Origin of the sequence: Paenibacillus sp. N3.4, assembly GCF_008017805.1 — a bacterium.
Classification (GTDB): Bacteria; Bacillota; Bacilli; order Paenibacillales; family NBRC-103111; genus Paenibacillus_E.
The window spans coordinates 57,672-111,815 of record NZ_VRTT01000015.1; the positions used below are offsets into that span (position 1 = coordinate 57,672).

General features: G+C 44.7%; 46 protein-coding genes and 4 pseudogenes. 10 read left to right on the forward strand and 40 right to left on the reverse strand.

Annotated elements, in window-relative coordinates; genetic code table 11:
- The first annotated feature begins 188 nt into the window (after positions 1–188).
- Positions 189–2,498 carry a helix-turn-helix domain-containing protein gene (locus FU659_RS10070; protein WP_187274055.1) on the forward strand — a complete coding sequence of 770 codons (2,310 nt, stop codon included), beginning with the start codon at positions 189–191 and terminating at the stop codon, positions 2,496–2,498.
- Between the two features lie 87 nt (positions 2,499–2,585).
- Positions 2,586–3,167, forward strand: coding sequence for a 5'-deoxynucleotidase (yfbR, locus tag FU659_RS10075; protein ID WP_147947467.1), 582 nt, complete (start codon positions 2,586–2,588; stop codon positions 3,165–3,167).
- A 118-nt stretch (positions 3,168–3,285) separates the two neighbouring features.
- Here the strand turns inward: yfbR and FU659_RS10080 are convergent, their stop codons facing one another.
- From FU659_RS10080 to FU659_RS36990, 3 genes and pseudogenes are all read right to left on the reverse strand, one after another.
- On the reverse strand, positions 3,286–3,840 hold the full coding sequence (locus FU659_RS10080) for a DUF3221 domain-containing protein (RefSeq protein ID WP_187274056.1): 555 nt from the start codon (positions 3,838–3,840) through the stop codon (positions 3,286–3,288).
- A 63-nt stretch (positions 3,841–3,903) separates the two neighbouring features.
- Positions 3,904–4,347, reverse strand: a complete 444-nt coding sequence (locus FU659_RS10085) for a GNAT family N-acetyltransferase (RefSeq protein WP_147947469.1) — start codon at positions 4,345–4,347, stop codon at positions 3,904–3,906.
- Between the two features lie 66 nt (positions 4,348–4,413).
- Positions 4,414–4,632 (reverse strand): annotated as a pseudogene (locus FU659_RS36990) (DinB family protein); the annotation flags it as partial.
- A 260-nt stretch (positions 4,633–4,892) separates the two neighbouring features.
- On the opposite strand from FU659_RS36990, the gene FU659_RS10095 reads away from it, so the two are divergent.
- Complete coding sequence (locus FU659_RS10095) at positions 4,893–5,654, forward strand: polysaccharide lyase family 7 protein (protein ID WP_187274057.1); 762 nt, start codon at positions 4,893–4,895, stop codon at positions 5,652–5,654.
- A gap of 771 nt (positions 5,655–6,425) precedes the next feature.
- On the opposite strand, the gene FU659_RS10100 is transcribed toward FU659_RS10095, so the two are convergent.
- The 8 genes from FU659_RS10100 to gpmA all read right to left on the reverse strand — a co-directional run bounded on the left by FU659_RS10100 (position 6,426) and on the right by gpmA (position 14,720).
- A complete protein-coding gene (locus tag FU659_RS10100; RefSeq protein ID WP_147947471.1) occupies positions 6,426–7,472 on the reverse strand; it encodes an ATP synthase beta subunit C-terminal domain-containing protein in 1,047 nt (348 codons plus the stop codon).
- 213 nt (positions 7,473–7,685) lie between these two features.
- A complete protein-coding gene (locus FU659_RS10105; protein WP_147947472.1) occupies positions 7,686–8,279 on the reverse strand; it encodes an HAD-IA family hydrolase in 594 nt (197 codons plus the stop codon).
- 412 nt (positions 8,280–8,691) lie between these two features.
- Positions 8,692–9,561, reverse strand: a complete 870-nt coding sequence (locus tag FU659_RS10110) for a hypothetical protein (RefSeq protein WP_147947473.1) — start codon at positions 9,559–9,561, stop codon at positions 8,692–8,694.
- A 181-nt stretch (positions 9,562–9,742) separates the two neighbouring features.
- Positions 9,743–10,402 carry an HAD family hydrolase gene (locus FU659_RS10115; protein ID WP_147947474.1) on the reverse strand — a complete coding sequence of 220 codons (660 nt, stop codon included), beginning with the start codon at positions 10,400–10,402 and terminating at the stop codon, positions 9,743–9,745.
- Positions 10,403–10,563: 161 nt separating this feature from the next.
- The gene (locus tag FU659_RS10120; protein ID WP_261807730.1) at positions 10,564–11,076 is read right to left on the reverse strand and encodes a GNAT family N-acetyltransferase; all 513 of its coding nucleotides are present in this window, start codon (positions 11,074–11,076) and stop codon (positions 10,564–10,566) included.
- 407 nt (positions 11,077–11,483) lie between these two features.
- On the reverse strand, positions 11,484–12,728 hold the full coding sequence (locus FU659_RS10125; protein WP_147947476.1) for a S1C family serine protease: 1,245 nt from the start codon (positions 12,726–12,728) through the stop codon (positions 11,484–11,486).
- A gap of 650 nt (positions 12,729–13,378) precedes the next feature.
- Complete coding sequence (locus FU659_RS10130; RefSeq protein ID WP_147947477.1) at positions 13,379–13,819, reverse strand: hypothetical protein; 441 nt, start codon at positions 13,817–13,819, stop codon at positions 13,379–13,381.
- 178 nt (positions 13,820–13,997) lie between these two features.
- Positions 13,998–14,720 (reverse strand): 2,3-diphosphoglycerate-dependent phosphoglycerate mutase, encoded by a 723-nt coding sequence (gene gpmA / locus FU659_RS10135; protein WP_147947478.1) that lies wholly within the window; start codon positions 14,718–14,720, stop codon positions 13,998–14,000.
- Between the two features lie 484 nt (positions 14,721–15,204).
- Here gpmA and FU659_RS10140 point away from each other — a divergent pair.
- Positions 15,205–16,922 (forward strand): annotated as a pseudogene (locus FU659_RS10140) (alpha-keto acid decarboxylase family protein).
- 131 nt (positions 16,923–17,053) lie between these two features.
- Here the strand turns inward: FU659_RS10140 and FU659_RS10145 are convergent.
- The 6 genes and pseudogenes from FU659_RS10145 to FU659_RS10165 all read right to left on the reverse strand — a co-directional run.
- Positions 17,054–17,203, reverse strand: a pseudogene (locus FU659_RS10145) (transposase zinc-binding domain-containing protein); the annotation flags it as partial.
- A gap of 29 nt (positions 17,204–17,232) precedes the next feature.
- Positions 17,233–18,285, reverse strand: a complete 1,053-nt coding sequence (locus tag FU659_RS10150) for a FecCD family ABC transporter permease (RefSeq protein WP_315971296.1) — start codon at positions 18,283–18,285, stop codon at positions 17,233–17,235.
- The gene (locus FU659_RS10155) at positions 18,278–19,252 is read right to left on the reverse strand and encodes a FecCD family ABC transporter permease (RefSeq protein WP_261807731.1); all 975 of its coding nucleotides are present in this window, start codon (positions 19,250–19,252) and stop codon (positions 18,278–18,280) included. The genes FU659_RS10150 and FU659_RS10155 overlap by 8 nt, the downstream gene beginning before the upstream one ends.
- Positions 19,253–19,286: 34 nt before the next feature.
- Positions 19,287–19,958 (reverse strand): ABC transporter substrate-binding protein, encoded by a 672-nt coding sequence (locus FU659_RS36995; protein WP_315971297.1) that lies wholly within the window; start codon positions 19,956–19,958, stop codon positions 19,287–19,289.
- Positions 19,946–21,256 (reverse strand): AraC family transcriptional regulator, encoded by a 1,311-nt coding sequence (locus FU659_RS38235; protein WP_315971298.1) that lies wholly within the window; start codon positions 21,254–21,256, stop codon positions 19,946–19,948. The genes FU659_RS36995 and FU659_RS38235 overlap by 13 nt, the downstream gene beginning before the upstream one ends.
- Before the next feature lie 309 nt (positions 21,257–21,565).
- Positions 21,566–22,459: a LysR family transcriptional regulator gene (locus FU659_RS10165; RefSeq protein ID WP_147947480.1), complete on the reverse strand. Its 894-nt coding sequence runs from the start codon at positions 22,457–22,459 to the stop codon at positions 21,566–21,568.
- 114 nt (positions 22,460–22,573) lie between these two features.
- Here FU659_RS10165 and FU659_RS10170 point away from each other — a divergent pair, with 114 nt between their 5' ends.
- The gene (locus FU659_RS10170) at positions 22,574–23,956 is read left to right on the forward strand and encodes an MFS transporter (RefSeq protein WP_147947481.1); all 1,383 of its coding nucleotides are present in this window, start codon (positions 22,574–22,576) and stop codon (positions 23,954–23,956) included.
- Positions 23,957–24,161: 205 nt separating this feature from the next.
- On the opposite strand, the gene FU659_RS10175 is transcribed toward FU659_RS10170, so the two are convergent.
- From FU659_RS10175 to citZ, 7 genes are all read right to left on the reverse strand, one after another.
- A complete protein-coding gene (locus FU659_RS10175; RefSeq protein WP_147947482.1) occupies positions 24,162–24,791 on the reverse strand; it encodes a type 1 glutamine amidotransferase family protein in 630 nt (209 codons plus the stop codon).
- 603 nt (positions 24,792–25,394) lie between these two features.
- Positions 25,395–25,532, reverse strand: coding sequence for a hypothetical protein (locus FU659_RS36300; protein WP_222708522.1), 138 nt, complete (start codon positions 25,530–25,532; stop codon positions 25,395–25,397).
- Between the two features lie 193 nt (positions 25,533–25,725).
- The gene (locus FU659_RS10180; protein WP_147947483.1) at positions 25,726–26,160 is read right to left on the reverse strand and encodes a hypothetical protein; all 435 of its coding nucleotides are present in this window, start codon (positions 26,158–26,160) and stop codon (positions 25,726–25,728) included.
- Positions 26,161–26,373: 213 nt separating this feature from the next.
- The gene (locus FU659_RS10185) at positions 26,374–27,948 is read right to left on the reverse strand and encodes a DNA-binding protein (RefSeq protein WP_147947484.1); all 1,575 of its coding nucleotides are present in this window, start codon (positions 27,946–27,948) and stop codon (positions 26,374–26,376) included.
- Positions 27,949–28,179: 231 nt separating this feature from the next.
- The gene (gene mdh, locus FU659_RS10190; RefSeq protein WP_147947485.1) at positions 28,180–29,121 is read right to left on the reverse strand and encodes a malate dehydrogenase; all 942 of its coding nucleotides are present in this window, start codon (positions 29,119–29,121) and stop codon (positions 28,180–28,182) included.
- Between the two features lie 59 nt (positions 29,122–29,180).
- Entirely contained in the window at positions 29,181–30,479 is a 1,299-nt protein-coding gene (gene icd / locus FU659_RS10195) for an NADP-dependent isocitrate dehydrogenase (RefSeq protein WP_147947486.1), read from the reverse strand.
- A 354-nt stretch (positions 30,480–30,833) separates the two neighbouring features.
- A complete protein-coding gene (gene citZ / locus FU659_RS10200) occupies positions 30,834–31,946 on the reverse strand; it encodes a citrate synthase (protein WP_147947487.1) in 1,113 nt (370 codons plus the stop codon).
- A 303-nt stretch (positions 31,947–32,249) separates the two neighbouring features.
- On the opposite strand from citZ, the gene FU659_RS10205 reads away from it, so the two are divergent.
- Positions 32,250–33,785 (forward strand): Ppx/GppA family phosphatase, encoded by a 1,536-nt coding sequence (locus tag FU659_RS10205; RefSeq protein WP_147947488.1) that lies wholly within the window; start codon positions 32,250–32,252, stop codon positions 33,783–33,785.
- On the opposite strand, the gene FU659_RS10210 is transcribed toward FU659_RS10205, so the two are convergent.
- Positions 33,751–35,874: an RNA degradosome polyphosphate kinase gene (locus FU659_RS10210; protein WP_147947489.1), complete on the reverse strand. Its 2,124-nt coding sequence runs from the start codon at positions 35,872–35,874 to the stop codon at positions 33,751–33,753. The genes FU659_RS10205 and FU659_RS10210 overlap by 35 nt on opposite strands.
- Before the next feature lie 182 nt (positions 35,875–36,056).
- Here FU659_RS10210 and ytvI point away from each other — a divergent pair, with 182 nt between their 5' ends.
- Positions 36,057–37,193 carry a sporulation integral membrane protein YtvI gene (gene ytvI, locus FU659_RS10215; RefSeq protein ID WP_147947490.1) on the forward strand — a complete coding sequence of 379 codons (1,137 nt, stop codon included), beginning with the start codon at positions 36,057–36,059 and terminating at the stop codon, positions 37,191–37,193.
- A 62-nt stretch (positions 37,194–37,255) separates the two neighbouring features.
- Here ytvI and FU659_RS10220 read toward each other — a convergent pair whose 3' ends face one another.
- The 8 genes and pseudogenes from FU659_RS10220 to FU659_RS10255 form a co-directional block, all read right to left on the reverse strand.
- Complete coding sequence (locus FU659_RS10220; protein ID WP_147947491.1) at positions 37,256–37,651, reverse strand: FxsA family protein; 396 nt, start codon at positions 37,649–37,651, stop codon at positions 37,256–37,258.
- Between the two features lie 14 nt (positions 37,652–37,665).
- Positions 37,666–38,127, reverse strand: coding sequence for an acyl-CoA thioesterase (locus tag FU659_RS10225; RefSeq protein WP_147947492.1), 462 nt, complete (start codon positions 38,125–38,127; stop codon positions 37,666–37,668).
- Positions 38,128–38,275: 148 nt separating this feature from the next.
- On the reverse strand, positions 38,276–40,030 hold the full coding sequence (gene pyk / locus FU659_RS10230) for a pyruvate kinase (protein ID WP_147947493.1): 1,755 nt from the start codon (positions 40,028–40,030) through the stop codon (positions 38,276–38,278).
- Complete coding sequence (locus tag FU659_RS10235) at positions 40,023–40,997, reverse strand: acetyl-CoA carboxylase carboxyl transferase subunit alpha (RefSeq protein WP_147947494.1); 975 nt, start codon at positions 40,995–40,997, stop codon at positions 40,023–40,025. Before FU659_RS10235 ends, pyk begins: the two co-directional genes overlap by 8 nt.
- Entirely contained in the window at positions 40,987–41,853 is an 867-nt protein-coding gene (gene accD, locus FU659_RS10240; protein WP_147947495.1) for an acetyl-CoA carboxylase, carboxyltransferase subunit beta, read from the reverse strand. The genes FU659_RS10235 and accD overlap by 11 nt, the downstream gene beginning before the upstream one ends.
- A 66-nt stretch (positions 41,854–41,919) precedes the next feature.
- Positions 41,920–42,108 carry a glutamate decarboxylase gene (locus FU659_RS10245; protein ID WP_147947496.1) on the reverse strand — a complete coding sequence of 63 codons (189 nt, stop codon included), beginning with the start codon at positions 42,106–42,108 and terminating at the stop codon, positions 41,920–41,922.
- Positions 42,109–42,282: 174 nt separating this feature from the next.
- The gene (locus FU659_RS10250; protein WP_147947497.1) at positions 42,283–42,783 is read right to left on the reverse strand and encodes a phosphatidylglycerophosphatase A family protein; all 501 of its coding nucleotides are present in this window, start codon (positions 42,781–42,783) and stop codon (positions 42,283–42,285) included.
- Between the two features lie 70 nt (positions 42,784–42,853).
- Positions 42,854–46,506, reverse strand: a pseudogene (locus FU659_RS10255) (DNA polymerase III subunit alpha).
- A 135-nt stretch (positions 46,507–46,641) separates the two neighbouring features.
- Here FU659_RS10255 and FU659_RS10260 point away from each other — a divergent pair.
- The 3 genes from FU659_RS10260 (at position 46,642) to FU659_RS10270 (ending at position 47,857) form a co-directional block, all read left to right on the forward strand.
- Positions 46,642–46,974, forward strand: coding sequence for a YtrH family sporulation protein (locus FU659_RS10260; protein ID WP_147947498.1), 333 nt, complete (start codon positions 46,642–46,644; stop codon positions 46,972–46,974).
- Positions 46,971–47,462 (forward strand): sporulation membrane protein YtrI, encoded by a 492-nt coding sequence (locus FU659_RS10265; protein ID WP_147947499.1) that lies wholly within the window; start codon positions 46,971–46,973, stop codon positions 47,460–47,462. Before FU659_RS10260 ends, FU659_RS10265 begins: the two co-directional genes overlap by 4 nt.
- 95 nt (positions 47,463–47,557) lie before the next feature.
- Positions 47,558–47,857: a YtpI family protein gene (locus tag FU659_RS10270; protein WP_147947500.1), complete on the forward strand. Its 300-nt coding sequence runs from the start codon at positions 47,558–47,560 to the stop codon at positions 47,855–47,857.
- Here the strand turns inward: FU659_RS10270 and FU659_RS10275 are convergent.
- The 7 genes from FU659_RS10275 to FU659_RS10305 form a co-directional block, all read right to left on the reverse strand.
- The gene (locus tag FU659_RS10275) at positions 47,850–49,178 is read right to left on the reverse strand and encodes a DRTGG domain-containing protein (protein ID WP_147947501.1); all 1,329 of its coding nucleotides are present in this window, start codon (positions 49,176–49,178) and stop codon (positions 47,850–47,852) included. The two genes, FU659_RS10270 and FU659_RS10275, sit on opposite strands and share 8 nt — an antisense overlap.
- Before the next feature lie 178 nt (positions 49,179–49,356).
- Positions 49,357–49,995 (reverse strand): methyl-accepting chemotaxis protein, encoded by a 639-nt coding sequence (locus FU659_RS10280; RefSeq protein WP_147947502.1) that lies wholly within the window; start codon positions 49,993–49,995, stop codon positions 49,357–49,359.
- A 38-nt stretch (positions 49,996–50,033) separates the two neighbouring features.
- Positions 50,034–51,041 carry an MCP four helix bundle domain-containing protein gene (locus tag FU659_RS10285; protein WP_147947503.1) on the reverse strand — a complete coding sequence of 336 codons (1,008 nt, stop codon included), beginning with the start codon at positions 51,039–51,041 and terminating at the stop codon, positions 50,034–50,036.
- 169 nt (positions 51,042–51,210) lie between these two features.
- Positions 51,211–51,489, reverse strand: a complete 279-nt coding sequence (locus FU659_RS10290; RefSeq protein WP_147947504.1) for a hypothetical protein — start codon at positions 51,487–51,489, stop codon at positions 51,211–51,213.
- A gap of 105 nt (positions 51,490–51,594) precedes the next feature.
- Positions 51,595–52,323 carry an oxygen-insensitive NADPH nitroreductase gene (gene nfsA / locus FU659_RS10295; protein ID WP_147947505.1) on the reverse strand — a complete coding sequence of 243 codons (729 nt, stop codon included), beginning with the start codon at positions 52,321–52,323 and terminating at the stop codon, positions 51,595–51,597.
- A 67-nt stretch (positions 52,324–52,390) separates the two neighbouring features.
- Positions 52,391–53,446, reverse strand: a complete 1,056-nt coding sequence (locus FU659_RS10300; protein WP_147947506.1) for an acyltransferase — start codon at positions 53,444–53,446, stop codon at positions 52,391–52,393.
- Positions 53,447–53,571: 125 nt separating this feature from the next.
- Complete coding sequence (locus FU659_RS10305) at positions 53,572–53,913, reverse strand: hypothetical protein (protein ID WP_147947507.1); 342 nt, start codon at positions 53,911–53,913, stop codon at positions 53,572–53,574.
- Positions 53,914–54,144 lie beyond the last annotated feature (231 nt).

Here is a 54,144-nt window from a genome sequence, read left to right on the forward strand (position 1 = left end):
CTATTTTGCGCAAAAATAGTGTATGCACAACGCGCATACTCCTGATGACTGAAGACGCATTACCTTTTTTTGCAGAAGAAATACGGCTCAGCAAAAAGTGTGTACCGTGTAAACGCCAAGAGGTGAACCTGAATGTGTTATACTATCTTCAAAAATGTACATACACGCAAATGATAAGGAGATTGGATATGGATTATCAATCATGGCGTCGACTGAAACAATTACTGAATACTAAAACGCCCGGCTGGAAAATGAAAAATCGGCTATTGATCTCCCTTATCCTCTTATCCAGCATCCCTGTGGCTATTATGGCCCTATCTTCCTCCTTCATCAGCAATCGGATTATTAGTGACCAAACGAATCAAATGCATCAAGTCTTCTTGAATCAAGTGGAAAAGGAAATGAATAACCAGTTTAAAAAGTTCGATGAACTGATGCTGCAATATACGTATGATAATTCGGCACTTAATCGTTTCACTAATGATGATTTAACGTATAAAAACTTTCAACTGGTCAATGATCTGTTCACTGTCTTAACAAACTTGCGCAGCGGGATGGAGAATGTCGTTGAAATCGATTTTTACAGCACATCTTTCGATAAAATTGCCACCTCCAGCGGCTTTCTGCTGCAGCCAGACGAGTTCTTCGATCCATTGGCTTTGCAAAAATCGAAAACGCTTACTAGATACGGTACTTGGATCGATACGCGAGTGCAATTGAACACCCGATTGGATCGGCCTGTCATTACTTATATCAGACCTACCTACAACCCCGGCTCTAATGCGGTAAAAAGCTTTTTTATCGTTTATTTGGATGCCGCTACTTTGAGCAGCAAACTGAAAGCCAACGTTAGCGATCCCGCGACCTATCTTGTGCTTAATGCGAGCGGGTACGCCGTGCTTCACTCTGATGTGGCTAAAGTAGGAAGCTTGCTGAATACACCCAACTTTATCGCTGAGCTCTCCAAAGGCAAAAATTTACCGAATTACCGATTTTCCATGCCTATGGACGGCAAGCCGTCGCTGATCAATACCGTATATTCCCCTAACCGTGATTGGTATTATGTCTCTATTTTACCTACAGATTTGGTTGCGAAGCAGACCAATCAATTACGAAACATTCTACTTGGGGTCAGTCTGGCTTTCATTCTGCTAACAGTCATCATTGCCATACGTACATCCAGCAGCATCTACCAGCCTGTACAAAGGTTGACCCAGCGGGTTTTTAAACACAAGGAGTCGGGCAAAACGAAGGATGAAATGCACTTCATTGCGGAATATATTCAAAATGTGGAAGAACACAATGATATTCTAAAAAAGAATCTCAAGGAATATCAAGCAACCGCGGAACATTATAGTCTAATGAGCCTGCTTATCGGGAATTCCAATGATTTGACCTTGCAGCAGGGGACCTTTCACAATAAGCAAATTTGTTTGTTCCTCATTGAAACAGATCCGCTGTATATGAAATCGCAGTATTCGAGAGGCGACCAATTCCTGTTCTATTATGCGATCGAAAACATCGTAGATGAGATTTTGAGCAAACAAGGAAAAACAAGGATCATGATGATTCAGCCCGGATTATTTGCCATTCTCCATCAACCGGAACACATCAGTTCTCACGTGTCGCGCATCTGTGCCAATGAACTGCTGCATGCCGTTCGCACCTACTTGAAGCTGAACTTCGTCATTTCTGTCAGCTACTCGGAGTCCGGCCTGCACGGTATACATGATGCCTTCTTGCAGGCAAAACGTGCTCTTCGTTACAGCTTTTCCCTCGGTGCTAATCAAGTGATCATCAGCGACGAATTGGACCCTGCCGTATCAGATCAGGCCGATGCGTTGGTTGATATAGAAAATCTTATTATGCATTCGCTTCATGCTTCAAACTATACAGAAGCATTGGAGCACTTTTCGCAGCTGATCCAGTTGTTGAAAGATGATATTACATTAACGTCCGATGTTCTGAAGTCATATTGCTCACAGCTTCTTGGCGTCATGCTGCATTCGGTCGGAAAGCATCATCACGAGCATGCTGAATCCGTTAACATGAAACAATTGACAATGGAATTGGAGCGCCAGCGCAATTTGCAAGACATCGAAGCTTTTTTCCATAAGCAGTTTTTTGATAAATTAAACGCTCCGCAGCCTGAAAAAACGTCGCTGGAGAAGCAGCAGGTCGACGAAGTCGTCGCTTACATACAAGCTCATTATGACGAAGATATCTCGCTGCAGCTGTGCGCAGAGCTCATCGGACTCAGCAGCTCTCAGCTTAGCCGCTCTTTCAAGAAAATAATGGGTATTAATTTCGTTGACTATGTCATTCAGCACCGCGTCGGAATTGCCAAAGAGCTGCTTAGCGATCCGAAAAACTCCATTCAAGCCGTTACTGAGAAACTGCGCTATACGTCGGTTAACAGCTTTATACGCATTTTCAAAAAAATCACGGGGACTACGCCAGGTACTTATCGGAAAGATGCACAGGACGTGCGGCTATAAACGACGTGCATATATGGTCTTTCTTGCTATTGGAATTTTCGGCGCAGAAGCGTTACTATAAGAAGGACCAACTTCAAGGAGGACTTTATGAGCCATCACTTTTTTGCCTATTTATATCGATTGAAATATATCGACCGTTGGAGTCTCATGTGGAACATGCGCCGAGATACCGTAGCTGAGCATTCCTACTATGTCTCCGCGATCGCTCATATGCTTTGTACCATTGCTAATGAAGTATATGGCCGCAACGTGCCAACTGACCGTGTCGTGTCTATTGCTTTGTTCCACGATGCATCCGAAGTGTTAACTGGTGATATTCCCCAGCCTGTTAAACATAAAAACGAGCAAATTTTGCGCAATTTCCGCGAGATCGAAGACGTAGCCGTTGAACGTTTGATCCAAACGATCCCTCCGGAGATCAGCGATTTGTATCGCGGCCTGATCCAAGATCCGGACCCCGAGCTTTACCGTTGGGTGAAAGCAGCAGATCTGATTGAAGCTTACATTAAATGCTTGACCGAGTTATCCACAGGCAACCGCGAGTTCGTCGTGGCTAAACAGCAAATTTTTGAAAGTCTACAAAAAATGAATATGCCGGAAGTTGACTACTTCCTTACACATATGAGCGCTTCCTTCGAGAAAACATTGGACGAAATCACGCTCGATTAGTCGGCAAATTTGGCCCAATAGAAAACACAATTTCCTCAAAAATAGAAACAGCGGCAGTCATGGACGAATTATAGTCCTAGACTGCCGCTGTTTTATTGCTTTCCTTCTTCGTTAGAGTTTAATGATATTTATCAGGTACTAGTATACTATCTTCTTCTATTGATCCGTCCGTAATAATTGCGCTCTTGTATCGAATAGTCCAAACCGCTGATTTCTCATCATAAATCACTTCTTTAATGACAAGGATGTCTATACTTGAAATCTTCTTATTGATGAGGGCTTTACGTATGACTTCGTCTTGAGACAGGGCTGCTGCTTCTGGTTTGTGTATGTTGGAAATGGTAACTTTAGATGCTTTTCCTTGAGCAGGGTATGACGTAGCTATGGCACCTATAAACCATACATGAACGTATTGTCCAACCTCTATATCTGAAGGCATATTTGAAACCCATACTGCATCGTAAAACTCTTTTCTCGTTTGATTTATTTCTTTACTTATGGGACTAACCACTAAGGCTCTTTGATTTTCAAGCTTGGTAATATAACCTACAAATTCTGTAGAACTGGATTTATTAGTTTCCGCCAATGGAGATTGCTTAGGTTCTACTTTGTTGGTACAAGCGTTCAGAAGAAGTAATGCAATGAAAAAGAGAAAGAAACAATTATTTTTCAATGGATAACCTCCTCTGCGTCTTACATAATTGATGTTGCAATTCAGCTCTATTTCTTCGTTTGTTTAGAACTTTTTTATAAAATTCTTTTGATCCTTTGTAAACATATAGCCTCGTTTTTCGTAGAACCTGTGAGCGTTTATTCTGCTTGGGTGAGATAGTAATTTAATCCCAGAAAAACCATTATTCTCTCCCCAATGTTCAAGATTCTCAATCAACATACTACCTACACCCTGATTTCTATACTTTTCTTTTACAACAAACCCTAAAACGTTTACTAAAGAGTCAGAAAAAAGCAACTCATATGGACTACCATGAATATATCCTATTACCTCGTTGTTTTGTTCACAAACCAAAATGATATCCTTTGTTTTGTTTGTAATGACTTCAATCTTTTCTTTTACTTTTTCTTCAGAAAATAATTGTAAATTGGGGTTAAAGATTTGGTTTAACAAATAAATATCATGATAATCTGCTACCTTAATTTCCCTAATGGTTTTTTCTATCATTTTGATTTCCTCAATTCCCTATAGCTTCACGAAAGTCTGAAACGCAGCCCTTTTGAAAATACGTCATTATTTTTTCAATATACCTAAATATTCTATCCAAGGCCCAACATCCGTCCTGTACCTCTCAGCCATTACCCGTACCATTTGAGCAAAGTGCGTTAAATCATGAACAACCCAGGTAGAAAGCAGTTCTCTTAATTTCACTACACCGAAGCTAGGGTGTAAACCCGTCAATTCCAGATTCATTTCAGATTCAATAAGAACCCTAAGTTTGGTTATATTTTGTTACCAGATAAAAAAACTCCAAAAGATATTGAACTATTCGCCAACTAATCGATATTTCCCTTTAAAGCTAATGAACTAAAAATACTCCGATAGCTCAGCCTTCCTCTTTCACTCAAATTAAGCAATAAAACAAAAGTTTTGAGCAATACAGTGAAACAAAAGGGAGCGTATTTATTATAAAGTAGTAATGTAAACGTTTGCAAAATAGCTTTGTGCCCATTGTGAACGTTTTCAAAACATACGATGAGAGGATGAGAATTATGAAATTTGCTGCTCTAGGAAAGGCTAAAAAAATTGGTTTAGCACTTGGTTTGACCGTTTTGTTGAATGTCCCTGTGATGTCGCTAGTAAGTGCTGCACCAAGTATTGATTACCATGTATGGTCATTGCAGCAGCCGGACGGCTCGACGATTAGTTCGTCGCAATTGGTTTCGGGATATACGAGCAAATATTTTTACACAGCTTCCGACGGAGGTCAGGCGTTCATGGACCCTAAGACCGGAACTACGACATCGGGCTCGTCTCATCCTCGTTCAGAGATGAGAGAACAAACGACCAGCGGAAGCAATGCAGCTTGGAGTTGGACCGGAACTAACACAATGGCGAATACAGCTGCTGTGACATTACAGGGTGGCGGTTCTAGTGGTTCAACTACGATTGGACAAATTTTCAATAGTACCGATTCCATACCTTTGGTCGAGTTGGAGTACGAAGCAAGCCCCAACTCAAACGGGGGTAATTTCAAATTATTATATGAAGAAGCAAAAGGAGCCGGTACCTACACTGACTTAAGCACCAAAGCTGCTCTGGGTTCAAAATTCACTTATGAGATGTCACTAACAGGTGGCGTAGCGACCGTTAAAATTAATGGTTCACAGGTATTTTCCAAAAAACCAAGCTTCTCGGGAAAACAATTTTACTTCAAGACCGGCAATTACGATCAAACTGCAACATCAGGTTCGGTGAGCACTACGCCATATACCATTGTTGAGCTTTATTCCGTCAACGTAGTACACAATTAAGCTATATAAAGAGCACATTACAACCAGACCACCGTGTGAAGACGCGGCCACTGAAAACGTAGTATCGACATTTTTTTAAGATGAAAAAAGACCGCTTTTAGCCTGTAGAGTGGCTATTAACGGTCTTTTCATTGTTTTTCTATCAGATCATACTTAACAATCATTGCTTCACAGAAAAAATAATTTTTTCAGAGGCCTCTGGGTTAATGAATACTGCTTTTTAGTTCAGCGCTGCTCTTAAACTGTAAAAGCGCAGTTATTTTCGATTGTAATCGTTTTTTAATAGTGAAATCTTGCAAATCTACAGGCATTCCGTTTATTTCTTGTCCTAATTTGAGATAGGGTGAATGAAAACATGTATTTTCGTATGAATGATAAGCGGCTGGATACATGGAGTTATTTAAAGATGTACAATTGCATGTTTTCTTCAACTACACTCCCTGCATCGCACTTCACCCAAGCTCATACCGCACAACGTGTTTGCCTTCCGCGACGGTCGGTGGAGAAAACCAGCCCTTTGCGCAGAGTCATTGCAGTGTTCGGACAACGGTACGATGATTAATGTATAAGTGAGTTTTTATACCTATGGGGCGCAGCGGACGAGCGAGTGTGCAGCAAGGCGAATGTTTTCTGGCTCCGTCATACTTTTCAAGTTGATACTCATAAATGGCTCAGCCGTTTTAAATATCACCACGCAGTAAAAGAAGTGTTAGGCTCTAGGGCCTCGCAATTGAAACGGGACCGTAACATTTTGTATGGATGGGCTATTTTTTATTGTAAACGGCCGATATACATTAGTTCTTTAATATCTTTCTGATCAACAACACCTTCTAAAATTCGCTGAACATCTTGTAGGGTCTCTTGAAGAGAAACTGTGACGCCGACTGTCCCTGTAAAAGCTTCTGCTACATATAGTGGCTGCGTGAGGTAAGCCTCGAGGCGCTCTCCACGCATAAAGGTTTGAGTTTCGGAAACAGGAAGTCCTTCTTTACCTTGCACTTGAACCAAAAATCGCAATTCCTTATAACGACGCAGTAATTTCTTGGCCTTTTGTCCAATCGATTGATGAAGGGGATCTGCATTAGTACCCTCGATAATTTCGGAGGTGGAGAGCAATGGATTCACAGAAGGGTAAATGTGTCTAACTGCCAAATCCGCGTCGAATTGCCATAGCGTTTCAAGCGGTCCGAAAGGTAAGTCTTCGTCGATAGCTTCACCTTTCAAGTCTACGAGAAAAGTGGTTAAGGAAACAACATCAGCTTGATGCAGACGGTCCTGTAGCGTATAAATTTCATTACTTAAGACATGGGATCGATCCGCAGCGAGAATTACATCACGAGTAGAGCCGATCCTACTGATATGTGCATAGGCTTCTTCCACACTGTTGCAGACCACTTCCACATCTCCTGTCACGTCTTCAATTTCTGGATGATCCCCTTCTGGCTTAAGAAGCACGGTAGCGTAGCCCTTTTTTCTCAATCTATAAAACAGTTCAGCGAGTATCACTAATTGGCCCATCATCGGGCGAGCTACTAAACCAGTGGTTCCGCCTTTGACTAACGGTGCAAACAAATCCAACATCTTAATTCCGGTTTCAATCATTTCGAATCTCTCCCCAAATAGAATAAGTTCATCCAGGCTGCATCTAGCCAAAGAAGCTAAAGCTACAAGTGTTCGAACTTCTGCACGGCTTACAGGAATTTTTCCAGTGCATAGGTTCGAAACCGTCGCGGAACGTAAACCAACTGATCGAGCAGCACTCGTCAAATTGGGAACACGTTGGCGAAGAAGTGGAACATTAAGTCGCATGTCTTCCAATATTTTCAACCCCCTTACGCTTAAGAGTAATATTATTTACTTCGAAATGCAATATTTTTTACTTCCTAAATAATATTTATTACTCCATAGCGTAATTTATTTATTTTCACATAATTATTCGCTCTACTGCTCAATTTTTGGATAAACCAAAAAAGAGCCGCGCCAAAGCAGCTCCTTATCTCTTCTCGTTAGTTGAACGAGATTACTCAATTCTTATGTTTGTAGTTGAGATATTAGGGGTATGATTCTTTCTATCCAATTACCGTTCTCGTCAGCTAACAACGTGTTCCACCCTAGCTCTTTTGCTTCTTTAAAATTTTTTTCTTGGTCATCAACAAACAAGACATTACATTCATTACTTAATTGCATTTTAACAAGAGTGAATATTTCAGACTCTGGTTTACAATAACCCACCTGACTGGATATAGTTATACTTCTTACATAACTTTCGATTGGCTTTATAATTGGTTGAATCCATTCAATACGATGATTACTTACTATGTGGATATTAGCATATTCGCTCCATGTCGCTACTTCTCTGATAGCTGGCAATGGTTTAATATTTGAAATAAGAATGGCCTTTGCTTTATCTCTTTTAATTGCTGGAAACTGCTTACAAAGTTGAGCCCAAAACTCTCCCTCGGAGACTTTACCGGTCCATAGCTCCTCACGTATTTCCTTTTTAAACTGAACAAGCATCTCATAAGATGTTTTTGACTCTTCGGATAATTCCTGCCAAAAGAATGGAGAAAAATTTGTAGCTAGCACACCTGCAAAATCAAGAATTAATTCTTTTTTAATTGCCATATCCGCACCCCCTCTATTAACATCACGAAAACAATATTCGATTGGTACATTGAAAACGCCTCTAACGCTTTCTGCCATAGTTGGCAATTGGACAATATTTTCGGCCTACTTCACAATCATGAAACTTAGATACCTAATGTTTTTTCCCTTTCCGATTTTTTCGTTAAACAAACTTTTATTGAATTTGCACATTGAAATATCTAATTTTCGCCCTATTCTTAGGTGGTTTAAGTTACTTTTTAGATAAATTCCAATATTCCTAGGCATCGCAATTATGATATTTAGTGCAATGCTCATACTTGTTAAATAATCGTATCATCTGAAAGAAGACACTGTTTCTAAAAATGTAAAACACCGAATCTCTCGATCCGATGTTTTGTCAGCTATACTCGCTGAAACGTTAATATCCAAATTAATGCCGCCGGGCCATTTGCATTTCATAAATACGGTCTCGGGTATCAGCAGGTCGATACTTTTTTAAAGCGCCTTGGTCATATGTAAAAAAAGTATAGTAAGCATCATTGCCGATTTCAATGAAATATTTCCCTTCCTCCATAAAGAGAGATGAGTAGGAAGGCGTATTATTATCAGCATTTGGGAACAAGCTCGAATCCATTTGTATGACGGTGAATTCAAAGCGGTCAGACTCTGGAACCCAGCGATGGATTTCAACAGCAGGAGGCACCCAATCCGTCTGATTGCCAACCCACTCAGGGACACCATCGTCGTCAATATCGATAGAAATGGCTCGGTGCCCTTGAAAATCTACAACCTTCCAAGAATCTGTATGTTTGTAGTAAACAAGCAGCCCGTTCTGCGATCCAACGGAACCGAATGGCACTTCTATAGAGGCTCCGGACACTTCACCGGTTACGAATTTCAATGGGTAAATCCACGAAGCATCCTGCCCCCCGTCGACGCCGGATAAGTAGCCTAACCTCCATTCCGACTTCTCCCCTTTAAGATATGCCATCATACTCGATGGTGAGTCAGGGTTTGAATATACACGAATTTCCGCCTGGGATTGCGGAAAGGTGAAGCTCCGAACAAAATTTGCCGCTGCAGGAGGAGAACCGTATTCTAGTGGTTGCCCTAAACTTTCGACATATGGAATCATTACCTGCTCCGGAAATAAATCCGGCCGATAGACAGCCTGAGCTTGTTGCGGGTCAAAGTGCCCAGTAGTTGATGTAGTGCTAATATGTTTTTGCTCGTTACTGCACGCAATGATAGTCAGTAAAAACAGTATTAAGATTACGATGCGCTGAACTATACTTTTCATCTTACCCCCATTGAAGCTCCATGTTGAGTACTCTATATATTACAATTGACGCAAAGGGGTACGAAATGGTTCAGCTATCCTGCCCAATCGTACTATAAATCCTGCCAGTTAACTGAACAGAATGCCTAACAACAATTTGCCTGCAACCTTATTATGGGGATTATGATGCTACCTTGTCCCGTTAGCTTCGTACGTATTGAATTAATTCTCCTAAATCATCAATGATTACGTCGGCATCGACATGAAGAGATATTGCATTATTTCGTTTCCAAACTGCTGTAATACCTACAGCTCGACTCGCTCTTATATCGTTTTCTGGATGATCTCCTACAAATAGAGCTTCTTCTGCTTCCACTCCGAGTTTAGATAATGCCAGAATAAAAATTGCCGGATCGGGCTTCCGTAATCCCATCCATTCTGATATAAGTACCTCATTGAATAAATGACTGATACCCAGTGCTTTAAAATTATCAAATTGGAATTGTCCATAACCGTTAGAAACAAGTGCTAACTTTGTTCCATTGTTCTTTAGCTGAGTAAGCATACTTACCAAATTAGGAAAACCGACACATTGCCTTTTAAAGCCATTCAAATAATCATTTAGCAGGTCTGTCCATCCGATTCCCCGGATTGCGAACTCATCAATAAGTTGCTGGTAAACCTTATCCTTCCAAACATACCCATGATTATCGAGTTCTATAAAACGCTGCACAAAAATATCTTTATCAACTAGTTGAAATTGGGAATACCGATCGTACTGGTCACGAACAAATAGGGCAAGAGAAGTATCACGATCTAATAACGTACCATCTAAATCAAAAAGCACCGCTCGAATACTCAAGTTCTCGACCCCTTTTAGAACTTTTATTAAAGTATTAGCTGGAAATCATTTGAAATCCTTGTTTAAATTATTGAACTATACTCCCGTTTGTGAGCGAATAGGCTGCCTTTTGTGCTGGCAGCCTCCCATTGGTGCTTATCCGTTAGTTGAACAAAATTCATTTAGATGGTTAACTTCATAGTCAAGGAAGTTCCCGACATACCGCAAACCTCAAATCCAAGTTTTTCATATAACCGAACTGCCAAATGATTATTTGGGTCAACGCTCAAAGAAAGTGATGAAAAACCATCGTATCTAGCTTGTTGTATGATCTCTTTCATTAGTATCGCCCCTATTCCTTGTTGTCTAAAGTCAGGTAGTACAGCAACACCTAATTCTGGAGTTTCGCTATCGACAAACCCGTATCCTTTATCCATCTCGTCTAATAATCTATACCATACTGCCCCTACTAATTTATTGTCACTCAATGCCACCAATGCCCTGTCTCCACTTTTTCCCCATCCCTTATTGTATTTTTTGATATTAGGTGCATTCAGAAGTTCATGTTTGGGCGGCTTTCCCTCTAAAATATTAATCGACTCATAGTGCATATGCATAAAAAAATCATAATCCTGTTGCTCCAATGATCTTACAATTACCATAGAATCACCCCTTTTATCTAAAACTAATTTCAACCAAGCTAGTGGTCAATAGAAAGAATTATTTTATTTAACATTTCTGCTCTTTAGTGAATCGCTGTCATGAGAAGTTCAAAATGATCTTATCGTTAAAGGGATAAGATTAATTTTTTATAAGCTGATGTCTCTTTGTAAAAAAAGTCTGTCTAGAGTGAAACCAATTCCGGCGGCCGCGGCTATGCTAAGCTGCAAGAAGAAACCAAATAGGGGGCGAGAACAACTGTTAAACCTCCGTCACCCAACATTCGCCTTCAATTACAGCGAAACATGAAAAAGATTGCCATACACCTAGCCAGAATGGCAGGATAGTAGGCAATCTTTTCTTGTTTACAAATATTCGATATTTTTTTCGATAAATCACTATCTTTATCTTAACCCAGGATGAAGTATCTCAATAATTTATACTAACTTTGATAGTTAGTAGCTGCGTTTTTATTCCCCACTTCAACAGTAACATCTTTCGTTTGACCATCACGAGAGATTGTTATTTTCAGTTTATCTCCAACGGCCGCGGCTTGCACAGCTTTTGTAATGTCATCAGTGCTTGAAATTGCTGTTCCGTTCATACCCAAAATAACGTCGTACTGACGAATGCCCGCCTCAAAAGCTGGCGTTCCTTGCTGCACTTCAGCAACAACGGCACCTTTTGTGCTGTTGATTTTTAAGTCTGCTAGCATATCATCCGAAATATTTTCTAGAGCTACACCGATGTATGGCGCTGGCTCTTTTGGAATCGTTTCGTTATTTTTCAGTTTATCTACAACAGAACTAATCGTACTTGCCGGAATTGCAAATCCCATTCCTTGCGCTTCAGAGTTTACAGCTGTATTGATACCGATAACTTCACCATTCAAATTCAAAAGCGGACCGCCGGAGTTACCTGGATTGATCGCTGTATCCGTTTGTAGTAAATGTTTGTAATTTCGAGTACCCTGCACATCATCGATGCTGATCGTGCGCTCTTTGGCGCTTAAAACGCCCGCAGTTACGGAGTAATCGAAGTCATAAGGGTTACCGATTGCAACAAGCCAATCCCCTACTTGCGTATTGTCGGAGTTACCAATATTTAAAGCAGGAAAAGCTTTATCCCCTTGAATTTTGAGTACAGCCAAGTCTAGATCGTAGCTGCTTCCAAGAAGATTTGCCTTAAAAGGTGTGTCATAACCTTGCACGTAGACATCAATTTCGCTTGCGCCATCAATAACATGTTCGTTTGTTAAAATATAACCATTCGAGTCAAAAACGAAGCCTGATCCAATCCCATTTTCAATCGTATCTCCGCTTCCAGTTCCTTGTTGAAGTGTGTTTCTTCTATTCTGTCCATTATTCGTCTGTTTTACTTTGGTCTCGATTTTGACAATGGCTGGACTCGCTGCTTTTGCAATTGATGAGATACTGTTTGTCCCCGAAGGGGTTAACGAAGCAGTCTGAACAACAGCTGTTGCCGAGCTTGCAGCCGCGACGCCTGATTGAATCGGTCGGGCATCATACCCAAACAGATTCATTTTATCCGACATGAACATCAATCCACCGACAACGACCGCGCCAGCCATAAAAGCTGCAAACATAGATTTCAATTTGGTGCTCTCCGTCTTCTTTTCAACCTTTATATCATTTAAGTTAATCATATTTTTCATATCTTCATTCATACGATTACCACCTTTCGCGTGCCATTTATTTGCTTGCTGTTGATAGTTAGAAGTATAGGCCGCTAACCTGAAGTGTTACTTAAGTTTGGCTGATAGGCATATGAAAGTTAACTGAAAGTATGCTGAATGTGTCGATTGACGCAAAAACCTCTTGTTTAACGAGAATTGTTAAACAAGAGGTTTTTGTGTTGTATTCTTAATGAATGGCTACGGATTAGTAAAAGTCATATATTTACGTTGTTTAGCTTAATGAGTCTGATCGATTACGCGGCGCGGGGAAAAGGCAACCGATTTGAATCGGCTGCCTTTTCATTTTTTGTTTAGCTATATTTCCGTTAGCGTAATCATCCCTTAATCGTCAGTAGCTCTTCATGCCGAGACGATGGGTTTCTCCTTTTTTTATGGGCTTCGGCCCGTTGAGCACGCGAAGCGTGGGAAACAAAAACCACCTACCCATGCTACCGGTGGCGGAGGTAGCTCGTGAGTTATCCTCTTGTAATCATGGAAATCCCCCACCAAATTTAAGTCATTATTTTACTTAGAATATCAAAACGAGTCATCAGACGGTGCGGCAGAGCCGCTTGGTTATTGGATGGAAACAGGTGGTAACTACATTCGCAATAGATGACATCGAGCTTCTGACCCTTCAGTTAAGTGACTAACGAGCAAGATAGTTCCACAATCTCGTGCTTTATCTCAACGTTAAAATATGTATCAACCGAAAGCAAATCCTTTAGCTCTGCAATGAGCTTCTCATCCAGACCTAGAAGTTGAAACCGCTCGACCACATTCGTAGCAAAATGCTTTTCGAGTTGCTCCTTTAAATATGCGTCATCTCTCATCTTGCTTTCGATGTCCCTATGGACTTTTTGGCCCTCAACATCCCCATATAAAAATTCGACGATACTCTCTTGCTCCGGATACATCTCTTCGGCAACCTTCATTAGAAGTTCAAACTCCATTTCGTATGAAAAATGCAGCGATGAGGCACATATGCCTCCATGGAAAAGAGAATAGCCCCAACAGTGGTCTTCAAGATTGTAGAAGTACAGGACTGGACATTGCTCCGACATAGCTTTCTTTACTCTCATTGTCTTCCCACCTTCGAATAGGCTCAGATAACGTCTTATTCACAGAATTCTCGGTTTCTCTATATGGAGATATTCGTGCAGTGCGTTAAACCATCCTGCCCTTTCGTATTGAAGGCTACCGTTCATCCGCGGCAGCCTCGTGGTGTAGTGTATTCAGCTATAGCTTTCCATCCCTCGGTCAAATTTTTGTCGAAATGATACCTTCGGGAATTTCTTCATCCATTCCTAAATAATAGTGCCTTAGCGGTTTTAGATTTTCGTCCAGTTCATACACAAGTGGTTTGCCTGTTGGTATATCTAAATCGACAACTCCATTTGGCGGAATGTCATCCAAGTACTTAATTAGTGCTCTTAAACTGTTTCCATGAGCCGAGATAATGACTTTTTCCTTATTTTGTATAGCTGGCACGATTTTTTGGTTCCAGTATTCTACAACACGTTTTTCTGTATCCAAGAGATTTTCAGTAAGTGGAACAACGATGTTCTTGTATTTTGGGCTAGAAGCCTCGTATCGATCGTCATTTTTATCCAATTCCGGGGGTCTTACCTCAACGGATCTTCTCCATATGCGTACTTGCTCTTTACCGTACTTTTCTGCGGTTTCATTTTTGTTTAATCCTTGCAGGGCGCCATAGTGTCTCTCATTTAACATCCATGATTTGTGTACGGGAATCCACATCAAATCCAATTCATGGAGAGCAATATATAACGTACGTATTGCTCTTTTAAGTAAAGAAGTGAAAGCTACGTCAAACATATATCCGTTTTTCTTTAGGATGACTCCAGCTTGTCTGGCTTCTTCAATTCCTTGTTCAGTTAAGTCAACATCGGTCCAACCCGTAAACCTGTTCTCGAGATTCCATTGACTTTGCCCATGACGGATTAAAACGATTTTCATAATCGTATTTACACCTCTCCAGTTGGCCTCTTATACCACAGTAATTACTTTATCATATAATTCCCATATCTCCTTTAATTGTTTCCAAAATTAAGTAGCATTTATAAACATTTCTATGAAATTCGCCACAGCCAATCTTATCGATCAGCATCGCTGTCAACGACTGTTGTTCATTCAAAAGGTTACCATAAGAGATGTTGTTAACGCCCTAAATGCCTTCAGACCAAATAGCCTGACAATAACAAGGTAAAATTAATCAATTCACAAAATTATCGACTAATAAGAGAGCTTCGAACAGGTCGGTGGCCAACAGGAATCAGCCGATCTCGTCCGGTCGTGTGAACATTTCTTTAAGTACTGCCTTTTTCTTTCTTTTTTAGGTCACACAGAACACTAGCATATAGAACAACTCTTAGTGAATAACCAGTCCAATGAAAAGGGAATCTTATACAAGAATAGACTTAAAAGGATAGGGAGGGAACAAGAGATGGGAACCATGACAGCGGTGAGCAGCTCTAACCCGCAAACTGGAACAGCTCAAAAAACACTTGGCCAGTATTTGTTCGATTGCCTGAAGCTGGAGGGCATTACTGAAATTTTTGGCGTTGCCGGAGACTATAATTTTACACTATTAGATACGCTGGAGCGGTATAACGGCGTCCGGTTTATTAGTGGACGGAACGAATTGAACTCAGGTTATGCGGCGGATGGCTATGCAAGAATCAAAGGTCTGTCCGCTCTCATTACGACTTTCGGGGTCGGGGAGCTCAGTGCCTGCAATGCGATAGCGGGAGCTAACAGCGAGCATGTGCCGCTGATTCACATCGTGGGTGCGCCTCCCGAGAAGGATCAACAGGAACACAAGCTGATGCACCACACGCTCATGAATGGAAATTTCGACGTTTTCCACAAAGTGTATGAGCTGATTACGGCTTATACCGCGGTGCTGACGCCGGAAAACGCCGAGATTGAAATTCCTGCCGCCATTCGCATGGCGAAGGAAAAGAAAAAGCCGGTATACCTGGTTGTGGCTAATGATTTAGTAACCAAGCCGATCATAGCCCGGAGAGAGCCGATACCGCCGCATCCAACGTCCAATCTGAAAACTCTTCAGGCAGCAACGGAACATGTCCGCCAGCTGCTGGAGCATGCCCAACGGCCGGTCATTTTGGTTGATGTCAAAACAATGCGGTTCGGCCTAGAGACAGCGGTTCGGCAGTTGGCCGACGCCATGAACGTACCTGTTGCGACAATGATGTTCGGAAAGGGGGCATTCGACGAAACTCATCCGAATTATATGGGGATGTACGGAGGCTCTTTCGGAAGTTCTGAAGTCCAAACCATGGTAGAACATGCAGACTGTGTCATTGCGGTAGGCATGGTATGGGCGGACAATAACACTGCGAATTTCACCGCGAAGCTGAACCCACTGGTGACAGTCGATATTCAACCGGACATGGTCAAGGTCGCAGAAGCGGAATATCCGAATGTGTTCGCAGCCGACATACTGCTTGCGGTGCAGAAGGTTAGGTACAGAGGCCAAGGTTTGGCGGGAAAAACGAAATTCCCGTACGACCAAATAACCGGCGGTATCGATGAGCCACTAACTGCGGCAATTTATTATCCTCGTTTTCAGCAGATGCTGAAAGAGGGGGATATTGTGATCGCCGAGACTGGTACGTTTTACAACGGGATGGCACAGGTGAGACTGCGCGCAATGTAACGTATATTGCTCAGGGAGGCTGGGAGTCCATCGGTTATGCCACACCCTCGGCATATGGTGCCAGTATCGCTGCGCCGGACCGACGGGTGTTGTTATTTACAGGTGACGGCTCCTTGCAGTTGACAGCCCAAGAGATCAGCTCCATGTTCTACTATGAATGCAAGCCCATTATCTTCGTCTTGAACAACGATGGTTATACGATCGAGAAATATTTAAATGTCAAAACAGAGGATCAGCAATACAACAAAATTCCGCGCTGGTCATACACCAAGCTGGCCGAAGCTTTTGGAGGCGATGCGTTTGCCGTAACTGTCCGGACCTATGGAGAACTTGACCAGGCAATAACCCAAGCTGATAAGGAACGTGCCGGAAGACTCTGTATCATTGAAATGATCGTCGCGGATCCTATGGACGCACCCGAAAATATGCGTCGGATGCGCAACTATTTGGAGATGCAGGAGAAGCAGCGAAGCCAGAATTAGAATCAGCGGGACTGATAAGCATTCTCAAAATAAGGCCCGATAAGCTCATGAACCAAGCTTATCGGGCCTCACCTATTCCAACCCGCTCCAGTATCTTTAATCGCCATTACGCTCTTCTCGCCACACTCTGCGATGTGATGACAGCCCTCGCAAACAAGAATTTTAAACCCATTGTTGGGATCCCCACAGCTGCGAAATTTTCGCACCTCTTTTATGACATTTTGTCGAATAGATGCTTTATGCTTTTTTACAAAGGCATCCCAGCGCCGATGTTCATCGAAAAAAAAAACAAAAACATATAAATTAACTGTTAATAAAGGCCGCCGGGCAGCTCACGCCCGGTGACCATTCTCTGCCTATTGTCAACGAATCGGCTTGCGCTTGAATAATAAATACAGGAAGAACGGGCCCCGATCCCCGCCGTGAATACCCCTGCCGGTATATCAAGCGGCATAAACAGCATACGTCCGGCCAAATCAGCCAACAGAAGCATAATCGCGCCAGTCAAAGCAGCAACGGGAATTATGAGCGAATATGAGTTGCCTACGAGCCTGCGAGCGATATGGGGAGCCATGAGGCCGAGGAACGAAATCATCCCTGCTACCCCGACGGCCGCACCGGCAAGTGCTACGCTGTAGAGCAGCACCATGACTCGGGTAACCTGAAGTCTGCTGCCAAGCCCCATAGCCGTCGCTTCGCCTAATGTCTGAATCGTCAGCTCCTTCGCATACAGGAAGGAGAGCGGGATAAAGACGGCAATCCAGGGAAAGATGATCTGCACGTACTTCCAGCTTGTCCCGTAGATGCTGCCTGTCATCCAGTTCAACACCTGAGCCGCCAAGTAAGCCGGCCCGCTAATGAGCAGGAACATGGTGAGCGCCCCCATCGCGGTTGAGAGGCCAATGCCGATGAGCACCAGCCTGTAGGTCGAAACCCCTCGCTTCCAGGCAAGTGTATAATTGATCAGCACCGCGAGAAGCGCTCCCACCATCGCAACAACCGGAACCCAATGAATGCTGTAGCCGGTGAACAGTGTCATGAAAGCAACAGCAGCTGCCGACGCGCCTCCGGTGACGCCCAGAATGTCCGGTGAAGCGAGCGGGTTCCGAATCACCCCCTGCAGAAGGGCCCCCGATACCGCCAGCGCCGCCCCAACCAGAATCGCGGCAAGGATTCTCGGAAGCCGGAATTTCAGGAGAATCAGCTCTGAGCTGCCCATGTTCTGTCCGATCAACGAGCGGAAAACATCCTTCATCGGGATGCTTACACTGCCAACAGAGAGGCTAAACATTGAAAGCACTATCATCACTAGAAATAAACTGATGATGATCAATGCCGATCTTCTAGATCGTAATTTAGCCATGCTCCTTCCTCCTTGCCGCATGGATCAGGAAAGGAACGCCGAGCATCGCTGTCGCTATCCCCACGGGTACCTCTTTAGGCATCAGGACGAAACGCGCTGCAAGATCCGCCGCTACAATCAGCACGGCTCCGCTTAATGCACAGCACGGCAACAGCCACCGGTGATCATGGCCAATCAGCGCCCGGCACAGGTGCGGAACAATTAGTCCGACGAATGCGATTGGACCGGCAGCCGACACGGAACTTCCTGCGAGCAGGACGACGGCAAGCGATGACAGCAGCCGTACGAGCGTCACTGGCTGCCCCAGACTCCGAGCACTCTCCTCGCCCAGCACCATAATGTTGAGGGAGCCGGATAAAAGCAGCGCTAGGCCTAAGCCAATCGCCATATAGGGAGCTACCGACAGCAAATGGTCCAAATTCCTCCCAGAGACGGACCCGATCATCCAGAACAAAGCTGTATCCAGCGACTGCTTGTTAAGCAGAATCAAACCGGATGTGACCGACGAGGCAAAAGCCCCCATCGCCGCACCGGCCAGCGTCAGCTTGACCGGATCGAACCAACTGCCCCGCATTGCTATGGTGTAGACGCAAATCGAGACGAACAGCGCGCCGGCAAAAGCGATCCAAATCATCGTATTCATCGTAAGGGCCGATCCGTATAGGACCAGCCCGATCACGATGAATAACGAAGCACCTGCATTAATGCCGAAAATAGAAGGTGACGCCAGCGGGTTTCGTGTCAACACCTGCATAACGGCGCCCGCTACTGCGAGACAGGCACCTACGGCAGCTGCGACCAGAACCCGCGGCACCCGGGTCGTTCTAAGAATCAAATGCTCGTTCGCGCCGTCGAAATGCTTGTAGCTCATCCACAAATCGCCAAGTCCGTATGTTTTCGCCCCCAGTAAAACGCTTGCTACGGCGAGCACGAGCAGAAACAGTACTCCCGCCGTCAATCCAATCATCTTGGTTCTGCGTGTATGAAGCAGGGCTGCCGCATTATTTGACATCGAAATACTTAATCAATTCATCCAGAAGCAAGTTAGCCGCTTTGTATCCGCCTGCGGAGTTCCAAATTCCTTCATCTACCTGGATCACTTTATTGACTTTCGTAACGTTTAAGTTTTTAAATAAAGGATCGTTCATCCATTCTTTCACCGCATTCGCACCATCCGTCTTCCCTTTCGCTTCCGAGACGAAGTAGAATAGGACATCACCATCCATTTTGGCGATATTTTCTTTATTCAAAACTTCAATGAAAGAGTCCTTGTCCTGCGACTCGGGACGTGCGACGCCCAATTGGCTCAGCAGCACGCCGGCGAATGTTTGTTTCTGGTAAATGCGCACCTGCGTCGCCGAGAAACGCACTAGCGAAACTTTCGTTTCTGCCTTGCTGCCGAGCTTTGCTTTCACTTCCGCTACCCGCTTGTCGAAAGCAGCCATCACTTTCTCGCCTTCATCCTTCTTATTTACCGTCTCCGAGTACAGCTTGAAATTGATTTTCCAATCCCCGACCAAATCAGCTGCGAACACCGTAGGTGCAATTTGCTTCAATTGATCGTATATTTTCTCCTGCCTCACTCTGTTCCCGATAATCAAATCCGGTTTCAAGCTGGCAATCAGCTCAAGATTCGGCTGCAACTCATCTCCGACGACTGTTACATTCTGCATATCGTTCTTGATATGGTCGTACCATGCTCGCCGAGCCAGGACATAACCGCTCCCACGGGTTTAACACCGACTGCGAGCAGCGCTTCCGTCCCCTCATTGGTCAGGATAACGACTCGGGATGGCGTGCCCTTGATCGTCGTTTCACCCATTGCGTGTTTAATGACCCGCGGGGCATCAGCTTCCTTATTCGCCGCAGCGGATGGAGAGCTGCTAGCGCTCGGGACCGGCGTCACACCATTGGTCGTGGTAGGTGTTGTCGTTGAACCAGTTGAGCAGGCACTTAACAATAATGTGAAACAGATGACAACCATGGTAGTCATCCAGGCACTTGATTTCTTATACATCTTTGAATCTCCCTCTTCTCTATAGTGATAATGATTCTCATAACCATTACTACTATAGCGTCTAAGCCCCCCCTCCACAATGGGATATTTCGACAGCGGGAATGGATTATTTCGACGCCCTTCCCTAGCATGCGACTCTTTGAATCTTTGGGGAGAAATGCCTTCCTGCTTCTTGAAAATCCGGCTGAAATAGTAACTGTCCGCGTAGCCGACACTCTCAGAGATCTCTTTCAGCGTTCTGTCCGTATAGATGAGAAGCGCCTTGGCCTTGTTCACCCGAAGTTGGATCAAATACACGATCGGGCTTGTATTCATTTGATTCTTAAACAAACGAAGCAGTTGTCTTGACGTACATTCCAGCATGTCGGCTAACGCTTCCAGCGTCAACGGTTCCTGATAATGTTCTTCCATATAATAGACGGCTTGGCTGACGAGATCGGGATGGATGACGTCGACCCCTTGTTCGTGCAGCTGCTCGACCAGTTCGTAAAGCAATTGATAGAATAGCGTCTTCACTTTGAATTTATCGAGCGGACTGGGTGCCTGCCATATTTGATACATATGCTCCAGCTTCTGCAGCCAAGATATCGGAAACTTAGGCGAAAAACTATAGTGCAACTGGAACGGATTCTCGCGCTCCATCAGATTGACCAGGTCATATCGGCTCGGAAGCGGCAATGTTGCCTTATACAGCACCATAAAATATTCCAGTTGCTCCACAGCGGCAATGTCGAGTCTAAGCCCCTTACCTACGTGCAGAACCTGGAATCGCTGCATACGGCTTTCGATTCCGTCTATGTGCAGCTGGGCACTGCCGCTGGTGACATACAGGAAAGCGCTTGTCGGCACGCGATATCCGCGCATCACTTCGCCAGGCTCTAGCAGAATTAGGCGAACGTCCATCACTCTAATGAGAACATGATTCCACAATACGATATGGTCGCTAATTCTCATAAATCAGTCATTCCTTTCTTTCCCATCTATTAAACTATCATATCATAATTGAAAATAATTCTCATTATCATTTGGAATTCGAATTCATAGTTTCCGTTCTTCCTGTTTTATAAGAAAAACCATCTAGGAGAAACACCCAGACGGTCCTTTTGATCCTGTATCTGAATAAAATCTTGTTGAATTATGCTCCCGTTAGCTCAATGCTCAATGCTCAACGCCCAGCGGACATCTGAATAAAAAACTCCATTTTGTGAGGATGTTACCCAGGTATAGCCAAAGCATGCCTCTGATCCAAATTGGGTTGTTAACCTATTGTAATTGGTTACCACTGGATAAAGACTTGAAATATTCTACAACTACCTCACGGAATTCTAGTGCAGCCCGCGAAATGTATCGACTTCTGTGCCGTAATAAAGCAATCTCACGTACCAATTCATGTTCCTCTAATTTGAGATATTGGATATGTTCCCGTGAATTCATTGCCGTACTTGGTATGAAACCAATCCCAATTCCAGCTTCCACAAGAGTGCTTAGCCTGGCAGGCTCATTTCCCTCATATACATATTTAGGTGCAAATCCAGCCGATTTGCATACGGAGTCTACTAAATCGCGAGTACTGTAGCCCCTCTTAACACCGACAAACCATTCATCCTTAAGTTCTGTCAAAGATACGCTGCTTTGGTTTGCCAGCCGATGACCCTTTTGAACAGCAACAAGGATGGGGTCAATGAACACGATTTGGCACTCTATGTCATCCCCATGTATTGGAGGTGAGGACAAGCAGAAATCAACCTCTCCTCGATGAAGAAGTGTATCCATTTCCTGTGTGGTCAACATTTGGACATGAAATTGGATATGGGGATGCTTTTTTCGAAACTCTCTAAGGATATTAGGCAACGTGCTTGCATTGGTCACCGCCAATTCGATTGTGCCATGTTCCGGACTGGACAAATCGCTAATCTCCTGCTTCCCCTGTTCCAATTCAAACAAAGCCCTTTCCGCACGGCGAAGGAACCTGCTTCCAAACTCATTCAATCGAAGCTTCCTCCCTGTTCGATCGAATAGGGGGACCCCCAGATCCTCCTCTAGGCGCTGAATCGTTTTGCTTAGCGACGATTGAGTAACGTGAAGACTTCGTGCAGCTTCGGTCATGTGTTCCAATCGAGCTACCGCGAGAAAATATTGCAATTGAAGAAGTTCCATTTCATACCCTCCATTCATTCCCTCAAGTCAATGATATCATAGCATAAAATGCATTGGAGTAAATACTCGATCTCAAGTACGATATCATTAAAACACTTTGGGGGGAACTAAAAAATGAATGCTCGCAGTTGGTGGTTGATGATTTCCGTAGGACTGGGGATGCTCTTGAACCCATTAAATTCTTCGATGGTGGCTGTAGCTATTCCCAGGTTGCAAAATGGGTTCCAACTTGATTTTACCGTTGTTTCCTGGATTATCTTTTCTTTCTACATAGCAAGTGCTATCGCTAACCCTGTCATGGGAAAGGCCAGTGATTTATTCGGTCGCAAGAAGATATTTCTTGCCGGGCTTGTTGTAGCCTTCGTAGCATCAATATTAGCCCCACTATCGCCAAACTTTGGGTGGCTCATCGTATTCCGCATTGTGCAATCCATCGGAACAAGCATGATGATTTCAGTTGGAATGGCCATTGTTCGAATTCATATTACGGAGAAACAATCGACCGCGCTGTCTGTTTTGTCCATCTTTCAATCCGGAGCCGCAGCCATTGGACCCTTTATTGGCGGGGTTTTGATTCACTGGTGGGATTGGCCTGCGATCTTTTTCGTCAATATTCCGTTCGTGGTGGCGAGCTTTCTATTCGCTTGGAGGATGATTCCTAAGGACGAACCAGCATCCGTTGCACGCATCATGTCTTTTCGTAAATGGTTGAATTTAATGGATGTGTCAGGGATCCTTCTCTTCACAACGGGTCTGGTTGCTACACTCGTTGGATTACTGTCAGCAAAATCATCCGGGCATGTCTCATTGTGGCATATCATTGTCCTGTTGATCGGCCTCGTTGCACTGGGGGTTTTCGTACGACATGAGTTAAAAGCGACGTCACCCTTTATTCCTTTGCGGACATTCGCCAAATTTCCTACGATGACTTGGGTCAATATCGAATTCATGCTCGTCAACGTACTTTTTTACGCTATCTTTTTCGGGCTTCCGTCCTACTTGCAAATGGTACGTCATGTTAGTGAGTTCCATACAGGGATTCTCATGCTAACCCTAGGCTTGTGTTCGCTCGTTGCTTCTTCAATAGCAGGACGATGGATCGATAAATCAGGACCAGGGCCGGTATTGCTAGTATCTGCAATCCTGATGACATTCGGGTCAGTGTGGATCGTGACATTGAATCAAACTTCACCGGTTATCAGTGTGTGTATGGCGTTAGCTGCCTTCGGTATTAGCAACGGGTTGAACAGTGTAGGTATGCAAGCGGCCTTGTTCAAAAGTTCTCCAAAAGAAATAATCGGTGTAGCATCTGGATTATTTAGTACATCTAGAAACCTGGGAGCCATTCTCTCTTCATTGTTGATAGGCATCGTAATAGGAGATAAGTTCAGCTTCGGGGGATTTCGATTGCTTGGGATTATCCTTACGGTAATTGCACTATCCTTGGTATTCATGAGTCGGAGGCGCCGGGAGTCAGAACAATTGCAAGAGTCTTAGGTTCACCATGTTCAAATAAGGTAAAAGTGTTATTTAACGATTTCAAGCTGAGAAAGTTGAGTAAAAAAGATTGGCTCTAATATAGAAACAGCGGCAGCTTGGACCAAAAAAAAGTCCTAGACTACCGCTTTTTTATTCAACTAACGTTTTCTGTTAGAATTCAATGATTTGTGGTCTAGTTATACATATTCTATTTACTTATCAGCTAGTTGATAGAATTCATTAACTCGAAGAAGTATTTTTGTTCATGAGTCTGATAAAGATTGAACCATGAATGTAACGTTTCTGGTGCAAATACATCTAGCACCTTCAATACATGCATCGCAAATTCCAACGGAGCTATTCCTGATGCAGTAACTAAATTCCCATCAGTTACTGCTGGTTCCATTTCATAATATTTTTCTCCAATATAATTAGGACAAATCATTTTCATATAGTCTAGATTGTTGCTTGTATGCCTTCTTGAGTCCAGCAAACCCATCTTTGCAAGTCCCACTGTTGCACCACAAATCGCCGCAACAACAGAACCTTCTTTTAAAGATTTAGAAACTTTTTTCAATATAGGTTCGTGAATTGCTTCTGTCCAAGTATTTCCGCCTGGAAGAACTAAAACATCCGTACTTTCCAAAATACACTCATCAATAGAAATACTAGGTAGTATTTTCAGTCCTCCCATTGTAGTAACAGGATTTTTATCAACGCTTACTGCAACCACCTCTAAAGGCGCTAATTCTTTTTTAAAATACCTTCCCGAGTTTAGTTCAGCAATTAAATAACCTACCTCCCAGTCAGACATCGTATCAAATACATAAAGATACACTTTTTTTGTATGCATAAATACACACTCCCTTTTGTAATTAATTAATCGATATACCCTATTATAAAAAAACTTTACTGACATCTTCCGTCAGTAAAGTTTAGTATAGCTCCCTTAATTTGAATAAAGATGATTCATTTTTAATGCCAATACAACAACCATAGTACTATACATTTTAGAAAATCTCTGCCTGTTTAGTTCGTAAAAGCAGCCGATCAATCTGAGCAGCTGCCCTAAATTGTTGTTTTTGAGCTCTCATTTTAAGTTAGATCTGAACTGTTAATAACGTGGTATCGTCGACGACTTTATAGTTTCTCCGTCACTTAATCCAGCCACACCATAATGCAAAATTGTCCGAAAGCAGAAAGTAGAATTATTGAGATCATGAGGAGAAGCATGTTTATATGAAAACCATCATCATATTTTTTACATAAAACATTTAACATGGGACTTAGAAGTGCCAAATTAGCAATGAATGGCACCCTGTGAATTCGGACCCGCCTGTCTCGACTACGATGGTAAAACGTTTAGATAGGCAAGCGGACACAACAGCCGTTATTTGCCCTTTATCCCTCGCCTTGCGCCTGCTTCCGGACATACGTTCCGTTAAGTGCGGAGAAATCATAGACATTGGCCTCTGATCGCTCGAATAAAGGCGCTGATGTCCGTTAAGTTCCAAATAGGCCATTCAAGACGACAATAACGGCTGCACGGTCCGTTCATCAGTTCGTTCATCGGTCCATTTATCGGTCCGTTCATCTCCTCCCCCTCTTGCACCCTCTTTCCTTTCGTCAAGCTCCGATTTCGATGTTGAACGCCTAAAATAGACGACTCTAAAATTCAAGGAATGAATTTGAGTCGTCTTTTTTGATATAACTATTTAATTCCTCCAAAAAATGGAAGTTTTTCAGTGGCCCTCATTGAGGAGCATGCTCTTTCTATTCATCATCGCTTACGCTAACAATTGTGGGTTTGTCATAAACAATACCGCTACAATCACAGCAACAGCTGCGATCCAGCTGAATGCTTTAATTTTAGCAGCGTCAGCAGCTGCACTTTTACCTGCTTTGCTGTTCGCAATCAACTTCTTCAATCTTCCACCGATCATCCCAGTAAGAGCTCCCACAATCAGAAGCAGGATAACAGCCAGAGTCATCCAAAGAATAGATGGTTTTGGATCCACTTGACTGATCATTGCGCCCCCCGTAAGGAAAGTTACAATCAAGGAAAACTGGCCGATTCGATTGAACGTGGAAAGCAAGCCCGCAAAGCTCTCTTGTGCTGCTCCGGACAAAGCTGCAGCACGTCCCACGACGAAAGGGAAAACCACATATACGCCCAATAATAAGGCACTAACAACATGCAAAAAAATCATAACTTGATACATTGGACACCCTCCGTAAATTGATGAAATGGTTTCCTTAAGTATAACCGAATTTCAACCGTGCTTACAAGAAAGCGATCCCATAAATGTGGCTTATTCACGATTTCTACATAATCATGTGACTAATTGTTGTAAGGCATTCAAAAACACCCTATCTACCTCACAGTAAGCATGAGTCAGATAGGGTATTAAATAGATCTCTTGAATATTGCCAGCCTAAGGCAGCGGCTCCGCAGGTACGTTGGCGATCGTCACAGCTTCTGTAAATTTGGCCGTCGTGTTCAGTCTCAAACGCATACTTGCCGCTCCGGAGACTGTATTGTTAATTTGCACATTAACAATTTTTTCTGCATGACCGCTAGCATCGGCTGTCAAAGAAAAGTTGGTGCTGTAGCCATATGCAGATGGCCATGTGTTATCACTATTTTGCACCTTAGCTACCTGTGTCCCTGAACCATTATAAATGCCTAGATTGTAGCCTGTCGTAGTAGAATTAGCCGCCAAACCGTTAAGTACAATCTTAACCTGGAAGACAGCTTGATTCGGCAACTGGGCTTGATGTATGAAAGCAAAAGGGTCTGTAGTATTCGTTGTAGAGCTATATCCGTAGGATCCTGCTTTATAAGTTGTTCGGTCCCACCACTTGTAACCTGCAACAGGTGCTGCCCAAGGCTCAGCTTGCGGTTCTGTTGAATTGGCTGGCTGCTCCCAAGTATAGAGCGCAGTTGCCGTATCCAGCGTTAGTCCTGATACTTGCGTTAAGCTCGTATAGGTTTCTTTGGTTGCTAACCAGTTCACCATGTTCACTAGAAGAGTAGTATCATTTTGCTCTTGGAAACCGGCATATGTCGTCTTGGAGCCGCCAGTCTCTTCTTTTAGATATTTAGGCGTCGCATCCTCAACCGGCGAAGAATCACCAATGAAACCGGCTTTCCCAGCATTTACTTTAGATACAGCCACGAATGGTCCTTCGGCTACACCGCCGCCATTATAAACACCTTGATCTACTGCACTGGCCCATTTAGTTGTCGTTGCCGGCAGGTATACAATGCCTTTGGCTTTATTTGGATCTATAATGGCTAATGTGGAGCCGGCATGCATAGCGACTGTAGATACTCCGTTTGTAATATTAAAAGCTTGTGATGGCGTCACAGGGTTATTAGCCGTGATATCACCAAGTGCATTATACCTGAACCGCACACCAAAATTCGAAGCTAACCAATCTGAACTGGCTACGCCTTGCATCGCTGCCGAGGCTGCTTCTTCCGTACTCATTCCGCTAGCGGGATTGGTCCACGCGCCGCGGCGGTAACCATTGAATACTTCTGAAGCATCCCAACGATTCTTGTTGCGGTCTGCATTGTAATGATCTGCAATGAAAAAGATGCTGCCGCCGCTTTGTACGTATTGCAGCATGGCAGTTTGCTCTGATGTTTTGTATGGAATATTCGCTTCGCCGATGACAAACACATCATAAGCCGATAAATCAGAAAGCGTAATTGGCGTGCTTTTGCGGAGTTCTTTGACATAATAACCCGCGTTTCCTAATGCATTTGCGAAATCTGAGAAACCGCCGTCGATGACCCAATCCGCTGCGCCGGCTGTTTGACCGTGCGTGTTGTCAAACAGCACTTTCTTGCCATTGGCCGTAGTTGGCGTAATGAATGGTGCTGGATCATTGGGTCCTTCGGCGAAAGCTTGAGGAATAGCCCCTAAAAAGGACACCGACAAGGTCACCGTTAAAGCAAGACTTTTCCAACTCTTTGTTCCGAACAAGCTTCTCATGAACATTAAATCCCTCCATCTTAGGAATAATTAGCCAATTAGCTTGGCCTAGATTTATCCTAGCACATAGGGGTCTCTCTCGAATAGATCCTAAGAATGAATTTACAACAATAACAAAATTTTGTATAAACACACAAACATCGTTGCATATAGTTTACAAATTGAACCGGACTATTAGCATGCAAAAAGAACCAACAACCTATTCGGATAGGTCGTTGGCTCTTAATAAAAATTCGATTAGCCCGCTACAACTTTGATTACGTTGCGTACGGAATCCGCTGTTTTGTCCAGAGCTGCTTTTTCTTCTGCCGTCAACTCGATATCAAGAATTTTCTCGATACCGTTAGCGCCAAGCACAGTCAAAACACCCATGAACAAGTTATCATAGCCATACTCGCCTTCAAGAAGAGCGATTGTAGGAATGATGCGTTTTTTATCTTTAAGGATGGCTTCTGTCATTTGCACGAGGGATGCAGCAGGAGCGTAGTACGCACTACCATTGCCCAGCAAGTTAACGATTTCGCCGCCGCCAGTACGTGTACGTTGAACGATAGCTTCGATGCGATCAGCAGGGATCAATTTCTCGATTGGAACGCCGCCAGCGTATGTGTAACGTACCAAAGGAACCATGTCATCGCCGTGACCGCCGATAACTACCCCTTTAACATCCTCAACGGAAACATTCAACTCTTGGGAGATGAACGTCAGGTAACGAGCAGTATCCAGCACACCGGATTGACCGATAACTCGGTTTTTCGGGAAGCCAAGAGCTTGGAACGCTACATAGGTCATAGCGTCAACTGGGTTGCTCAAAATGATAACAATGGAGTTAGGAGCAACTTCTTTTACCTTCTCACAAACCGATTTCACGATACCTGCGTTCGTGTTAACCAAATCATCGCGGCTCATCCCCGGTTTACGAGCGATACCCGCAGTGATGATCACGATGTCGGAATTAGCAGCATCAGCATAGTTGGAAGTACCCGTGATTTGAGCGTCAAAGCCTTGAACCGGACCTGCTTCAAGCATGTCAAGTGCTTTCCCTTTTGTCGGATTTTCCAATTGTGGGATATCGAGAAGAACAACGTCACCAAGTTCCTTTTGAGCCAACATAAGAGCCGTTGTTGCACCTGTGAATCCAGCGCCAACGACAGTAATCTTATTACGACGGATTGCCATTGAGATGTGCCTCCTTATAGTTTAGTTGGTTATTGGTTGAACGTTTTATCCGAAATGAATTAAGCCATGTTTTTGATGATTTCGTTCGCGAACTCGGAGCATTTGATTTCTTTCGCGCCTTCCATCAAACGAGCAAAGTCATAAGTAACGGTTTTGTTGTTGATCGAAGTTTCCAAACCTTTGTAGATCAGTTCAGCCGCTTCCAACCAGCCAAGGTGCTCAAGCAGCATAACGCCGGAAAGGATAACGGAACCTGGGTTAACTACATCAAGACCCGCATATTTAGGAGCAGTACCATGTGTAGCTTCGAAGATTGCGTGACCAGTCAAGTAGTTGATGTTTGCTCCTGGAGCGATACCGATTCCGCCAACTTGTGCAGCAAGTGCATCAGACAGGTAGTCACCGTTCAGGTTCAAGGTAGCGATAACGTCGAAGTCAGTTGGACGCGTCAAAACTTGTTGCAAAGCGATGTCAGCAATTGCATCTTTTACGATGATTTTGCCAGCTGCTTCAGCGTCTTTTTGAGCTTTGTTAGCTGCTTCAGCGCCTTCTGCTTCTTTGATACGATCATATTGTGCCCATGTAAATGTTTTGTCGCCATATTCACGCTCAGCCAATTCATAACCCCAGTTTTTGAACGCGCCTTCTGTGAACTTCATGATGTTGCCTTTGTGAACCAATGTCAGCGTTTTACGGCCATGTTTGATCGCGTACTCGATTGCAGCGCGTACCAAACGCTCAGTTCCTTCGGAGGATACTGGTTTAACACCGATCCCTGAAGTTTCTGGGAAACGAATTTTGTTAACGCCCATCTCGTCTTGAAGGAATTTGATCACTTTTTTAACTGCGTCGGAACCTGCTTCCCACTCGATGCCCGCGTAGATATCTTCTGTATTTTCACGGAAAATAACCATGTCAACCAACTCAGGACGTTTCACTGGTGAAGGAACACCGTTGAAGTAGCGAACTGGACGGGAACATACGTAAAGATCCAATTCTTGACGAAGCGCAACGTTCAGGGAACGAATACCGCCGCCGATTGGCGTAGTTAAAGGTCCTTTGATGGACACGATGTATTCGCGCATAGCTGTTAACGTGTCGTTAGGAAGCCAGTTGTTGTATTTGTTGAAAGCTTTCTCACCGGCAAAAACTTCGTACCAAGCGATTTTTTTCTCGCCTTTGTAGGCTTTCTCTACTGCTGCATCTAGAACGCGAACGGAAGCCGCCCAGATATCAGGACCTGTACCGTCACCTTCGATGAAAGGGATAATTGGGTTGTTAGGTACTTGAAGTACACCGTTCTCGATGGTGATTTTTTGACCTTCAGTTGGAAGTGCATAGGATTCGAATTGTGGCATGGTAGTTCCTCCTTAGAATTTATGAAAAATTAGTTTTACTCATGATACATTTAGTTCATTATGTTGCGTGCTTTTGGCAGTACCTTCCGACCGCTGTTATCACCGTATCCTATTTGAATTTATTTTTATGGTGTGGATACGGTTCTAAAGGCGGACACTACGTTTCTCCAGGCACTGCCAAGCACTCCACTAGTTACTTTGCTGCTGCGAGTAAAACTAAAAACATTGAATTTAACTCGTCACTGTAGTAGGGAAGGTAGACACACAAAAAGTGACGGGAGTCGCGGCACTCCCTAGGATTAACCTAGGGTTGGTACCGAACTGCCCGCACCTTGAGCTTACTTGAAAACCAAATTAGCGTTCGCTAATTGGAATGTATTTTTGGTTAACCGGACCTGTGTACTCGGCGCGAGGACGGATCAAACGGTTGTTCTCGTACTGCTCCAAGATGTGGGCAGCCCAACCGGATGTACGGCTGATCGCGAAGATCGGCGTGAACAAGTCGCGTGGGATTTCCAAAGTGGTGTATACGGAAGCCGAGTAGAAGTCAACGTTTGGTTTCAAACCTTTGAGGCTAGTAACCAATTCGTCTGCTTTAATGGACATTTCATACCATTTCAGGTTGCCTGTCAATTTACCAAGCTCGTATGACATTTTTTGCAAGTGCTTTGCACGTGGATCCCCGTTTTTGTAAACACGGTGTCCGAAGCCCATGATTTTGTCTTTACGCTCTAGTTTATCATTGATGTAAGGAACTACGTTCTCAACTGTACCGATTTCTTCGAGCATCGCCATAACCGCTTCATTGGCACCACCGTGAAGAGGTCCTTTGAGCGTGCCGATAGCGGAAGTAATACCGGAGTAAATATCCGTCAATGTTGCAACAGTAACACGAGCAGCAAATGTGGAAGCATTCAACTCATGGTCAGCATGTAAAACTAATGCTTTATCCAAAGCCTCGATTGCAACCTTGTCCGGTTCATTGCCAGTCAATTGGTACAAGAAATTAGCCGCTACGGATGCATATCCAGGGGATGCCAACGGCTCTTTCCCTTCACGGATACGCGCAAACGCCGCAATGATACCTGGAATTTGTGCTTGCAGCTTAATCGCTTTACGCACATTGGATTCCGGTGTCAAAACATTAGCTTCTTCATCATATAGCGCAAGTGCGGATACAGCTGTCCGAAGAGCTGCCATTGAATTAACGCCTTTAGGGAATGCTTTCAATTGGTCGATAACCGCATCAGGCACCTTGCTGTAAGCGTTCAGGTCATTTTGCAGTTTCTCCAGTTCGGTTTGAGTTGGCAGCTTACCGAACCAAAGCAAGTAAATTACTTCTTCAAATGTCGCATTTTCTGCGAGATCATCAATATCAATGCCGCGATACGTCAACACACCATCTACAATGGAGCTGATCGACGAGGTCGTGGCTACAATTCCTTCTAAACCTTTGGTTGCAGACATGGGAATCTCTCCTTAGCTACTCTATTAGCAAAAAATTGCTTTTTTCCTAACTTTAATAATAAAGTATTTTACTCCGTAAGTGAACAAAGGAGGACATAAAACTTCATTATCACTATCATTAAAGATTCTTTTTGGCGAAAATCGACCCGTTTTATGGGGCAACCACCAATTAAACGCACGATACAAGTTTTTGTTTATTTCCTCGAATTATACAACTTCAAGGAAAAGTTTGTCGAGAAGTGAAGAGATTGATACAATGTAGGCAAAGTTATATTGATTTTTCTCTGATAAAGGAGCAAAGACATGAGCAGCAGCACTAGTATCGGCATCATTGATATCGGTTCGAACTCGATTCGACTTGTTATCTACGAAATCAATTCCCACGGGGCATACCGTGTCGTGAGTGAACACAAGGATTCCGCGAGACTCAGCGAACGCATCGGTTCCGATGGCATTTTACATAGCAAAGATATTTTATCCATTGTTCCTATTCTCTCTCATTATGCTTTACTTTGCAAAGTCCATGAAGTTAAGACCGTTCGAGCAGTTGCCACAGCTGCCATTCGCAATGCCGCCAACTCAGCAGAAATTGTTCGTATTCTTGAAGAGCAAACCACGCTGAGTATTGAAGTCTTGAGTGGAGCGGAAGAAGCGCGTTATGGATTTCTTGGGGTTGTCAATTCCATTGATATCAAGGACGGATTGATCATTGATATCGGCGGAGGTAGCACCGAAGTTACATTGGTTAGGGATCGGAAATTGCTGCATAGCGTTTCGTTCCCTTTCGGCGCCGTGAATACAACTCGCCAATTCATGAAAAACACTATTTTGGCTGAACAACAAATGGCTGACATACGCCGTACGGTTCATGATGCCATATCGGCTCATGCCTGGATCGCCAGCTCCCCTGGTCTGCCAATGGTAGGTCTGGGAGGAACGGTCAGGGCACTCGGCAAAATGAGTCAGAAACGAAATAAATACTCGTTGCCCCTTGCGCACAACTATATGCTGCAGCCAGGAGAGATTAGTTATTTCCTTAAACTCCTGTCTTCCTTGCCGCTGGAAAAAAGAAAAAAGATCGATGGTCTCGCCAAAGAACGGGCAGATATTATGGTGCCCGGGCTTATTATTATGGATACCATTTTCGAAGCCGCTCAAGCTTCTGAATGTGTGGTTAGCGGTTCGGGATTGCGAGACGGGTTGTTCTATGAAACCTACGATCCGAAAAGCCCTTTTAAGCATGATGTACTCGAAGCGAGTATTCATAATTTACTGCAACTTCATCCAAATGCCGCCGTGAAGCATGTCACCCATATCGACAAATTTGCCATGCAGCTATTTGAAAAGCTATCCATTCATTCGGGTCTGGAAGCTAGAAGTCAGCGCTATTTGCATACGGCGGCTCTTCTGTACCGAATTGGAGCCAGTGTTCATTTTTACCAATACAACAAACACACCCAGTATATGATATCTCAGGCACATATAGACGGTCTCAGTCACCGGGAAATTGTGATCTGTTCGTTTATCGCCACTTACAAAACAAAAAGCCGAACCCACCAACAAGTCCTTTCACATAAGGACCTATTATTGGAATCCGACGAAGAATTAATTATCAAGTTGGGTACATTGCTTAATCTAGCTATCGCCATGGATTACAGCGAAACTCAGCCTGTACAAGAATTGCAATTAACGCTTAGTAGCATGACATTGACCCTCAAACTGTTATGTATCCACAATCCAGTTCTCGAATTGAAGGAACTCGCTGTGAGGAACAAAGATTTCGAGAAAATCTGGAGCCTGAAGCTTAAGGCTCAAGCTGGAGTTTTTTCCACGAAGTAACTTTCATCGCCTCGAACTGGCTCCGATAAGGGGTCAGTTCATTTTTTACCCTTGTATACATTCCATTGGGCATAAGTTCTCTGGATTTAACATTATCATGCAGCGTCACTCTTACAATCTGGATCAACATTTTCTTCATTTGATGATCCAGCACAGGACACATGAGTTCAATACGACGAGTTAAGTTTCGCGTCATCCAATCGGCAGAGGATAGATACACATCTACTTCCCCGCCATTTTCAAAATAGTAAATACGCGAATGCTCTAAGAAGCGATCTACGATACTGCGAACGGTAATATTTTCACTTAATCCAGGTACGCCAGGACGCAAGCAGCAGACGCCGCGGATAATTAGTTCAATCTTAACGCCTGCCTGAGAAGCCTCGTACAGGGCGTCTACCATTTCCTGATTGGATAAAGAGTTCATTTTTGCGATGATTTGGGCAGGTCTGCCCGCTTTGGCATGCTCGGTTTCCCGCTTGATGAGCTCAAACAGCTTATCTTTCAAATCTGTTGGAGCTACGGCAAAGGCTTGCCAATCATGAGGCGCAGAGTACCCTGTAATCTCGTTGAACAATGCGGACGCATCCTCGCCGATAATGCTATTCGATGTAAAAAGACCGACATCGGTATACAGTCGAGCCGTACTGTCATTATAATTCCCCGTGCCAACGTGTACGTAACGGCGCAGCATATTCACCTCTTGACGAACGACCAACGTTATTTTGGCATGCGTCTTCAAACCAACAAGCCCATAGACCACATGGCAGCCCGATTTCTCAAGCATTCTGGCCCATGCGATATTGCGTTCTTCATCGAACCGAGCCTTCAACTCCACAACGACCGTGACCTGCTTCCCGGATTCCGCGGCTCTCGCAAGCGCTTGAATCAAAGGAGAGTTCCCGCTTGCTCGGTACAAGGTCATTTTGATAGCGAGAACCTGTGGATCATAAGCTGCATGAACGATGAAATCAGTTACAGCATCAAACGTTTCATACGGGTGATGAACAAGCACGTCTTTATGCTTCAATATGGAAAAGAAATCCGCCGTATCTTCGAATTCAGCTGGGTATTTAGGATGAAGCCGCGGATAACGAAGATTGTCGAACCCATTCAAGCCACCCGCTAATTTCATAAAATAAGTCAGGTCAAGCGGCCCGTCAATTTGGAAAATTTGCTCCGAAATTTCAAACTCCTCTTGGAGTTGAGCCAGCGCATAAGGATGAATCCCCTCCTGCACTTCCAAACGAACCGGAGATCCCCAACGTCTGCGTCTAAGCTCCTTCTCAATCTCTTCCAGCAGATCTTCCGCCCCTTCTTCATTGAGCGTTAAGTCAGCATTACGAGTCACTCTAAATCCATGTACGGAAATTGGCTTATACCCGCTGAAAAGCGATTGGATATGATGCTCAATCAGCTCTTCGAGCAAGATGAATTCTTGCTTTTTACTATTCGTACGGGAGGGTACCGTAATATAACGGGATAAATTGCTAGGAATTTGCACAATAGCAAAATATGGCTCTTCATCCGGTTCGTCCCCATCTCGCAACAGCAGTACAGCTAAATAAACAGACTGATTATGCACGAGTGGAAAAGGACGGCTTTGGTCGACAGCCATCGGTGTCAAAACCGGAAAAATAATATCATGATAATACGCATCCATGGCTTTCTTTTGCGTCATATTCAAATCTTCATATTCCGTAAAAACAATGCCTTCTTTCGTTAGCAGTCGCGTGACTTCGCGATACGTTTTGTACTGCTCGTTTACCATTTTGGCTGTACGTTTCATGATTCGTTTAATAAGACCTGCAGGGGTGTAGCCTGTGAAATCTTTTTTGTTATAGCCTGCTTTAATCTGATCTTTAAGCCCTGCAACACGAACACTCATGAATTCATCGAGATTGCTCGATACGATAGACAGAAATTTCACACGCTCAAGCAAAGGCGTGCTAGGATCTTGAGCTTCCTCCAGTACGCGCCAATTGAATTCGATCCAACTCAAATCACGGTTCAAATACCTGGTAGAAATCTCTCTGACTTCCTTAAGCTCTTTGACTTCCTTCAAGATAGGTTCTTGTGCAATACTCATAAATCCTCCAATTTAGTTCCAATTTTCGACAATTACATTTTCATTGTACTATGCAGTATGATGACCGACAATCCAGCTCCCCCCTAAATATTATATTAAGATTTTGTAAATATCATGATATTTCCGTATTTATCCAGGCTCATGTTACAATAATAGGACTTGAACCAAGGAGAGATTAGACGATGGGTATTCTGAATCCACGCTTAGTTCATCAAATTTTCAGAGGAGTTTGGGTCGCTCTGATTATTGTTATTATTAGTTTAACTTTCTATTATATTACCCCATTGGTTTATCCATTTATTTGTGGTTGGATTCTAGCACTTTTACTTAATCCCATTGTAAACTTCTTCCATTTCAAGTTTAAATTACCTCGTTGGCTTGCTGTCACCTTATCGATGCTGCTGTTCCTTGGTGCCATGATTACGGCGATTACCCTTCTTGTTGCTAATATTGTCGTTGAGCTAGGCTCACTAGCCGATACGCTCCAAAACCAGATTAATCGCTGGGCCGAGCAGTTCAATGTCTTTATCAATTCCACAACTTTTCAAAATTGGATCGAACGTATTAATCGCTTTTTTGAAAATAACCCCAAATATCAAGAAACCGTTAATAACAATCTATCCTCAACGGCAGGATCCATTGCTGACATCAGTAAATTCATCATCAGCTATGTCTTTGATACATTAAGAAAACTGTTAACTTCGCTGCCAAATGTCGCAACCATAACGATTATCGTCATGCTAGCTACCTTCTTTATCAGTAAAGACTGGTATCTATTGATTAAACGCTACAAGGGGATTTTCTCGGAGACCGTCGTAAAGACGACCCAATTGATACGGATTGATTTGCAAAAAGCGCTTTTCGGCTATCTGAAAGCCCAGCTTATCCTTGTCTCTCTGACAGCCCTTACCGTTATCATCGGTCTTCTTATCCTACGAGTTGATTATGCGATAACCATTGGCTTACTGACAGGATTGGCGGACTTAATGCCCTACTTGGGGACAGGCGCTGTCATGGTTCCATGGATTGTTTACGTATTTTTTGCGCAAGGCAACATTTATCTGGGTATTGGACTCAGCGTACTATATGGGGCAATCGTAATCGCTCGGCAAATCATGGAGCCCAAGGTACTGGCCTCTTCCGTAGGCCTAGATCCTCTGGCTACGCTCATAGCGATGTTCGTTGGCTTGAAGCTATTCGGACTGCTTGGACTTATTATCGGACCTGTGTCCCTTATCGTTTTATCCGCTTTCCATCGCGCTCGTATTTTTCATGATATTGCCTCGTACATAAGAAAAGGCTCGATAACTCCCGAGTAGGTGGGGGAATCGAGCCTTTGTTACTTGAGAGAAAAACAGGATGGAATCCATCACTTGATTCCTCATTTACGATTTAAAAAGCGGATGCTGCCTCTGTTGATCCTCTTTTGGATAAACATAAGTAACAAGACCTTGAAGATTGGACGTGTATAGGGAAAAACGAGCAGAAATCCGAGGATGTCAGTCAAAAACCCAGGTACAATCAATAGGATGCCACCGATAAAAATACAGATGCCATCCAGTAGATGCTGCGCAGGCAGCTGACCCTGCGACCATTCAAAGCGGGCATATTCCAATACTTTGCGCCCTTCACGCTTGGCAAAATAGGCGCCTAAGACGCTGCTTAATAAAATAAGTGCGAATGTCGTCCAGCCGCCGATGTAATGCCCTATGGTAAATAGGAGTGTAACTTCAATCGCGGGTACAAGAATACATAGAGCAACAATGATACGAAACATAGAATCAGCCCCTCTCAGGCATGCTCATTTAACAGTAGCCATAATTCTGGCGCTTCCTTTTCTATACGTACCGGCTTCCAAGAAGGATTCACCCATACATGACTTGTTGTCCCAATTACCAGCAATTCACCAATGGGTTCGAAGGAAAAGGACGTGTCCGCGGCCGCCTCCCCTGTCACTCTTCGAATCTCATAAGCAAAACGAAGCCGGACGCTGCTTATCTCAACCACACGTGTATAAATCTTGACAACATCATCATAACGCGCAGGCTTTTTGAATGAAGTACCTGCCTCAATGACAGGCAGGAGAAGCCCTTTCTCCTCAATACGCCGATAGGGATATCCGAGTTCTCGAATGAATTCCGTCCGGCCGATCTCAAACCACGTCAAATAGTTGGGATGGTAGACCACACCCATTTGATCCGTTTCCCCATATCGCACGCGCAGCTGATGCTGATGCCAACGCATTTCTGTCATGTTCGTTCCTCCATGGATAAAGTCCTTTCTATAGATTATAGCATATTGCAATCACAGAGCATGAATTCTGCCCTTCAGTTGCATCGGCAAAGCAAAAAAGAGTGAAGCCGAGAATCATCTCGTCTTCACTCTTTTTTAAGGGAATAGACTACAGAACGCTTGCTTGTCCGGAGTAGATAACGCCTACTTCTGGATAGATCGACACTTCTGTTCCATCTTTAATCAACTCTACAGCATTCTCTACACCGACGATAACCGGGATACCTAAGCTTAAAGCAACTACAGCCGCGTGGGAAGTAATGCCGCCTACTTCAGTAATCAGCGCTGAAGCTCTTTGCACAGCAGGCATATATTCTTTATCTGTAGTAATGGTTACAAGCACAGCGCCGTCTACCATCTTCTCATTCGCTTCTTCTGGTGTACGCGCAGTAACAACGATTCCTGTCGCCGTTTGCATACCGATACCTGTACCTTTGGCAATCATCTCGCCTACGTGATGAACTTTAATTAAGTTCGTTGTTCCAGAGCGACCAACCGGTACGCCTGCCGTAATAACGACGATATCGCCTAAAGTTACGAGGCCTGTTTTGATACTGCTGTCAACAGCGAGGTTGAACAGCTCGTCCGTTGTTTTCGCAGAAACACCCTTCACTGGAATGACACCCCATACGAGGGATAAACGGCGAATGACTTGATCGCTAGGCGTTACAGCAATGATTGGCGCTTTCGGACGGTACTTGGATACCATTCTAGCTGTATATCCGCTTTCTGTAGCGGTCAGGATCGCTTTAGCACCTAACTCCAAAGCGGAGTTCGCTACAGCTTGAGAAATCGCTTCTGTAACCGTAACTTGTTGGGCTTGAGCTTGACGAAGGAAAATTTCTTTATATTCCAAAGCCGATTCTGCACGCTCCGCAATACGAGCCATCGTTTGAACGGATTCCACCGGATATTTACCGGCAGCTGTTTCACCAGACAACATAACAGCGTCTGTTCCGTCAAATACCGCATTCGCAACGTCGCTTGCTTCTGCGCGCGTTGGGCGAGGGTTACGCTGCATGGAATCGAGCATCATCGTAGCTGTAATTACCGGCTTGCCAACGATGTTACATTTTTTGATCATTTGTTTTTGAACAACAGGAACGTCTTCAGCCGGGATTTCAACACCAAGATCTCCACGAGCAACCATCAGACCATCGGAAACTTCAAGGATTTCGTCGAGATTGTCGACGCCCTCTTGGTTTTCGATTTTACTGATGATTTGGATGTGAGACGCATTGTGTCTTTCCAGCAATTCACGAATTTCCATGACATCACTAGCTTTACGTACGAAAGAAGCAGCAATAAAATCAACGCCTTGCTCAATACCGAAAACGATATCGTTCGCATCTTTCTCCGTAATGCCCGGAAGACTGATCTTCACGCCCGGCACGTTAACGCCTTTTTTGCTCTTGATCGTTCCGCCATTGACAATCAGACATTCGATCTCTGTTCCACGCACATCAAGAACCGTTAATCCGATCAAACCGTCATCGATAAGGATCGTGGAGCCAACAGCAACGTCCCGTGGCAGGTCCGCATAAGTAACCGAAATGCGCTCTGCATCTCCCAGAATCTCTTCTGTTGTCAGAATGAGGTGCTTGTCCTGAACAAGCTCAATCGGTTCTTCTTTTAATTTACCCGTACGAATTTCCGGTCCTTTGGTATCCAGCAAAATAGCTGCTGTCTTACCTGTCTCTGCAGATGCTGCGCGAAGGTTGCGGATACGTGCGCCGTGCTCCTCAAAATCTCCATGGGAGAAGTTAAGACGGGCCACGTTCATTCCCGCTAATAAAAGCTTTTTCAAGTTCTCTTGTGATTCGCTTGCAGGTCCAATGGTACAGACAATTTTCGTTTTACGCATGGTTTCCCTCCTGATTGAATGTGAACCTACCGATATCTCTAAATTTACGGTAACGGTCCTCTAACAGCTCCTGTTCGTTCAAATTCAGCAAAGGCTGAAGCTGCTCCCAGATCGCTGTCTTGATGAATTCTGCTTGTGCTGATGGATCCCGGTGTGCTCCGCCTTTAGGCTCCGGAATGATACCGTCGATCACCTTGAGGTCCAAGATATGATCCGCAGTAATTTTCATCGCTTCTGCCGCGTGCAGCGCCTTGGAAGCATCTTTATATAAGATGGAAGCTGCACCTTCGGGACTAATAACCGAATAGATAGCATTTTCCAACATTAACACCTTATTGCCTAAACCTAATGCGAGCGCGCCGCCGCTCCCGCCTTCACCCAAAACAATACAAATGATTGGCACACGAAAAGAGGCCATTTCCAGCAAATTTCTGGCAATCGCTTCTCCTTGACCGCGCTCTTCCGCAGCGTTCCCCGGGAATGCGCCTTTCGTATCAATAAATGTCACGATAGGTCGCTTAAATTTGTTCGCTTGGCGCATCAAGCGCAAAGCTTTACGAAATCCTTCCGGATGCGGCAAACCAAAGTTACGAGCAATATTATCTTTGGTATCTTTCCCTTTTTGATGACCTACCACGGTAACCGGAACGCCATTCAATTTCGCGATTCCACCAACAATGGCAAGATCATCCCCATAAAGTCGATCCCCATGGAACTCAATAAAATCCGTAAAGATCGATTCGATATAATCCATCGTCGTCGGTCTTTGAGGATGGCGCGCCAACTGCATTTTCTCAGCAGAAGACATATTGGCGTAAAGCTCATTCTCAAGCTCGGCGTATCTTTCCTCTAAACGACGTATTTCCTCTGAGAAATCAAACTGCTTTTCTGCTCCTAATTTACGCAGCTCAGCAATCTTGTTTTTCACTTCGACCAACGGCTGTTCAAATGACATTTCACTCGCCACTCGCCACTTCCCCCTTCACTCCGTGCATGTCAAGCAGCTTAATCAACGTCGGCCTCATCTCTTTGCGGCTTACGACTTTATCGAGCTGACCATGCTCCAAGTTGAATTCAGAAGTCTGGAAATTGTCCGGCAGCTTCTGTTTAATGGTTTGTTCGATGACGCGGCGACCTGTAAAGCCGAATGGTGCCGCCGGCTCGGCCAAAATAATATCACCCAGCATCGCAAAGCTCGCTGACACACCGCCAAAAGTCGGATCCGTAATAATGGAAATAAATAATCCGCCTTCTTCACTCAGCCTAGACAAGGCTGCGCTTGTCTTAGCCATTTGCATCAAGCTCAAAATGCTTTCTTGCATACGGGCTCCACCTGATGTGGAATAAATAATAATCGGGCATTTCTTTTCGATTGCCGCTTCAACGGCTCTAGTAATTCTTTCGCCAACAACGGAACCCAGTGAACCGCCCATAAAATCAAAGCTCATGGCAGCAACAATAACCGGATAACCGCCAATGGTACCTTCACCTGTGATGATGGCATCTTGCAATTTCGTTGTATTTTTTGCTTTTTCCAATTTTTCTATATAATCGGGAAACTGCAATGGGTCCTCAGAAATCATGTCCTGGTCGTATTCCAGAATTTGACCTCCGTCAAGTGTGATCTGGATGCGCTCCATCGCGTTCAATCGATAATGATAGCCGCATGCCGTGCACACTTTCAGATTTTTCTCAAGCTCTTTGCTTGTCTGAATCGTACCGCACTTGGGGCATTTATTCATTAAACCTTCGGGAATTTCCCTTTTTGTTTTCTCGGAAGGAATCGTTGCATATTTTCGTTTTTGAAATAAATCCTTTAGCACATTTCCACCTCTAATTGGCTGTTATCGTAAATCTCTGACAAGCCACATGACTTACTTCTATTTTCACTATCTATGTAAAATAGAATTGAGCACTTCTTGCACTTCTTCCAATTCCCCTTCGGGAACGACAATTTCAAACTGATTTTTGGACAAAGAAATACCACGAACCTGTACTAGAAATCCTTCTTCCGACAGCCTCTGTTTAATCCGCTCTGCAATCTTTGCGGTAGGAGCTATGTATATCACCGTCCACATGAAAAAAACCTCCTATGACGTGCAACTACATATATTAGGGCAAGTTGGCAACGATGTATAATAAACATCCTTTTATAAGCATAGGCACACACAATGGAATAATGATATCATAATTTCTCTTTTTCCCGCAACAGAGCTCTTTCATGAAAAAAAGCGAAGTCTGAACTAATCGAGCTAGTCCAGACGCATTTTACCGCTATAATCAGGCGCATGCTCGTTCTGATGAGCAATTCTGGCCGAAGCTGCGGCGGCTAAGCCGCACACCAAATCATCGAGAAAAACATGTACCGAAGCACGATCATCATTCAATGCTCGGATAATGCCGACTTTTTCTTTATCCAAATAGCCGAAGCTGGTTAAACCAATCATGCCATATACATGAACAATACCTAGGGCAAGCGTTTCATCGACACCGTAAAGCGGTTCATCTGCCTCCAGGATCGACTGCAAAGGCTCGGGCAACAGCTTCTTTTCGGCTAATTCATCGAGGGCAATGCCCGTGTATAACGTATATTGTACTTCCCGCTTCGCAAGAACAGCGAGCACACTATCTACACAATCTTTTTCCGTGAGTTGACTATTATAGGGCTTTTGCAGTTTAAATACAATCTCTGATATTTGTTCAATCGTTACGCCGCGTTTTTGCAACAATTGGATCATATGTTGTTCAGTCATAAATCCTCCTCTTACACATGAGTTGGCCCTGAAAAGTCAGGTTCCTATTCATATGCGGAGGAAACGAACATTATTTCAGTCTGACGGAATCTTTGCCCATGATCGTCTCGATCATACGGATCAGCTCCTTGGACGGATCCACCAAATATTGGTCGCTCAGGGCCAAGAGCTTATTGCTGCTTTCATAGAATAGCGCAACAGCAAGCGGCCCTTTGTACAGCTTCAGCAGCGCCTTCAGCTGCAGGAGCTTGTCCGGCTGTTCACAGTCAGCCGTAATCTTGACGAATACCCGCTGAGCCTTCGGCTCCGCAGCGGGTTTGACGCTGCCCACAGCCTGCGGCTGGGCAGCGCTCGTCCGCGCCGGCTGCGCCGCTGCGCGAGGCTCCTGGCGGCCCGCTAGCGGGCCGCCTGCCTTGGGGCTGCGCTGCGCGCTCCGGCAGCTGCGCGAGCGGACTGGTCGGTGACGGAGTCACCTGTCCGTCTTGGCGGCCCAGGCTGCCGGCGAAGCCGCTGGACGCCCTCAGGATCGTCCAGCGCGACAAGCTGCTCCGCGAGCAGCTTGGGCGGGTCCTCGTCCTGAAGCTGCAGCTTCGCCCTGACAAGGACGAGCCTGCCCTTTTGTACGAGCGGAGCCGCATTCTTCCAGGTCTCGGGGAACAACACCACCTCGACCTTATCAATGCGATCCTCCAGCTCCATGAAGGCCATAGGCTGGCCCTTCTTCGTGACGATTGTCTTATTCGAGAGAATCATCCCCGCCACAAGCACTTCACTGTTATCGGGCAGTTCCTGTAGCTGGTGCAGCATAACGGCTTCCATCTCGCCAAGCTTTTCGGCATAGGCATCCAGCGGATGCCCGGATATATACATGCCGAGGAGCTCCTTCTCCAGCTCCAATTGCTTGCTCTGCGGCATCGGCGCAATGTTCGGCACTTCCACTTCCCAGTTCGGTTCTTCAACGAAACCGAACAGATGGAGCTGCAGATCATCCCGCTCCTTGCGCCATTTGGTGGCAGAGGCAATGGTCTCGTCAAGAATGGCCATCAACTGAGCCCGATGCCCGCCAAGCGTATCGAAGGCCCCCCCTTGGATAAGCGACTCGATGACTCTTTTATTACATACACGTAAATCAACGCGTCTACAGAAATCGAGCAAGCTTTCGAAAGGAGCTTGCTTGCGTTCGTTCAGGATGGCATCGATGGCATGCGTACCCACATTTTTGATCGCAGCAAGCCCGAATCGGATCGCTCCGGCTTGACGATCCGGCGTAAACACCGTTCCGCTGCCATTAACATCAGGCGGGAGCACAGCTAATTTCATTCTTCGGCACTCATCCACATACTCCGCAACCTTACGATGATTGCCCATGACAGCCGTCAGCATGGAGGCCATGAAATAAATCGTATAATGCGCTTTGAGATAGGCTGTTTGGAAGGCAAGCACTCCGTAAGCGGTCGCATGCGCCCGAGGAAACCCGTAATCAGCGAAGCGCACAATCATATCATAGACGTGATTCGCTTCTTCTTTACTAAACCCTTGGCCCAAGCTGCCCGCAACGAAATGGGTTCGTTCTTCATCGAGAACTTCCCGCTTCTTCTTGGAAACCGCTCGTCTTAACAAATCGGCTTCGCCTAAGCTAAAGCCTGCCATCGCCGAAGCAATTTGCATAATTTGCTCTTGATAAACAATAATGCCATAGGTATCGCGAAGAATAGGCTCCAAAGTAGGGTGTGGATAAACGACCTCCACCTGCCTGTGCTTCCCAGCAATGTATTTAGGAATGAAATCCATCGGACCGGGACGGTACAAGGCCACAACGGAAATAATATCTTCAAAAACGGAAGGCTTCAGATCCTTTAACACTCTGCGTACGCCCGTAGACTCCAGCTGAAATACCCCTGTCGTCTCTCCCTTGCTGAGCATGCCGTACGTGACGGCATCTCCATCCATATCCATACCATCAAAATCAATGTGAATGCTCTCCATCTGCTGGATCCAATCCATGGTGCGTTCAATAATGGAAAGCGTCCGCAAGCCAAGAAAATCCATTTTCAAAAGACCGATCGCTTCCAAATGCTCCATGGTGTACTGTGTCAGAGCTGTCTGCGTCGTTCCCTCTTGCAGAGGAACATATTGGGTCAACGGCTCTCTGGAAATAACAACCCCTGCCGCATGCGTTGAAGCATGACGAGGCATCCCTTCCACACGCATAGCCATCTCAAGCAGTTCCGCTGTTCTAGGCTGCCTAGCGACCAATGCTTTCAAGTCCGAGCTAACCTTCAAAGCATCTGAAAGGGTCATACCCAGCTGATTCGGAATGGCTTTGGCCGCACGATCGACATCGCCATAAGGGACATTTAACACCCGTCCTACATCCCGGACGGCAGCTTTGGCCGCCATCGTTCCGAAAGTGATGATCTGCGCCACATGTTCCCCGCCATATTTAGCAACGACGTAATCGATGACTTCGTCCCGGCGTTCATCGCTAAAATCAATATCAATATCGGGCATCGTAATCCGTTCCGGGTTCAAAAAACGTTCAAAGAGGAGCTTATATTGAAGCGGATCGACATTCGTAATGCGCAGCACGTAAGCCACTAAGCTTCCCGCTGAGGATCCCCTTCCGGGACCCGTCATGATCCTCTTTTCGTGAGCAAAACGAATGAAATCCCAAACAATAAGGAAATAGTCCGAAAACCCCATATTTTCAATAACGCCTAACTCGTAAGTTAACCGTTCTTCCGCTTGTTTCCTGAGCGGTGCCTCTGCGGAATGCCATTCCGCTTTGGCCCCATAACGTTGTTCTAATCCTTGTACGCATAGCTCACGTAAATATTCGCCTGCCGAAAGCGGTTCGGGAATGGGGCGAAAGCTTGGCAAAATTGATTTGCCAAACTCCAGTTCGACTTGGCAACGCTCCGCCACAACCAGCGTATTCGCCAAGGCTTCGGGAACATGAAGAAATAAACGTCTCATTTCATCATCGCTCTTGAGATACATCTGACTTGTCCCCATGCGAAGCCGATCCTTGTCTTCCACGGTTTTACCTGTTCCGATACAAATGAGAATATCCTGCATTACATGGTCGGGCTCCGTCACATAATGCACATCGTTCGTCGCGATAAGCGGAATTCCTGTTTCTCGACTCAATTCAATCATCGAGACCATGACTTTTTTCTGTTCGATCATGCCATGATCTTGAATTTCCAGAAAGAAATCATCGCCAAATATCGCGCGATAGCGTTCCGCAGCCTTTTGTGCTTCTTCCTTGCGGTCATGCAGCAAATGCTGAGAAACTTCACTCCCCAAGCAGGAGCTCAGACAAACAAGTCCCTCGGAATATTGGGCCAGATGGTCCAAATCGATACGAGGTTTATAGTGAAAGCCTTGCAAATGGCCAATAGAGCAAAGCTTCATTAAATTTTGGTAACCTTGGTTGTTTTTGGCCAGCAGGATGAGGTGATAAATCGGCTGCTCCGCTCTGCTCCCCTTATCTCGGAGCGAACCTGCCGTGAAATACACCTCACAGCCAATAATCGGTTTTATGCCCCGCTGTTTGCATGCTTTGTAGAAGGCAATCGCGCCATACATGACACCGTGGTCCGTCAAAGCCAGAGAGGTCATGCCTAGATTAGCCGCCTGCGAAACCAGTTCGTCCATACGCGCTGCACCATCTAATAGACTGTATTCACTATGTACATGCAAATGTACAAAAGCACTCATCGACATTTCCTCCCGTCTCTTATTTATTCCTAACATTTTATCATATTGGGACTATTCCATCCCATATATTAAAAAGAGTGTTTGTCCTTATCTCCTCAGTCAAGTTAAGTTAGCTGGAAAGGAAGCGATCGGAACATGTATGTCTTTTGGGCGAATATTATCGTTTACTTTTGTATTGCTTTCGGGGTCGTCTTCGGAGGCAGCATGCTCAGTGGAATCGCCGCCGTGCTAACCCTTCAATCACCAACTGAAAAAATGCTGACCATCTCGGAGAACATTAAAATTTGGGCCATGGTAGCTGCCGTAGGCGGTACGATTGACCCCATACGCTATATTGAAAGCCACGTAGCGGTCGGTCATTTGAACCCGGCTATCAAACAAGTCGTACTCATCGTCGTCGCCTTCGTTGGCGCGCAGCTTGGCACTTCACTCATTCAAATGATCTGCAAGGGAGGCAACCAGCCTTGAGAATCCCGCCTTTTGCCCGATATCAGCGTCTTCTTGCCAGCTTCGGGCTGATGGTTTCGGGAGCAATCATTGGGAGCGCCGTGTATATGAGTATTCATCAGCACACTTACAATCAACTTTATGTGCAGATGCATAAATATTTGGAAGAAAACGCCGATCTTCGTTCCGATATTGAAAATCTGAATAAAACGCGCAATAAACAAACGTTAATTAATGTCGTTAATGTTTATTTGCTTCCCAAGGGCCAAGACGCTTTTATCAGCGAAGATATTCAGAAAGAAATCGAAGGCGATGTGAAAAGTGAGCTTAAGCTCGTAATCGGACAAAAAGCCGCTTATGTGAGGGACTCACAGCCCTTATATGAAAGGCTCATCACCCAAAGAACGTACGTGCTGCATGATAAAAAGTATACCGTCGAGGTTAAATCGATCGTTCTCATTCAAACCGAACTCACCATATGGATTACGGCTCAGGAGAAGAAAACGTAATGATCAGTAATCCGTTCTAATGGTTCCTGATTGCATTCCGTCGATAAAATCGCTAAAGTAAACAGTAAACGGGCTGATAAGGACGGATTACACGTATGGTACAGGCAATTCAGATCATTCTATTCTCGCTTATTTGTATCTTTTTGGCTTTAACAGTCTATTTCAGCTTCCGTTCTCGCAGAGAATCGGAGCCTGTCAAACGCGGCTTATATGCAGCACGAATGAATATTTGTATGGGGCTCATGCTCGTTCTCATCGCGGTCACCCAGCTATTCTTCTTCAGTGAATCCAGTTTCCGCCGCATTTTCGGCACCATCTGTGTACTGATTGGGTTATTCAACTTATTTGCCGGTATCCGCAATCATGGGCACTTCGATCGTATGCTTCCTAAATGACTTGCGCAGTTAACAGCGCCTTGGAAACAAGACCGCCTGCATGATAAATCTCTACATCGATCTTGCCAAATTTACGGCTCACCTCAATGATGGTGGGTCTTATTTCTATTTTGGAATCAATCTGCAAGGGCTTCAAGAAATAAATCGACATATTGTCCATCACAAGATCGCCCTTCTTGTGCTCCTTTACAATTCGGTAAGCTGCCTGGGTAATAAGCGTTGTGAGTACACCTTCAGATACCGTTCCCAAATGATTCGTCATCTGCGGGGTAATAACGCCATGGAACTGCAGCGCCCCTTTCTCGTCTCTGACCTCTTCAAGACCGGACCAGATGAGGTCCTCGAAGGTTTCACCGTTCTGCGGCTGTTTTTGGATGTACTGCATCGCTTTGAGCACGTCGCTTCGATTCAATACGCCGAGCATCTTCCGATTCGTATCGACCACAGGAAGCAGTTCGATTCCTTCCCACACCATCATATGGGCTGCTGAGGCTACGGAAGTTTGGGGAGTAACGGTCAATGGACTGCGTGTCATTAGTTTGTCTACAGTTTGAAGCGTATGGGCACCTACCATATCTTTGGATGTAACGACGCCAATAATCCGGTTCCACTCATCCACGACTGGAAATCGGCTATATCCCGTATCTTCCGACATACGCTGCCAATCTTTTAAGGTGCTGTTCGCCTTGAGTGCAAATAAGGCAGCACCGGATGCAAGAATATCTTCAACAAGCATGATCTTTTTCTTGATCAAACGATCATATATCGCTCTATTAATCATCGAAGCGACGGTAAACGTGTCATAGCTGCTGGATATGATGGGCAGTTCCAACTGATCCGCAAGAACCTTCACCTCCGTGCTGGTGTCAAACCCTCCTGTTATCAGTACGCCCGCACCTTGCTCCAGTGCACAAATATGAGCACCATTCCGATTGCCCACGATGAGCAAGCTTCCCGCCTCAATGTAACGCATCATGGCATCCTGCTCCATTGCGCCGATAACGAATTTATTCAACGTTTTATGGAGTCCTCTCGAACCGCCAAGCACGCGCCCTTCCACCATATTGACAACCTCAGCAAATGTTAGTTTATCAATATTTTGCCTTAATTTCTTCTCTACTCGGACTGTTCCGATCCGCTCTTTGGTTGAAACTAGGCCTTGGTTTTCAGCCTCCTTAATGGCCCGGTACGCCGTACCCTCACTGACTTCCAGGTTCTTGGCAATCTTTCTCACGGAGATTCGGCTTCCAAGCTTTAAACCTTCTATATAACGCAATATTTGTTCATGCTTCGTTAACGCATCAACAGCGTGTGTATCCAACTGTTACACCTCTTTCATTGATCCCTGTACTACTCTGTACCACTAGTATAATCGTTTCAGAGAGCAAGAACAATGCGTAGAGACTCTATGAAGAAAACATCCAATCATGGAGACTGGATGTTCATTTCCATTATAACAAACATATGTTCGATGTCAAAACATAGAATACTCTGGTACGTTAGAGCTTGAAGTGGCTAACTTCCTCGCGCAGCTCCTCGGCTAATTTGCTTAATCCATCCGCCGAACCAAATACTTCCTTCATTGCCGCAAGCTGATCTTGGGAAACGGCTACGACACCGTTCGAATTATTCGAAATATCCTTGGAGAGGTGCGCCAGCATTTCTTCGGAAGCTAACATTTGCTCTGTCCCCGCCGAAATTTCTTCCGTGGCGGCGGATACTTCCTGCACTTGGCCTGTAACCTGCTGAACAGCCGCGTAGATATCGTAAAAAGCACTGCCGGCCTTCTTCAAGCTATCCGAGCCTTGCTCGACATCGGAAGCCCCTTTTTCCATCACAAGCACCGCATGGTTCACTTTACTAACAATATCCTCAAGTAAATGAGCGATCTGTTCGGAGGAAAGTCTGGATTGTTCAGCTAATTTCTTGACTTCGCTGGCTACAACCGCAAAACCTTTTCCATGTTCTCCGGCTCTCGCTGCTTCAATGGAGGCGTTCAAAGAAAGCAGATTCGTTTGCTGAGCAATGCCCCCAATGACGCTTGCGATTTCTGCTACTTGTTTGGAGTGCTCACCCAGATCATGAATAACATGAACCGATTCCGAAACAGAAGCTCGGATATAATCCATTTGTGTCATCGTCTCCCCAATTAACAGCCTTCCTTGTTCAGCGCCATTCAGTGCTTTGTAGAAGAATCTGCGGCAATAGCCGAAGATTCTGCGATACGCTGCAAGCCATCTGCGCTTTCGGCCATCGCCCTTTTGCTTTCTTCCATGCTATTCATCTGATGTCCAGCGGAGCTGGATATCTCCTGCACCGCTGTCGTCACTTGTTGGGCTGCTGCCACCGCTATTTCGGAGCCTATGTATACATTTTTGGAAGAAAGCGCCACTTGTTCTGCACTCTTATTTATTTTGAAAAGCAGCCCTCTTAAGTTACTTTTCATGGTATTAAAAGATAACGCCATCTGACCAAGCTCGTCTTTACTTTTCACCTCAAGGTCCGCCATCGTCATATCGCCTGCAGCGATTCGTTTCAACGAATTCATAACGACAACAATCGGATTGGAAATCAATCTTCCCATAAACAGGGCAATTAAACAGCCCAAGAGGAGCGCAGCGAGCGTAACAAGTTCAATCGTACGTTTAACCTGTGAGACCGTCTCTCCGGTAGAGAGGATCGAGGCATCCAGTTGTTCTTTCTGATAATCCTCCAGCTTTTGTGCGGCTTCGGCCATTTTATTCGCTTGCGGCACACATTTCTCTTGGACTAAACGTGAATAGGTCTTTACGTCATTGATTTTTTTGTAGGAAATAATTTCTTGAACAACTTTATCATATTCCGTCTCTAAGCCAATGATTTCGTTTAAAAGCACCACGCCTTGCCCTTGTTTAACCGATTGCTGAAGAGCACCCTTTAATTCCTCAAATCGTTTGCGATCCTCCTGATAAGATTGCAAATGATGTTCGTCTCCCGTAATTAAATAGCCTCTTACGTTCTTTGCTTCACTCGCCGTTAAGTATTTCACTTCTTTCACCTGAATGATTTTGTTCACACGATCATCCATTAGCGATTTGTATGTAGCATTGACTGACGTAATTTGATTCCACCCGATAAAAGCGACCACCAATGTAAGTAATAAAATGAAGATAAAACCAGAAAACAACTTCTTCCTGATGCTCATTTTTGTCTCTCCCCTCTAATTATTCAATCTTTAAACAAACACTATACACGATTATACAACCGTATGGATAGTCGACACCAAATAATTATTTTAGACATTTTTCGATCAAACAAAAAACGCTACTCTCCTTAAGAGAGTAACGTTTGTTTCAGGAATTCGGATCACTTTTTTACTTACGAAACTGCAGCATTTTTCGACGTCCTTGGACAAGCTGCTCGAGCTGCCACCTTTTCATCCGATTGATGCGATTAAGCTCCTTACGTTTCTCTTCATCCACACCAAGGATATGGTGGAGATGAGCGGCTATGACCAGTAATGCCATCATAATCCATAAGATACTGAAAATCGTAGGCAGTGTCCACGCTGCTCGTAAGTCCATTTGCGGAATGGCGTAGAATAACATACCTATGGCTAAACTCATCAATACGACATTCTTGAATCCTTTCAAGCTGACCGCACTCCTCTCGCTCTGACAATCAAGTACTCGACTCTTACCTACTGACATTGTATGAGACAAGTTCTTGATATATGAGTCATGGGAGACGATCACCTTTTATTCAATTTCAAATCCTTGCGTTCGCAGAAACGCTCTCATATGTTCCCGCGGCCGCTGCGCCTTGCCGGCCATTTCTTTGGTCCAAGTCGTATCGACTTTGCCATCCGTTCGTGCCTTCATATAGTCGTGGATCGTCTGGTCATAGGCGTCTACCGCAGCCTCGTTGTGAATATACCGATTCTCATGGTAAACGGCTTCTCGTGGGAGACGCGGGCGCTGCAGCGGCTCTTGAGCCGGCTGCCCAATGCACATGCCGAAGACCGGGTACACCAGCTGCGGCAAGTCCAGCAGCTGGGACACCTCGGCTGGCTTGTTCCGCAGCCCACCGATATAGACAACGCCGAGGCCAAGCGACTCGGCGGCAACGGCTGCATTCTGCGCAGCAAGCGCAGTATCCACGGTAGCAATGATGAAGTTTTCAGCATTGCCTGTAACCGCGGCGTCCCCATGACGGTGGACGGCTTGCTCGTAGCGGTGTAAATCAGCGCACCACACAAGAAACAACGGACATTCGCTGACATAAGTTTGATTGCCTGCAAGCACGGCAAGTTGATCCCGCAGCCCTTTATCCGTAACGCCGATCACACTGTAAGCCTGCATATTGCTTGACGTTGAAGCGGACTGCGCAGCCGACAGAATCGCGTCCAATTGCTCTGAGGTCACACGTTCATTCGTAAACTTACGAATGGAGCGATGATTTTGCAATAAACGGATGATTTCGTTCATGGGTTAACAACCTTTCTGTTAGAAATTCATATGAGAAAAGTCTCCACACATATGGTTGACCGAAAAATCAATACAACAGCGCCTTTCTAATTTTACGATACAGAAGCGCCAGCATCCAAGGAATGATAATAATGAGCATAAATACGATGCCATTATACACATTAAAAAGCCATATAGACCCAGGCATATGCACTTTATATTTCCATAAGGATAGCAGCGCGGGATGCATCAAATACACGGCAAAAGACACGGAGCCGAGCGAAGTGAGTAATGCTGCCAAGCGAGTCCATCTTAGCTCGATAAGCTTTGCCAGCCAAATGAGGCTCACACCAATACCGATGCTGTACATGACCCATAACAGCTCAAACCAATTGTTATTAAAGCCGTAGCCCCGTTTGGCAAGGAGATACAGCGTCACATAGACAATTCCAATGATGCTTGTCGCCGACAATACCCAAATCTTGTTTCGATGCAGCCAAGCACGGAATGCCGTATAATTCATCCCAATCGCGCCACCAATCAAGAAGAATCCGAAGTAGGTTATACACAATTCCGGCTTGTGGCTGATCGTACCGAACCAGTGATTATAGATATACACACCAACTTGAATAGCCAGTCCCCATAACGCCAATGTCCGACGAAACCAAGGTGCGGCTCTCACTCCCCAAACGAGCAAAGGAAACAATAAGTAGAATTGCACAATAATAATCATGAAATATAAGTGGTAACCGGAATCAGCCCATTTCAGCTGCTCAAGAAACACACCCAGATCGATTTTGATCGGATGGTCAGGCGTCCAAAGCCATGGGTTGTATATATAGTAGACAAAAGACCAAATGATATACGGAACAAGCACTTGGCGAACCCGTTTCCAATAAAAGATACCAGCCTGCTTAGCGCTCCAATTATCGGTATAAATATAGAACAATACAATGCCGCTAATAAAAATAAAAACGGGTACTGCGAAATAACTGACCTTGTTTAAAAATTCAATGAGCAGTTCCGTGTTGCTTCCCTTCAGCCCAGGTTCGACTGTCCAATCGGCTGTCACATGAATCAGGACAACAGCAAGGATAGCGAGAGCTCTCACAATATCCAGTTCGGTAATTTTTGCTTTTGCCATGTCGTTTTCGAGTCCTCTTTTCCTTATAAATACCCCCTTAACTATAGACAGTTTCGACAAATTGCGCAACTGCGAACAGAGGAAGAAGCACCCATATCATTCCCTAGGTGCTTCTTCCTCTTTATCTACATTTGCTTCATTTCAGTAACTCGAATTTGACCTTTGCGCGGCTGTATAAGGATACGAATCACTGTCAAAAGGACGAGTACGAGAAGAGTCCCGCTATACATCATTTTTAGCCAAATGGTAGAACTGTCCGTTCCTAAATAAAATCCATGAATGAGGGCTAACGTGAATATCGGATAAGCCAATACATGCAGAAGATACCATAGCTTTCTTTTTAGCTTATGACGGATATCTGTTATGAAAAGAACAATGAGCAGGCCATACATGGATAGTGTGCCGATCCCATTTAAGAATGGCGCTTTATGAGCTGTAAAAGGAATCCATAGTTCCCCACGTATCAATTAAATGATGCATTCTTCCTTCATTCGTTTCCCAGCTTCTGAGCTGGGTACTTGAGGTAGCGACAGTGCCGTTATGAAGCTGTAAAAGAACTTCATTCGTCGATGCAGGCTCGAAGGGATTGGCGATTGCAATGGTCTTAAGTCAATAGATTGGACACGACGAATTGCTGTTTTCTATCCACTATTCCGAGCATAATAGACCTCTTCAAAACGAATGGGGGATAAATAGCC

Excerpts from the sequence above, each read along its gene's own strand:
- FU659_RS10070 (WP_187274055.1), top strand. The coding sequence starts at position 189 with ATGGATTATCAATCATGGCGTCGACTGAAACAATTACTGAATACTAAA.
- yfbR (WP_147947467.1), top strand. The coding sequence starts at position 2,586 with ATGAGCCATCACTTTTTTGCCTATTTATATCGATTGAAATATATCGAC.
- FU659_RS10085 (WP_147947469.1), bottom strand. The coding sequence starts at position 4,347 with ATGATAGAAAAAACCATTAGGGAAATTAAGGTAGCAGATTATCATGAT.
- FU659_RS10095 (WP_187274057.1), top strand. The coding sequence starts at position 4,893 with ATGAAATTTGCTGCTCTAGGAAAGGCTAAAAAAATTGGTTTAGCACTT.
- FU659_RS10105 (WP_147947472.1), bottom strand. The coding sequence starts at position 8,279 with ATGGCAATTAAAAAAGAATTAATTCTTGATTTTGCAGGTGTGCTAGCT.
- FU659_RS10110 (WP_147947473.1), bottom strand. The coding sequence starts at position 9,561 with ATGAAAAGTATAGTTCAGCGCATCGTAATCTTAATACTGTTTTTACTG.
- FU659_RS10125 (WP_147947476.1), bottom strand. The coding sequence starts at position 12,728 with ATGAATGAAGATATGAAAAATATGATTAACTTAAATGATATAAAGGTT.
- FU659_RS10130 (WP_147947477.1), bottom strand. The coding sequence starts at position 13,819 with ATGAGAGTAAAGAAAGCTATGTCGGAGCAATGTCCAGTCCTGTACTTC.
- FU659_RS10150 (WP_315971296.1), bottom strand. The coding sequence starts at position 18,285 with ATGGCTAAATTACGATCTAGAAGATCGGCATTGATCATCATCAGTTTA.
- FU659_RS10155 (WP_261807731.1), bottom strand. The coding sequence starts at position 19,252 with ATGATTGGATTGACGGCGGGAGTACTGTTTCTGCTCGTGCTCGCCGTA.
- FU659_RS36995 (WP_315971297.1), bottom strand. The coding sequence starts at position 19,958 with ATGCAGAATGTAACAGTCGTCGGAGATGAGTTGCAGCCGAATCTTGAG.
- FU659_RS38235 (WP_315971298.1), bottom strand. The coding sequence starts at position 21,256 with ATGAGAATTAGCGACCATATCGTATTGTGGAATCATGTTCTCATTAGA.
- FU659_RS10165 (WP_147947480.1), bottom strand. The coding sequence starts at position 22,459 with ATGGAACTTCTTCAATTGCAATATTTTCTCGCGGTAGCTCGATTGGAA.
- FU659_RS10170 (WP_147947481.1), top strand. The coding sequence starts at position 22,574 with ATGAATGCTCGCAGTTGGTGGTTGATGATTTCCGTAGGACTGGGGATG.
- FU659_RS10175 (WP_147947482.1), bottom strand. The coding sequence starts at position 24,791 with ATGCATACAAAAAAAGTGTATCTTTATGTATTTGATACGATGTCTGAC.
- FU659_RS36300 (WP_222708522.1), bottom strand. The coding sequence starts at position 25,532 with ATGAACGGACCGATAAATGGACCGATGAACGAACTGATGAACGGACCG.
- FU659_RS10180 (WP_147947483.1), bottom strand. The coding sequence starts at position 26,160 with ATGTATCAAGTTATGATTTTTTTGCATGTTGTTAGTGCCTTATTATTG.
- FU659_RS10185 (WP_147947484.1), bottom strand. The coding sequence starts at position 27,948 with ATGTTCATGAGAAGCTTGTTCGGAACAAAGAGTTGGAAAAGTCTTGCT.
- mdh (WP_147947485.1), bottom strand. The coding sequence starts at position 29,121 with ATGGCAATCCGTCGTAATAAGATTACTGTCGTTGGCGCTGGATTCACA.
- icd (WP_147947486.1), bottom strand. The coding sequence starts at position 30,479 with ATGCCACAATTCGAATCCTATGCACTTCCAACTGAAGGTCAAAAAATC.
- citZ (WP_147947487.1), bottom strand. The coding sequence starts at position 31,946 with ATGTCTGCAACCAAAGGTTTAGAAGGAATTGTAGCCACGACCTCGTCG.
- FU659_RS10205 (WP_147947488.1), top strand. The coding sequence starts at position 32,250 with ATGAGCAGCAGCACTAGTATCGGCATCATTGATATCGGTTCGAACTCG.
- FU659_RS10210 (WP_147947489.1), bottom strand. The coding sequence starts at position 35,874 with ATGAGTATTGCACAAGAACCTATCTTGAAGGAAGTCAAAGAGCTTAAG.
- ytvI (WP_147947490.1), top strand. The coding sequence starts at position 36,057 with ATGGGTATTCTGAATCCACGCTTAGTTCATCAAATTTTCAGAGGAGTT.
- FU659_RS10220 (WP_147947491.1), bottom strand. The coding sequence starts at position 37,651 with ATGTTTCGTATCATTGTTGCTCTATGTATTCTTGTACCCGCGATTGAA.
- FU659_RS10225 (WP_147947492.1), bottom strand. The coding sequence starts at position 38,127 with ATGACAGAAATGCGTTGGCATCAGCATCAGCTGCGCGTGCGATATGGG.
- pyk (WP_147947493.1), bottom strand. The coding sequence starts at position 40,030 with ATGCGTAAAACGAAAATTGTCTGTACCATTGGACCTGCAAGCGAATCA.
- FU659_RS10245 (WP_147947496.1), bottom strand. The coding sequence starts at position 42,108 with ATGTGGACGGTGATATACATAGCTCCTACCGCAAAGATTGCAGAGCGG.
- FU659_RS10250 (WP_147947497.1), bottom strand. The coding sequence starts at position 42,783 with ATGACTGAACAACATATGATCCAATTGTTGCAAAAACGCGGCGTAACG.
- FU659_RS10260 (WP_147947498.1), top strand. The coding sequence starts at position 46,642 with ATGTATGTCTTTTGGGCGAATATTATCGTTTACTTTTGTATTGCTTTC.
- FU659_RS10270 (WP_147947500.1), top strand. The coding sequence starts at position 47,558 with ATGGTACAGGCAATTCAGATCATTCTATTCTCGCTTATTTGTATCTTT.
- FU659_RS10280 (WP_147947502.1), bottom strand. The coding sequence starts at position 49,995 with ATGACACAAATGGATTATATCCGAGCTTCTGTTTCGGAATCGGTTCAT.
- FU659_RS10285 (WP_147947503.1), bottom strand. The coding sequence starts at position 51,041 with ATGAGCATCAGGAAGAAGTTGTTTTCTGGTTTTATCTTCATTTTATTA.
- nfsA (WP_147947505.1), bottom strand. The coding sequence starts at position 52,323 with ATGAACGAAATCATCCGTTTATTGCAAAATCATCGCTCCATTCGTAAG.
- FU659_RS10300 (WP_147947506.1), bottom strand. The coding sequence starts at position 53,446 with ATGGCAAAAGCAAAAATTACCGAACTGGATATTGTGAGAGCTCTCGCT.